Consider the following 57,671-nt stretch of genomic DNA (forward strand, 5'->3'; position numbering starts at 1 on the left):
TTACTTCTTCCCTCTAAAAGAGTTAAATAAATACGCTGTTCTGTCCCTCTAATGTTATTTAAGGGTTAAAACTTACTGAACTTTTCTAAAAAGCCACTCCTTTCCCGGGCTTATAACCCTCTTAGGTGGATAGAACTGCTAATATAATACACTAATAAAATTTTAAAGTCAAGGCATTTTAAATAAAATTAAACTAAAAAGACAAATTAAACTATAAACGGAAAGGGGGTTGCCGTTTTTCAGGTGATTTTTGCATTTTTAACTTCCCGTTTCATGATAATATAAAGATGCTCTACCGGAAGTGTGCCCGAACGGATACATACATGCGATACCATGGAAACAACTTCCCAGCCATTGTCCCCTGATTTGGCAAGATAGTTATAGAGCGTTATATCCTGCCAGTTCTTTTGCTGTTTGCCGTTCACATAATGGACTTTCCAGGAGATTTCTTTAGGGAGGACAAAACCAAAAATGCCCTTGCCGTGTCTTTCCGCAATTATGAATTTATGTTCCCATTGCATAAATTAGTCCTAATTTTCGGCAGAACAGGAATCAATGTGGATAGTACCATAACGGACAAGGCTTGTCAATGATTTCACGGCTTTATTCTTTGACGTGTTCAGAAAAAGAACCGAAGAAATTAAGCTCGAGTTTGCGTTTGATATGTTCTTTGATTCGGGGATTTTCGGTCGATGAGTAGAGAGATTTGAGAAACAAAAGGGCCTGTTCTTTTTTTCCGGCATGGTACATAAATGATGCTGCAAGCCCATGAACATAGGCCGGCGCCTTTTCATTTTTTGACGCTAACTTCAGGTAAATGGCGGCGGTTTCTTTGTCGTTATAGTGTTGAAAGTGGAGCCATCCTAAATAAAAAGGTAGTTTCCACCGCCTGGTCCCGAATACTGATATTCCCCGTTTTAAAATAATGCGTGCCGCCTCGGGATTCTTACTATGGTCCGCCAGCATGAGACCGGCAAATTCATAGGCCGGGAAAAACCGGGGGTTGAGCCTGGTCACAATATCCACCATAGAAACAAGCCATGGGTATTTCCGGTCGGTATCATAGTGTTTACCGAAATAGAGCATGGTCTTGATCCATAAATGGTTAGCGAATGTTGTATGGAAACCTAGAAGATAAGGCTTAATTTTGTGGGATTGAGGAAGATATGCCATGCTCTCTTTATACCAGGATGCATCTTTTGAATTGGTTAGTTTATTCTGAACAGCGATGATGGAGCCGACCAGAATAACGAGAGCAAAAAGAGATGCATACAAAAAACCTTTCTCTTTCATCAGAGATCCTTTGTCGTGAAAATGAGACATGAAAGAATAAGAAAGAGAAAAATATAGAGCACACCATAAATAAAAGAAAACAGGATGTAATTAGGGGCAACGCCTACAGAGTAGACAACCTGTTCTCTGATATTGAAATGTTCCAGATTAGGAAGAAGATAATAAATAATTTTCAGCAAATTTTCTATAACCGGATTAATACTTGTCTGTGCGGTCAGTGTGAGTTCCATAAAGTCATTCATATGACCGATAACATAGAAAGCCAGGGTAAAAATAGCCGCCAGCATGGGGGTGGTAATGGTGGAAAAGAAAATCGAGACCGAGACGATTAGTGCCGTTTCAATCCAGATTAGAAGGACTGCCGAAAAAAGCGGCATGGTTGCTTGTCCGCCCAGATAAATAATAATCACCCAGAAAATCAGGGTTAAAATTGCAAAATTTACCGCCAGGGTTACGAGGAGTCCAAAAAATTTTCCTGATACGAAGGTATACCGGAATATCGGTTTTACCAGAGTTGAATAGAGTGTCTTGTCAGCTATTTCCTTTGCCAGAAGCCCGACGCCGATAAAGACGGCAAGGAGCAACCCGGCAATCGACATCGTGGCAAGGCCGAAATCCTGCATCACCTGGACCCGGGCAAAGACAGACCATTCCCCGAAGGAAATCGAAAGAAAAATTAATCCTATCGCAAAAAAGAGGATATTGTAGAGAACCTTATTACGGATCGTTTCTTTAAAGGTATTGATTGCTATTTGAAAAATTGCATTCATAATAAACCGCTGCTATTCTTCCTGCTCATAGAGAACTTTTTCCAGTGACATTCGCTGGTTTTCTATTTGTATTGGAAAAATTTCATTCACGGCAAGGACCTTCTGACATTCTTCGGCATTTTTTTCTTTCGGCACAAAGATAGTATTTGTTGAACCATTCCCCTTACTGATCGAATAACCCTTATCGGCAAGGCTTTTCGATACAGCATCGGGAAGGGTTTTTGTGGTTATCCTGGTTCCCAGAAATCCCTTTGTGAGTAGCTCTGAAATGGGTCCTTCATATTTAAGCCTTCCCTGGGTGAGTACCACTACATTGTCACACAACTGCTCAATGTCCTGAAGAATATGGGTGCTGAAAAAAATAGTTTTACCTTCCCGGGCAAGCTGCTTGAAAATTTTTCGAAACAGTGCCCTTCCGGGAGGATCCATGCCGCTCATAGGTTCATCCATGATAAAAAGGGACGGGTCTCCTAAAAGGGCCTGGGCAATATTGAGTCGTTGCTGCATTCCCTTGGACAATTCTTTAACTTTTTTGTCTACCGATTTGTGGAGGTTAACGGTTGCCAATGCTTTGTCGGTTTCTTTGTGCATTTCGGATGGAGAAAGACGATTGAGCTTATAAAGATATTCCAGAGATTCTCTAACCGATAGATGTCCATAAAAATAGGGCTGCTCCGAAACAAAGGAAATGCCCGCTCGTGCTTTCGGCTTGTGTGACGGTACTCCTCTGATTGTTATGGTACCTGCTGTGGGGGTAACAAGACCGGTCAGCATTTTCAGGGAAGTTGTTTTGCCGGCGCCGTTTGGACCCACAAAACCCACAATCCGGTTTTCTTCGACAGAAAAGGACAAGTCGACAACCGCAGGGACCTTTTTTGCCCTCAGTCCTTTGCGATATATTTTGGTTACACCAGAGAATTCTATAGCGAGCATAATGGAAAGTATATCATAATAGATGAGTTAAGTAATAATAAAAATTAATACATTGATTTATAGGCCATGCAATATTCTTTTTAATTTAATACTTTTTGCTGTAAAACATGTCGAGAGAGTTTGATTGAGCCGGAGGAGATGTTTTGCCGGTATCAAGGTAACGTATAATATTTTATACATAATGTCACCCACAAAAAAACGAAAGCGTCACCGCTGTAAAAACCATCCGAAAGTAGTTGCCCGGGGCAGATGTGTTGTCTGCGGTTCCTGGATCTGCAAGGAGTGCGGCGTATTTAAGAAGGGACAGTTTTACTGTTCCGACAGCTGCGATCCTTCACCGGATAAGCAAAACAAGGTGCCCTCAGCAGAAAACAAAAAAGCTGTTGCAGTATCGTCTTCCCGGCGAAGCTCGAGGATATGGGCATCATCGTTGTTGCCGCTTCTCGCCGGTATCTGTCTTGCCCTTGGCGGCATTGCATTCGGCATTTTTACTTTGCGCAAGAACTGGGAGCTGTCTGCCGAAAATCGGTTTTTAAAAGAAAAACGGATGGACTTAATCGAGATTATCAAGGCAAATAATCGTGAAATAAGCAGTCTGCTCAAAGAAATACATTCACTCAAGGTTGAGACTGAGGAAAAGGATGAGAAAACAAAAAGTACCCGAAGGAGCAGGCCAAGAAATGTAAAATATTACAAGCCGGCATCGGGGCTTCCCTTCAATTTCAAGAACGGTGATGTATCCCAAAAGCTGGTTACGCTGACCTTTGACGGGGGCAGTTATGCCAATGCTGCCGACGAGATTCTCGACACCCTCAACTCCCGTAATGTTAGGGCGACCATGTTTCTTACCGGAAGATTTATCATGCGACAAACGCCGCTTATCCGTCGGATCGTTGCAGAAGGACACGAGTTGGGTAATCACACCTACAGCCATCCCCACCTCACTTCCTGGGCCCGGGACCGGGTGCATGCCACCTTGCCGGATATCAGCGAAAAGATGCTTGCCCGTGATCTTGCAAAGGCCAATAATATTCTGAGAAAGCGCGTAGGGATAGAATTCAAGCCCTTCTGGCGCGCTCCATATGGAGAAAAAAACCGGCAGATTTGCCGGTGGGCTCTCCGCAACGGGTATCTTCATATTGGATGGCGCCAGGGACGGAGCTGGTATCAGAATCTGGACAGCAACGACTGGATTCCGGATGAGGATACTCCTGGGTACCGTTCCCCGCAGGAGTTTTATGACAAGGTTATATCAATGGCACAAAGTGAACCATGGGGGATCAACGGCGGAATCATTCTGATGCACCTTGGGACCGAAAGAAAAGAAAAGGAACAGCAGACACATACTATTTTAGGTAAAACTATCGATCAGCTCCGGGGAATGGGGTATCAATTTGTTACTATCTCCGAAATGCTTCAGAAATCAGGGGTTGATATTAACCCCCTGCTTCAGGTCGAGGATGATAAACCCGAAACACCGTTCAACAACACCCGGAAATAAAGGATTATAATGTCAACAGAACATCTGCTTCTCCGTATTCCGGCCATTCTTCTGGCGTTAACGGTTCATGAATATGCTCATGGGTGGATTGCTTCGTTGCGCGGTGATACAACTGCCCGTGATATGGGGCGTCTTACCTTCAATCCCATTGCCCATCTGGATTTTTTTGGGACAATTATGCTCTTGTTCGGACCCTTCGGCTGGGCGAAACCGGTACCGGTAAATTATCAGAATTTAAAGGATTCCAAAACCGATCCTATTTTTATCAGTGCTGCAGGACCGGTATCGAATATTATCCTTGCCTGTGTTGCAGGATATTTGTATCGTCTGTTTTTCATGAATCAGTCGCTTTTCGGGCTGTCTGCCGGTGATGTCGGTATATTTTTCAGTTTTCTGATACAAATCAACCTTGGAATATCTTTTTTTAATCTGCTGCCAGTCCCTCCTCTAGACGGTTCGAAAATCCTTCTGGGACTGCTGCCGTCATCAAAAGTGCCGACCTATCACCGCTATATGAGAAAAGTCCCGATGATATTTTTACTACTCATCATTATCGAATGGTATTTTAATATACCGACGATTTCGCTTATCCTGTATCCGCTTTATAATCCGTACCGGAGCTTTTGGCTTTATATTATCTTTGGAGGAAAGGCGATATAACACAATGCAGAAAATCAGGGTCCCTGTTGCCCGTCGAAAAAAAATAATCGGCAACTTCAAAAACGCATCGATTCTGGTTGTCGGCGATATTATCATCGATGAGTATTTGTGGGGTGATGTTTTACGGATTTCTCCCGAAGCTCCGGTACCGGTAGTTAATGTGACACGAGAATCACTTTGTCTGGGCGGCGCGGCAAATGTCGTGCAAAATCTTAAAAGTGTTGATGTCACTCCCTATATCGTTGCTCTGTGTGGTGATGATTCCAATGGGAAACGATTGATAAAAATGCTTGAACAGCTGAATTGCTCTACCGAGGGAATTGCTGTATCCCGAAGCCGTCCCACAACGATCAAGACCAGAATCATGGCCCGTCATCAGCAGATCGTAAGAGCCGACCGGGAAGTCGATGAAGCTCTTACCAGAGAAGAATACAGCCTGCTGTGGGATAAAATCCAAAAGATTCTTCCTAAAGTCGATGGTGTTGTCATTTCCGATTATGGAAAAGGGGTGATTTCCCGCCCATTAACAAAGCGCCTGATCGAACAGTGTAGAAAACAACGGATTCATATTGCAATCGACCCCAAAGAGCGTCATTTCGATCTTTATAAGCAAGTTAATATTATCACACCAAACCTCCGTGAAGCCCATGCTGCCCTTGGAATACCCTATAAAGCATGTGGTATTGAGGAGGTTGAAAGCCTTGGATGGAAGCTGTTGGATAAACTTAAATTGGCAAGCCTCCTGGTTACTCTTGGAGAAGAAGGAATGGCTGTTTTTGAGAGTAATAGGAAGAAATTCAACCATTTACCTACTATGGCGGTCAAGGTTTTTGATGTAACCGGAGCGGGCGATACGGTGATCAGTATCTATGCCGCCGCAGCCGCAGCCGGCGCTACACCGCTTGAAGCTGCATGGCTGGCGAATCATGCTGCGGGTCTAACGGTCGCCGAATTGGGAACCGCATGTGTGACTTCTGAATCACTTACTGAAGCATGCAAAAGAATTCAGAGGTAATAAATTGATATCCTTTTTGCCAAGATTTATTTTAGCACAGCAAAAAGATAAAGGGCCCATAACTCAGTTGGTTAGAGTAGCGGACTCATAATCCGTTTGTCCTAGGTTCGAGTCCTAGTGGGCCCATTAAAATTGTGAAAAGAAAGAACTTGAAAGCTTTGTATCCTCTGGAAATATTCTCAAGAAAAATATATACTGTTTACGGCCCAAAAAATCCCAAAAGCACTTCGTTATCATGAAGTGCTTTTTTTGTTTCCAATAATCGTGAATAATATATATAATTTGACAGCATTTCGAAGGGGATACGCTTTTTGATACCTGTATAGTGAGTGGGAGTTATCGAATATGAAACCGGAATTAGAAAATCTTATTAAACTGCAAGAGATTGATTTACGAATCCATGAACTTGAGTTATCCAAAGTTGAGCACCCGGAAGCAGTAACAAAACTGGAAGGCGAGATCAACGATGCGAGTCGGGAAGCTGAAAGAATTACGTCCCGGCTTGAACAGGTTGAGCAAGACAAGAAGGATGCCAGTCATAAAATTACCGAGGCGAAGGAGTCGCTTGACAAAAGTCAGGAAAGGCTCAACGCCATTACCACCAACCGGGAATATGATGCAGTTCATGCAGAAATTGAAGCTCATAAAGCATCTATTCAGACCGAAGAGGACCGTCAGATTAATGCATCTGAAGAATTGGAACAATTGACCGAGCTTAAAAAAGAGGCCGATGAAAAACTCGAAAAAGTTAAAAGCGAAAACGAACCACAAATCAACGATTTAAAAGAAAAGATTGCTTCAATCGATTCACGGATCGCCGGTGTAGAGGAAGAGCGTAACAACGTAGTTCCCAATATTTCAAAACCCACCCTGGGAACCTATGATTTTATCAGAAATAAACGGAAAAACAGAAAAGCCCTCAGTTTTATCGACAGCAAAGGAACCTGTTCGGTCTGCTTTAAGGTTTTAGAACCTCAGCTTATTAATGAAGTGAAAAAGGGAGACCGGTTGCGTCAGTGCGGAAGTTGCGGGTCTATTCTTCTCTGGCAGGAGGATATAGAGCAATCGGAGTCTTCTGAGCAGTAACTCGAGGGCTAATCCTCCACCCTTCACCTCCAGGGCTTTATCAGCCGCTCTATAAATAGATCTTTTCTCCGGCTTTCGGGATATGCACATTTTTATATCCCTTGCTGTGAAGTGCATTTTTCAGCGGTTGTGCCTGTTCCAGTTCACCATGAACCAGGAAGATGTTCTCCAGCTTTGACGGCGGACAGTATTTGATATAATCAAGAAGGCCCCTTCGGTCTGCATGGGCGCTGAAGGTATCCAGATTTTTTACCTGAGCTCTGACAACATGTTTTTCTCCAAATATTTTGACCTCTCTGTGGCCGTCGATAATTTTTCTGGCAAGAGTTTCTCTTACTGCATGGCCGACAAAGAGAATGACATTTCGGTGGTTTCCGATATTATTTCTCAAATGATGTAATATCCTGCCGGCTTCGGCCATACCCGATGCAGAAATGATAATATGAGGATAATCCAGGTTATTCAATCTTTTTGAATCTTCAACCTCAGTGATGTATTTCAGGCGCGGGAATTCGAAGGGATCTTCTCCATGGCGGGTAAAAATTCGTGTTGTTTCGCGGTCAAAGCATTCGGGGTGTTTTCTGAAGACCTCTGTTGCATGGCTGGCCAGAGGACTGTCCACATAAATTGGAATATCGGGAATGCGATTCTGATTGTACAGCTTGTGGAGCGTATGGACCAGTTCCTGTGTTCTTCCTACGGCAAATGCTGGTATAATTAGCTTCCCGCCTGCAGCGGCCGTGTACCGTATTATGCCGGCAAATTTCTCATGAGTATCCTCCGGTGATTCATGAAAGCGGTTACCGTAGGTGCTTTCCATGATAAGCAGGTCCAGAGAACGGGGCAGATTCGGGTCATGGATGATTGGTTTGTCCGGCCTCCCAATATCTCCGGCATACCCAAAACGCATTGAGGTGCTGCCGTTTTTAATATAACAATGAATACTGGCCGAACCCAGAATATGACCGCCTTCGAGAAAACGAACCTCCATACCAGGAGCCACAGTAAAAGACTTATCATAGTCGATCCCGACAAATTGTTCCGATGCAGCTTCAGCATCTCTCATGGTATAGAGAGGAACAATGGGGGGCTTCTTCTGCTTTAGGCGGATTTTATTGAGCCATTCGATATCTTTTTCTTGGATATGGCCCGAATCACGCAGCATAATTTTGCACAGATCCACCGTCGGCGGTGTCGCATAGATCGGTCCCCTGAAACCATTTTTAACAAGGTTAGGGATATTTCCGCTGTGATCGATATGGGCATGGGTGAGTACGCAAGCGTCTATTTCAGCAGGATCGAAACTAAAATTGAGATTCTTTTCATAGCTCTCCTGCCGCCGTCCCTGATAAAGGCCGCATTCAAAAAGTATTTTTTTCCCATTGACTGAAAGTAGATGCTGGGATCCGGTTACTGTTTGAGTACCGCCGAGAAACGTTATGTCCATGGATCTCCTTTTGAAAGAGTAACAATAAATATTTTATTATTATTGCAGAGAAGGTACAAGATGATTATAGTATATACTGCACTGTCCAGGCATTCTTCTGCAATTTGCAAGTACATTGTCTATGGCGAAAAGATTAACCCGGGAGGGTAAAATGAGAGGTTTATGTAGATATTGTGCAGTAGTTCTTTTTCTGCTTATCTGCCTTTGCCAGCGGATTCCCGATGAAATCGCTTTACAGACGCATCGAGTGAGAGGCTATGGGCATTTTCAACCCCAATGGGTTTCACTCTGTCCGAATATGGTGCCGGCCAATGATCCGTTTAAAGAAGTCCGTGAACAGCCTCAGGGCATTCCCCACGAATTCGGCAATCTTTCGGTTATATGGATCGATATGCAGATAGGACAGCATATCTATCATGCGATGAAATCGGGCGCCATAGAAAAAGATAAAGCGACTTCCATAATAAAACAATGGAATATCGATACATCGACAGTAACCCATGAGTATGTCGATCAGGAAATTTCCTGTGCAATCGGCACCAGCAGTGAGGGCGATGTTGTCTGTATTCCGGATACGGATAATGATGAAAATCTTGGTGATGAAAAACCGATTATCATCAAGCGGAAAACAATCGATTCGCTGAAAGCATTGCATCCGGATGTTATGGTGATGACCGATAATATTCCATACCGAGAAGTGTTTTTTGAATACTATGATGGTGAATCGATTAAAATTACCCGCCAGTTTATTGCCGTCAATCCTTCGTTCATGTATGGTAAGGACCGTATCCCTGTCTGCAGCGACCAGTTTATCGTCAATCTGAGTACCTATGAGTTTCGGACAGCCTCGCTTGAAATCGGTTCCGACGAATATACCTTTGTCTGTGCCAACGGATTCAAACCGGGACTGTATTCACCCATTAATACCCGGATTATGATAGACACAAAAGGGCTTCAGGAATTTACTACCTCAAAAGAGGGGAACCAAATTTACGGCATCAGGGATACCGTGAATTTAGGAAAGCAAACCTTTCTTATTGAAGATATTTCTGTAGACGGCTCGGTAATATCGCTCAAAAAATTCATACACGATTGATGCATCCGGTATGAGTCGAATTGCCGTTATTATTCCTTCCTGGAATCGTAAGCATGTTATTGAGCGTTCGGTAACGTCTGTATTGAATCAGTCATTCGATGATTATGAGTTAGTTGTCGTGGATGATTGTTCTGTTGATGGAACCGAAGAACTGGCTTTGTTTTCGGATTCCCGGATCAGATATGAAAGACTGGATATGCACAAAGGAGTCTCTTATGCCCGTAATTATGGCGTTCGATGCACCTCGGCACCACTGCTTGCCTTTCTTGATTCTGATGATGAGTGGCATGAAAATAAGCTCGAGCACCATCTCGACTGGATCAGGAGAAATCCGTCCTTTCGTATTTCTCAGACCCAGGAGATATGGATTCGCCGTGGAAAAAGAGTAAATCCGCCTAAAAATCACAAAAAACAGGCCGGAGATATTTTTGAAATGTCACTCAAGCGTTGTATGATAACACCATCATCCGTAATCATGGATCGGGATCTTTATCATGAATTCGGAGGATTCAACGAGTCTTTTCTTGCCTGTGAAGATTATGATTTGTGGTTAAAAGTAACCTCGAAATATCCTGTCGGGCTGATAGATGAATACCTCCTGACCCGCTATGGCGGGCACCGTGATCAGCTGTCATCGACGGCTTTTGCTCTGGACCGTTTCCGTATCAGGAGTATTCTGCATATTTTGTATACCGGTGAGTTGCGGGAAAACCAGCAAGTGCTTGCTAAAAGGGAGCTGGTCAGAAAGGCTTGTATCGTTGCCGGAGGCTATAAAAAAAGAGGAGATTTGAAACGTTATGAACAGTTCAGGTCGATCGCAGATGTTAATGGAGTTTGAACAGCTTACCGGGAAAAGCCTGGAGATAGAATACAAGTCACTCAAAGTAACACAACTCCGATGTCCCGAGGAGCTGTATGATCCGAACGTGCCGTTTAATGGGTTGTCCCTGTGGGATTATGCCGCACCGGTTATGGTCGTGGACCGGGGAAATGCCGATTATGAAGTTGTTGACGGGTGCAAGCGGCTGCATGAAAATAAAAAGGGGGGCCATAGGGAGTGTATGTGCGGGGTTATTACATCCAATCCCGATGAACAAAATACCGGGATAATGAGGATTTTGTTCAACAGTTCAAAACAGCTGCATATTCGGGAAAAAGTGCTCTTTTATTCCTGGATACAAAAGCATGTGGAAGGTGAAGAATACAATAAGCTGTTGAATTTATGCAAAATAAATCGTCATGAACAAAAACAGCTCCTGTCATGTGCCGGCTGCAGCGAAGATATTCTTGATGCGCTTTCAGAAAGTCGTATTTCCCTGGAAACCGGATCACAGCTTACCACTCTTGATCAGCATGAGCGGGCGGTATTTCTTTCGCTTTTTTCCAATCTCAAGCTTTCTTTCCAGATTCAGCGTGAATTTCTTGAGTGGCTGCCGGAAATCGCCATGAATGAAAAATGTAGTGTGTCGGATATTGTTCAAAAAAAAGAGATTGTCGACCTGATCGATTCTCAAACGCTGAATGCTCCTCAAAAAATTGAAAAAATGAGAGATCTGCTCTTTAGCATGAGATTTCCCCGGTACAGTAAAGCTCTGAAAGAATGGAAACAGCATGCAACAGCGGTGAATCCTGCACCGAAAAAGGTAGAAATTGTGCATTCGCCGGGGTTTGAAAAGCAGCGGCTTACAGTACACCTCTCTTTCTCAAACGGCCGGGAAGCCCGGGAGATATGCAGTAAATTAAAGGAGATCTCACCGTCTGATTGGAACAAGCTTCTCTATCCAATTGAATAGAGGGGGTATCAGAAACCATTTTATCTCCACGGCTGAAGACAGGTTTTCTGAAAGGAAAATGTATGAAAAAGATATTCGATGCAATGCTTAATAACGGTCTGGCCATTATGATGGTCGGTTTTTTTGTTTCCATTGCAGGGCTTATTGCTTTTGTCACTCGTTTTCGTTATTATGGTGGAACAGTACGAACGATATCGATATCAGTGACAATTGCAGGATTCGTTATTTACTTCATCGGCCGTATCTGCGTGGTAATCAACAAGCGTCGGAAGAAAAAAACCGAAAAAGAAGCCAGTGAAGAAGAAAATGAGGAAAGCGAATAGTGACGGCGAAAATAAAAAACATTCTTCAAAAGACCGGAATCCTTTTAGATTATAAACCATCTAATAAAAGAGCTGCCCTGCAGGAAATGGGTAATTTTATTACCAAGCTTTATAATTTGAAACCCCGGGAGTTTATTGTTCAGAAGATCCTGGATCGAGAAGCGGAAATGTCGACGGGAATCGGTTACGGCATTGCGATTCCTCACGCGCGGATCCCCGGAATCGAAAAATTATATATGATTGTTTCCCGCGTTTCTGAGAGCATTGAGTTCGAAGCCATCGACGAAAAACCGGTATATCTGATATTTTTGCTTATTTCACCGGCAAATACATCAACCGACCACACCAGAATTTTGTCTTCGTTGTCAAGGATTGTCTCTTATGAAGAGGTGCGCAAAGAATTGCTGAAAGCCGAGGATGCACAGGAATTTCTGGATGTCCTCATACAGGGAGAGGACAAATATGTCAAGTAAGGAGACAGAAAAAACATCTTTAGTCGAGGTCTGTTTGAAAGATGATATCGCGGTTATTCAGTTTCCAAAAAAGGTGTTCCAGAAAAAAGAAGCTAAAGAATTTAATGCAATTATCGAGTCAATAAAAGAACAAAAGTATCCTTCCATTGCGCTTAATCTTTCCGATTGCGAGTATGTTTCGAGTGAAGGATTGGGCGTGACGGCAAAATTATGGCGGTGGTGCCATGATGAAGGCAACGGTAAAATGGCAGTTGTCCTTTCCGAGGATACCGATAATGAAGTACGAAATCTTTTTGAGATAATCGGTCTTGCTCGGATTATCGGCAGTGCGATCCAGCCCAGCATTAAGGATGTCCTTAATTATCTGAAAAACTTCTAATTTTTCCCTGCTATCCCCAGAGCAAGGGCGCAATGCGTCATGATGCCGGTTTTCATAGCGGTTTCATCGGGAAGAAACCGGGCGCTGTGGAGTCCCGCCGGTGCTTTATCGTCTGGCTTTTTTACACCGAGGTGAATGTAGGTTCCCCGGGACATTTTCAGATAATAGGTGAAATCTTCTGCAAACATGGTAGGATACGAACGGACTGCAACCTTCGATTTTCCCAGCGCGTCTCTGAGAATATCCTTCGCCCTTCCGGTCATCGCAGGATCATTGTATCCGGGAGGATATGATTTTACAAAAGAAACCTCCACTCCGGTTCTGAAAGAGTGGGCAACCGCTTTCAGCACCTGGGTTACCCGCCGTTGAAGCTGGGTTTGAAGTTTCTCGGAGAAGGTGCGGATCGTCCCGTAGAAGCGGGCTTCATCAGGGATAATATTTCGTTTTGTTCCCGAATGAAAGGAGCCGACAGTTAAAACTGCGGGTTCAAAAGGCGGGCTTTCTCTGCTGATAAGGGTTTGAAGCTCCATGATCATGGAACATGCGCATACGATCGGATCGATTGCCCGCTCGGGCATTGCGCCGTGGCCACCCTTTCCCCGAACAGTAACATCAAAGGTAAGTACCCCGCTACAATCGTCACCGGGTTTCAGTCCGATTGTGCCGGTTGGGTGGTCGATACTGACATGAAGACCGAAGACTGCATCGACATTGCCGGGAAATGCACCGGATCGAATCATCTGTATTGCACCGCCCGGTTCCACTTCTTCCGAAGGCTGGAAAAGAAAAACAACCTTTCCGTGAAGCTCCTTTTTTAACGATGCAAGGATTTTCGCTGCACCCAGAAGACAGGCCGTATGAATATCGTGGCCGCAGGCGTGCATGACACCGTTTACCTGTGATTTGTAGGCAACCCTGTTCTTCTCCTGAATCGGTAGAGCATCCATGTCTGCTCGAAGGACAATCGTTTTTCCTTTACCAATCCCAAGATCTGCGGTAACTCCGGTTTTTCCGATATGATACCGGGGTTTTAGTCCCCACTCTTTCACTTGCCGGTAGACCAGGGCTGCTGTGTCGTGCTCATGGTTTGATAATTCCGGGTACATGTGCAGGTGACGCCGTATGGCCACTACCTGCGGATATACAGCCTCTATTGCTTCTTTGACTTTTTTATTCAAGGGGGAATGGTTCATCATGCCATCATTTTTTCACGTTTGCGGAAAAATTTCACCAGTGGTTCGACATAATCGGTGTCGGTTGTAATCGGAATTTCATCAATGCCGGTTGAGAGAAAAAAAGATGCCAGGGCTTCCTTTTTCTTATTTATTTCCTTCTGGTATGCCGTTCGGAATGCCCTGTCGGTGGTATCAACGAGCATCGTTTCACCTGTTTCGGGATCTTCCAGTTCCATAAGGCCGCTGTCGGAAAGTACAAGTTCCCGTGGATCGCTGAGTTTCAAAGCAATGACATCATGCCGTCGTGCCGCAACACGCAAAGGGGCCTCGAACCCAGAGGATAAAAAATCGGAAACAATGAAAACAACAGAGCGTTTGGTCTGAACATTGCTTAAAAATTTGACCGCTTCGCTGATATCTGTTCTTTTGCCTTTGGGCTTGAAATAGAGCAGCTCCCTGATGACCCGCAGTACATGCTTTTTACCCTTTTTTGGGGGGATATATTTTTCGATATCGGAGGTAAAAATAATCAAGCCGACGCGATCGTTGTTGTTGATCGCAGAGAAGGCAAGCAATGCGCAGAGTTCAACGGCAATTTCATCTTTGAATTTTTCCTGAGTCCCAAAATTGCCCGATGCCGAAGCGTCGACCAGAAGCATGACTGTCAGCTCTCTTTCTTCAATATGTTTCTTAACAAAAGGGTCGCCCATGCGGGCGGTCACGTTCCAGTCGATATTTCGAATATCATCGCCTTCCATGTAGGTACGCACCTCGGAAAATTCCATTCCCTGTCCGCGGAAAACACTATGGTACTCACCCGAAAGAATCGAATTAACGATACTTTGAGTCTTGATTTCGATTTGACGAACTTTTTTTAATACTTCCTTTGGTATCATAATGAGTGTGTTTCCAAATCTATAAGTTCATTAGCCATTGATTCGAGATGTTTTACCTTTGAACTGATGACAAATCGCTGAATTATTATGGCCGCCAGATTAATCAATACGAATATACCGATAAAGATCCCCCACTTTTTGTGCTTCTGTGTCCGCTCTTCCATTAACCGTTTTTCTTCTTCCCGTTGCAAATGCTCCTGGTGGCGGGCTTTGATGGCATTGATGGTTTCCTGTGTGCCGGTTCCGGTAACCTCAAGGTTTTCTCTTGTTTGAAAGGAGATATAGAGGTCGGTGAGGTCTTCACCTTTATATCCCAGGAGGCGAAGAATGGAGATAATTTCCGCGCGCATCATGCGACGCTGTTCCCGGGCTATTTCCCTGAATTCCTGACCGTTTGAAAAAGAACGCCCGAAAGGATACTGCTCTGCAAGTCGGGCATACAGTTCCACAGCTTTCTCATAATTGTTGGTTTTTTGATTATGGAATGCTATCTCAAAGAGAGCGTCATCGGCGACATCGCTTTCCGGGGCAGTATTGAGAAGTTTTTCCATAACAAAATGCATCTGTTGATAGCGTTCCAGCCGTCGGAGAGATTTTCCTACCCAGAGAGTATAGAGCGGCTTTGGATCAACGGAATCGGCAAAGGTGAAATTTTTCAGTGCATTCTCGTAATCTTGATTTTTAAAGTATTCCAGGCCTGAGCGAAAATAGAGCTCGGGAGGATCCTTTTTCCTACCGATATGGATGTCTTCTTTATTTGATGGTTTCCGGATGCCTGGATTTTGTTGCGGTTGTTGAGTACCGGACACACCTGGCGACGGTTTCTCCTTTTTTGCCGTACCTTTTGTTGCGCTTTTCTCTTTTTCTACAAAAATGATTCCTTTTTCCTCATCGTAGATAAGTACCTTTTCGGCCTGCGCGATTGTCGTGCAACACAAAATAATACTGACAAGAACAGATATACTCGTTGTTTGGAAAAGATGCATACGTTTGTTTATTATACCATCATGGAACTTCAACACCGTCAAAAATTTTCTGAACAATATCTTCGGAGCTGATATTTTCGGCCTCGGCCTCATAGGTAATTATAACACGATGACGTAAAACATCCATACCAATCGCTTTAATATCTTCGGGAGTAACATACCCTCGACCGCGAATAAAGGCATGGGCTCGCGCCGCACGGCTGAGATAGAGGGTTGCCCGGGGCGATGCTCCGTACTCGATCAGACCATCAATCTCTGCAAGTCCGTTTTCTTTGGGCTTGCGGGTGGCAAAAACCAGGTTGACAATATATTCTTCTACCTTTGGGTCCATATAAATTTCATTCACAACCGTGCCGGCTTTCAGAATCTGATCGACGGATATCACCTTGGTTACTTTGGGAACAATGCCGTCACCCATCCGTGACAGAATTTCACGTTCTTCTCCCCTGGTAGGATAATCGATCTTGAGCTTCAGCATAAACCGGTCAACCTGTGCCTCGGGAAGGGGATAGGTGCCCTCCTGTTCAATCGGGTTCTGGGTGGCAAGAACTAAAAAGGGTGTTGGTAGTTCATAGGTTGTGTCACCGATGGTGACCTGACGTTCCTGCATGGATTCAAGTAACGCACTCTGTACCTTTGCCGGGGCGCGGTTTATTTCATCCGCAAGGATAATATTGGCAAACACCGGACCTTTTTTAGGAACAAATTCACCGGTTTTCTGGTTGTACACCAGCGTACCGATCAAATCGGCGGGAAGAAGGTCGGGAGTAAACTGAATACGTTGAAAACTTGTATCAACTATTTTAGACAATGTTGAAACAGAAAGCGTCTTAGCCAGACCGGGAACACCTTCAAGAAGAATATGTCCCTTGGTGAGCATGCCGATAAGAAGACGCTCGACCATCCGGGATTGCCCGACAATTACTTTCCGCATTTCAGTCTTCAGGGCCGATACAAAACCGCTTTGCTCTGCAATTCTTTCATTCAGTTGAGCAATATCAACAGCCATACAATGAATCCTTTCTTATAACCTTCCGGATATCTATATATCTGCAGGAAAAAATAATGTATTTTGGGAATTGTATACGATTATGCATTTATATTTATTCAATAGATCGTAATTATAATGCTGTAAAAGATTTTCGCCATACGGAGTTTTACAACCCCGCCGGCAGAGAATTAAAATACGGCTTCACCCGAAAATATTGCAATTCTTCTTTTTGGGGATCCAAGAGTTTCGAAATTCCGGCTGTATTTGAACATTTAAGATGTTAAACAATTATACCAGAAATCCCTAAAATATTATTGTCTTTCTGTGGCGCGTATGTTATCATTATTCAAGATTCTATGGATTGTGTTGATTTTTTATCTAATTAAATCACTGCTTTTTTCCAGAAAAGAAAACCGGACCTTTCAGCAAACCGATTCACAAAAGCGAAAATCCAGGCGCTTTGATACCAGCGGGGAAAATATATCGGATGCTGATTTTGAGGAAATAGATTCTTAAGGATCCGGTTGAAGGGTCCACAAGGCTTTTATTCACCCTTGCAAGGAGTTGTCAATGGAGCTTTCGGTCAAGGAACTCGGCAAATTCAAGATAATCAAAGTCGCCGGTCGTGTAGACTGGGAAAATGCCAGGCTGCTCGACAAAGAGATACATCAGATAGTGGACGACGGATTTTGTCATATTGCTTTTAACCTTGATGAAGTTACTTTTATTTGCAGCGGTGGCATCGGGGCCCTGGTGTATAACCTCAATAAAGTTAAAAAGATGGGTGGAGCTATCTATATCATTTCCTCCAATGAATACGTCAATTATATTTTCGAAACACTCAAGTTTGATATCGTTTTTGACGGTTTTCTCTTTGATACCCACGAAAATTTTACCGAACAAGTACTTGAGCAGAATAATTAAATTATATTTCTGTCATGCTACCACCATTACTTTTTGACCCCATATACAAAGAAAAAATCTGGGGCGGCAACAAGCTTGCCCTCCTGCTGAACAAAGATATTTCGCCACAGGCAAAAATCGGCGAATCCTGGGAAATATCGGGATTCGGTAATGACATTTCCCGGGTTGCTGAAGGTCCTTTAATGGGAACATCCCTGAATGACCTGTTCATGCAGCACCGGAATGAGCTGATTGGAGAAATCAATTCATTCGACACCTTTCCTTTGCTGTATAAATTTATCGATGCTCAGGACCAGTTGTCAGTCCAGGTCCACCCCAACGATTTACAGGCACAGTCCAACGGATGGGGTAGTTTCGGAAAAACCGAGTGCTGGTATGTTGCCCATGCAGAACCCGGCACGCAGATGATCGTTGGTTTTAACAGCCCGGTTTCAAGTGAGGAAATTGAAGAAAGCGTGCATAAGGAATCATTGCCCGAGTTGCTGAATTATGTGGATGTTCGGCAGGGTGATGTTCTCTTTATTCCGGCAGGCACTGTTCACGCGACCTTAAAAGGCGCCGTTCTCTTCGAAATCCAGGAAACATCCGACACAACATTCAGGTTTTATGACTGGGGACGCAACGATCCGAACCGTCCTTTGCATATCACCGAATCACTCGGTGTGGTTGATACTTTTTTCCACGATCGTCATAAAATCCCCCCTGTGACTTACAACTGCATAAAAGAGATCAGTTGTCGATATCGTGTTGCATGCCGTTACTTTTCAATGATCGAATATCACTTCGATTCATCGGCCGAATATGTGGTGCCTTCACGAAAATCCTTTCAGGTACTGACGGTGCTTGATGGTAATCCCCGGATTACTTCAGAAGCCGGGCAACAATATTACCGCAAGGGGCAGAATATTCTGATACCGGCCGCCTGTAATAAAACAGTGATTTCTTCAGAGTCAGGTACACGCATTGTGAATACCTGGGTACCCGATTTACGGCATGATGTAATTGAACCGCTGCAGCAGCAGGATGTATCAAATGAAGCTATCAGGCAACTCGGCGGAAACCCCGAACGCAACGATCTTAACGGTCTGATATAACAATCGTTACTCCAGTATCATCTCATCCCGGCAATAAGTACTATTTTCAGGCACTCATTTCGAGCATGCGCTGCAGCGACCCTCGCGCCCTGTCGGCAACTTCCGGAGGTACCGAAACCAGGAGGCCACCTTCTCCTTTGAGTGCCGCAAGAGTTGCATCAAAGCTGCCTTGTCGCATGTTGGGGCAGGTAATCTGATTCGATAATGGAGAGAAGCGTTTTTGAGGATTCCGCTTTTTCAGAGTGTGAATAATTCCGAATTCGGTACCGATTATATATTCGGTATTGTTGTCGACGGCAACAAAATCACACATCTGGCCGGTTGAAAAGACCTTGTCGCAGAGGTCGCGACATTCTTTCGGGGCTTCAGGGTGAATCATGCTGCATGCCTGTGGGTGTTCTTCTTGTGCTGCACGAACCATTGCGGGAGTGATTCTGGCATGAGTAGGACAAAAACCTTCCCACAGGACCATTTCATGGCCGGTCTGTTCCTGGACATAAGAGCCAAGATGCTTGTCGGGAACAAAAATAATGCCTTTTTCCTCAGGAATCTGCCGGACTATTTTCAAGGCATTGGAACTGGTACAGCATATATCGGATTCTGCTTTTACCTCGGCCGGTGAATTTACATAGCAGAGGACCATATAGTCGGGATACTTTTTCTTCAACTCCACAAGTTCAGGTGCGGTGATCATATCGGCCATGGGACAGCCAGCATTAGGCGAGGACAGGACTACTTTTTTTTGGGGGTTGAGGATTGCCGCCGTCTCGGCCATGAAAAGCACACCGCAAAAAACAATAACCTCTGCCTCAATGTTGGATGCCTTTGCACTGAGGCCATAGGAATCACCAACAAAATCGGCAATATCCTGCACTTCACCGGGCTGATAGGTGTGTGCGAGTATTACTGCATTCAAATCATTTTTAAGCCGGAGAATTTCATCGCTGTTTTTTATCATGAGTACACTTTCATATGCATTGGTATAACGTTACCTTACATGGCTATTTCACAAAGGGAGAGAGTTCTCTCAGTCGTTTCACGATTCCGGGCATCACCTCGATAACTTTATCGATTTCCTCTTCGGTCGTATACCTGCTCAGGCTGAATCTGGTCGAACTGTGAGCGAAGGTATAGGGGATCCCCATCGCGCGCATGACATGGGAGGGTTCCAGAGAACCGGTCGTGCAGGCCGAACCTGAAGATGCTGCGATTCCGTGTTCATCGAGCATGAGAAGAATTGCTTCACCCTCAATAAATTCGAAACTGATATTTGTTGTGTTTGGAAGCCGTTTTTCCGGATGGCCGTTGAGTTTTGCTCCGGGGCACTGTTCAAGAAGTGCCTTTTCGAGTTTATCCCGAAGCTTGCTTTCCTGTACGGTTTCTTCCTGCAAGGTGCCGGCGGCAAGTTCACACGCTTTTCCCAATCCGGCTATGTAGGGTACATTTTCGGTGCCGGCGCGCATGCCATCTTCCTGGTGCCCGCCGGTAATCAGGGGCGCCACAGCGGTACCTTCACGTATGTAAATAGCACCAACTCCCTTGGGTGCGTGGAGCTTATGGCCGGAGAGCGCAAGGATGTCAACCGGAATAGCGCTCATGTCGATCGATAGTTTGCCGACAGCCTGTACGGCATCGGTATGAAATGTGCCGCCCTTTGATTTAACATACTCACTCAGTTCCCGTATCGGGAATAATACGCCGGTTTCGTTGTTGGCCCACATTATGCTTACAAGCGTATCTTCATCAATCTGAGCGTGATAAAATTCATCCATATTCAACATGCCGTTCTCATCGACGGATATCTCTTTTACCGAAACGCCTTCTTCACGCAACAAACGGCAGGTGTTGAGCACGGCCGGGTGCTCCACTGCCGAGGTTATAATTCTGGTTTTGGATTTGTGCTTTTTTAAAAAACCTTTCAAAGCCTGGTTATCGCTCTCCGAGCCACAGCTGGTAAAAAATATCTCATCCGGTTTGGCCTTGAGAAGGGAGGCGACCTCCTCACGAGCTCTGTCGACATACTTTCGTACCGAACCACCGAATTTGTGGATACTCGATGGATTTCCAAAATATTCTCCGAAAAAAGGCATCATTGCCTCAACAACTTCAGGGGCCGTCATGGTTGTTGCATTGTTATCAAGATAGATTGTTTTCATTTTTACACCCCCCTCGTATATTCAGTCTCCTGATTCACGATGCATGGTATTTATTCAACACTTTAAATTATTACGAATTATCGGCAGCTTTATCGCGCAGTAAGATATGATAAAATACGTTTCCGGTATCGAGAGGAAAAGGTAAGTCCCGATTCATTCACGATGAGGGCTCGATAAAATCCTGCAACATATACGATGTCCGCAGCACACCGTTGTGATAGTGCAGATATCCCAGCGCACCGACTTTTTCGTTATAGTAATAATAACTCGTTGTGGAATCGGTCGTTTCTTTGTAGAGATAACATGTATAAAAGGACAGGGCTGATGCATCAAGGGGGTGCTGATTACCGCAATAGAATGTTTCGCTGGTCGAAAGAATTTCAAGAGTAACTTCCTCAGAATCTGAGGTAATTTCCGGGTGAAGGGTCCAGGTATCGCCGGTATGGGCCGGATAGGCCAGCCACAGATGGGCAGTATCGTAGAGCTGTATCCGATTGGTGGAATAGTTGTATTCGCCAGTGATATATAATCCCCTGACTGTTACGTTGATATCCCTGTAGACAACATAAAAACCGCTGTCAATCGCTTCCCATTCATATTCATACACATATTCATACGCCGGGTCATCGACATTTTGCAGGGTAAGGGTCTCGAGAACAGTCTTGTTGTTAAGTCCCCACACCGATGGTATTGCAAGATCCAGCTCCCACCGGGAATGCTGGATTTTTCCTGTTGAATCGTAATCGGTATATGAATAAATCCAGTGGTTGCCCGCCTGAAGGGGAATGATACTACTCGTCCGGGGGAGAGGTGGATGCATTGGGGAGTCCATTGCCATATCCGTTTCGACACTGCAGCGGAGAAATATCATGAAGACTGCCATTAGAGCCGGGAGAGCTGTTTTCATATCATTTCCTCAAGGTATTGTGAATGAATGGAACTCTGATCATGAGTGACATATCAAAACCGCCGAAATCATAGGTAAATGGAGTAGGCGAGTTCTTATCGATTGTCTCCGCCGAATCCTGATATTTGTACCGAATTTCAGTCCCGATGTGAGTAAAAGGAGATAAGGAATACTCATAGGCTACGGCGAGAAAGGGCAGAACAAGAGTTCCGGTTTCTTTCTGTTTGCCGGATTGCACCACGTTGTAAAGCTGGTCGCTAAATGTCGAGGAGCACACAAAGTCAATGTACATAAAAGTAAGGCCGGCGTGAAAAGAGATGTCTTTGAGAAGGCCGGAGGTGAATCGATATCCGGAGCCGATTTCGACTGCAGTAAGAGCAAGATCGGTTTCGGTGGTTAATGAATAGGAATAGAGATTATTGTCAAAGGGATTCGCTTTTGAACTAAAGTAGGTATCTTTATCGGAATCCCACATATATGCTGCACCGAAACGAGTATAAATTCCATTGGCAAAAAGCAGTTCTGCGCTCATCGACGGGCGATAAAGACCCATGGGGAAATAAAACCGGGGTGATATACCAAAAGTTGAATAATTTCCAAAAGCATGATTAAGGTCGTCCACAAGGGGGGCGAAATCGGTGAACTGATAGCCGAACAGGCCGATAAGGCTGAAAACAAGGTTGGTTTGTCTGTCTCCTTTAGCGGTGGAGCGGGTGGGCTTGACATGGCGAAAGTGCGCCGGGCGAATTGAGTGAGTCTTTTTTTCCTTTATCGTAACAGCTGCCAGCCGTTTACTACTCCCGCTTCGATTAACTACCTGATATGTTCCGGGGTTAAGTGCGATCATGAACCGGGATCCGGCCTCTTTGGTCAGATCGGCGACAATCGTTCGGTTCTTGTCAAGGATTGTCACCGGGCCCGCCACACCTTCCTCGAGAATAATGCCCTGAGTACGGATATTCAGATCGGCCAGAATGATATCTCCTTCTCCCTGAATTTTGAATTGATATCCCGGATGCTGAATACCAACCGATGATTTGACCGTACTTGCGATGGTATGGTTGTAAGAATAATGATAGGCCTCGTTCAATGTTATTTTGCCGTCCTGCGACAAATCGGCGCATCCTCGGAGGGCATTGAGAAAATGGAAGGTAAAAATTGAGTTCCGGTAATAATCCGATTCCTGGGAATGCTCATTTGCCGATGACGAGTAGAGAATTACCTGTCCCTTTACTTTGCCGTCTTCCTTGAACAGAAAGGGTTCGGCTAATTTACCGCCCTTTGTTCTGGTAAAACCGCCGCTTTGGCATGCATCCAGAATGGCGATTCTGATTGTTCCGGGTACCTGGTCGAGTCGTCTTTTCAGATCAGTCATCGCCAGCCGTTTTTCTCCCATGAGCAGACTGTCGTGGGTGGCATGACCGGAATAGTAAAAGAGGAAAAGATGTTCTTCTGATGCGCTGTCCCACTTTTCCTGAAATGATGATATCGATTGCAGAAGTTCTTTCGGGGAAGAATTATGGAGCATGATAATATTCTGTTTTTTGAAGCCGCAGTAGTCATTAAGAATTGATTGAAATTCTTGCAGATCGTTGTTGACATATTTGAGTGATTCATAGCTATCACCGGCTTCACTGTTACCTGCAAGCACTGCGAAACGTGCTGCAAAGGATGAAAAGCATATCACCAGAGTAAGAAATAATGGCCAGCAAAAATATTTCATTGATCTGTCCCGGCTTTGGTTATTAAAAGCTTTTTTACCCGGGTATCATCGCCTAAGTCGAGATCGATTGAAGAAAAATCTTTTTTCGATGAAAACTGCCGGACAACCCGGTTCCGGATTAACGATACCGAAAGGGGCTTTTCTGAAAAAACAACGATAAATAGTTCCTTTCCTATGTAATCGTCGAGAATAATACTATTGGGCAGTGGCAGGTTTTGTCCTTTTTCCAATTCCACTGACCCGGCACCGTTTTCCGGGTAATAGGTGGTAATCTTTCCCTCTTCATCGATACTGAGCAGGATAAGTTTGTTTTTTGCACCGCATGTATAGGTGAACTGGACCTGTTCACCGGGTGTGAAAATCCGGCTTTTTCGTTCCCTGATTTCGCCCGATTGGGTTTTAACATATACCGCCAGATCGGATTCTCCTTTTGTTCGATACTCAGGACCGGATACGGTGTGCTGAAATATAAGGTACCCGCCCAGAAGAAGCACAAGAGAGGCGGCAAGAGCATACAATGGCCGGGGGAATAATGGCCTGATCTTTGATTCCCTGCCGAAATTCTGATCGCTGGAGGGAAATCGTTCCAAAAATGCCGATTTTTCTGAATCGAGCCGGCGAAGATAATCTGCACAGGAAGGACATTTGGAGCAATGCTTTTGCAGTGTATTCCGGGCCGTTTCAGAACAGTCGTGGGTAAAATAAGCCGTCAGTTCAAGTTTGTCCGGATGATTATTCATTCTGATTGTATCCTTTTAAGTATATGAGGAAGTTTTTTTTTGAAACGGCCTAGGTTCCGTCGAATCGTTGCAGGAGACTGGCCGGTAATTTTCCTGATTTCTTCCTGATTAAAGCCCTCCACATAGGTTAAATAAACAGCATCACGGATATTTTTATTGTATTGACTTAAAACCAGGGTAATAATCTCCTTTTTGCAGAAAAGATCATCAATTTTTTCTGAATCAGATTTCAGAAGTGCTATGTCGGCAGTATCGAATTTTTTCCTGAAACGAAGAACATTGAAACAGTGGTTCTTTGCGGTGTTATAAATCCAGGGAATAACTTTGCTTTTATCACTGATTGTGTGATATTTACTCATAAGCTGCATAAACACCACCTGGAGTGCGTCTTTTGCATCATCTTCTGATTTTAGAATCGCACGACACTGTCCGTAAATAAGAAAACCATACTTTTCGTAGAGCTCTTTGATTTTTGTTGAACTCATGAGCGGATATTCCGGCGATTGCTCCGGTTTTAGAACCGGCCAGTTTTATGATATATTACTTAAAAAGACAAATGAAAATACAAAAATCGCTCAAAAACAGTGAGGAGGTTGAATAATTTATTATTGAGCGGCGTTTTTCTTACTGATCATGAGTGTGGATATTGCAAGAATGGCATTTATGACCAGAAGGGCCAGGAGGATTTTTGTTTTGAAAAAATTCAGCAGCTTATAGATATGTTTGATGTTTTTATTCATCCTGATTGTATATCCGCTCCGGGTAACTCCCATTAAGGTGTCGATAAGTATGAAAAGAACCCACCCGATTGCCATAAAGCATACGATAATGTTGAATCTTCCGCCCTTTTTAAGACTGCTATAGCAAAGCATAGTAAGATCCTTCGGTAATGGTGAATCGACCGGTAATCGGTTATGAATTAAAAATGGTATAAGGCAGCGAGAATGGCAAATGGGATGTATCCATCGGAGTGCAACGATTCCTTTTCAGATTTCTTGAAGATATTTCAACAGCAGAGAGCGCAGACCGGTGTCTTCTTCAAAGGCCAGATGCTTGAAATGAATCTGGTCAAGTATGGCACTCGCCGGTTCTTCACAGTTAAGCAAATATGTTCTGCTGTCTTCATGATCCACGACTTCGGGTGTGCAATGCCGGGGATCAAAAAAGGAGACATAGATACGGCAGGTAAGGGGGCGTAGGGGGTAGATAGTGCAAGCACCATTATCGTCAAGGAGCGGACAGGGGCGTTTCAGCTGGTAATAGCTTGCAAGGAGAAGATCAATCCGGTCATTATCGTCGAGTTCGCCGGCATAGGGAGAATCGGCCAGTTTTTTTTCCACCAGATTGTCGAGATCAACCAGCGCGGCTTCATCATCCCGCAACTGTTCTCTGAGTGCCGGAAGATCATGGTTGCGACTGGTTTTCAGAAAATCGGCAATGATTTCCGCTTCAAAGGAGTAAACATCCTCTACCCAGTGATAACAGCACCAGGCACATCCTTTCGTGCAGGTAATCTTTCGATTGTAGTGCCGGACTATTTCATTCTGATACGTTTCAAACAGATGGAGAGCCTGATTATATTTATCCCTGAAATTTTTATCGAGACTCGAGCGACAATCAAGCGTATAAAGCTCCTTGAGAATCACAACAAGTTTGTCATGAAATGTCTTTGCCGACTGAGGAATTGGAATTGTTGCCGGCGCGCCTATTTTGGCTTTATAAAGTGCACCGGATGGAAATCGGATTGAGTTATTAATAAGCACCATCACGTTCAAAGAGAACAAAAACAGTTTTACCTATAATTTTTAGGTCCTGCCATATACTCCAGGTATCGATATATTTCAGGTCCAGTCTTACTATTTCGTCGAAATCGGTTATTTTATTTCGTCCGCTTACCTGCCACATCCCGGTTATACCGGGTTTAATACTGATTCTCCGATGGTGCCATTTTTCATACTTGCTCACTTCATCGGGGGTTGGCGGCCGGGTTCCGACAAGGGACATTTCGCCACGCATGACATTGATAAACTGGGGAAGTTCATCGATACTCAATTTTCTGATTATTTTCCCGATAGGCGTAATTCGCGGGTCATCTTTGATCTTAAATATTGCACCATTTAATTCGTTTTTATTTTCCAGCTCCTTTTTGCGTTTTTCGGCGTCCATATACATGGTTCTGAATTTGTAAATAATAAACCGTTTGCCGTTTTTACCCACCCGCACCTGTTTGAAAAACACCGGGCCGGGGGATGTCAGTTTGATTATTGCTGCCAGTGGAAGATAGAAAATAACCAGAAAAATAATGCCGATAAGCCCCCCAAGAAAATCAAAGCAACGCTTGAAGATCAACTGGTCCGGGTCGAGTTCAACTGTATGGGAAATAATTGTCGGTCGATCTAAAAACTGATGATACTCCCATCGGGCAAAAGTGGTTGCTCCGGATATATTGAGAAAGACCCGTGCCGGCCGTCCCATCTCTTCACAAATGTGGAGAAAGGGATCTATCCTGAATCCGCCTTTGGTAAAATTACGGGGTATACAGAAAAAAACTTCTTCAACATAGCTGCTTTTGAGCATATTTTCGAATTCGGAAGGTGAGATCCCCAAGTCGACGGTCTGAGCCACACGAAGTCCCCATTCCGAATGGCTCCGGGTTTTATGTATAATCTCGGCGGCATCCCGGCCACGGCCAAAAAGCATCACCGGCGTCAGGTTATGGTTTCTCCGGCGAATGACCGCAACAGCATTTAAAAGAATCAGTTTTTCGGTGGTGATAAGAAGAAAAGAGATCATGACGAATGCTACATAGAGTACCCTGCTGTCAAAAGGGTCGGGCATGATATAAAGAATTGCCGCCCCTAAAATGCCGACTGAGGCAAAAATCATAAATATTCGTGGAACCAGGTTTCGCATCCAGCTGAAATGGAGAATAGAAAAAAGAGAGCGGGTCCAGGCGAAATAGAGATAAAACCCCAGAAGGGCAATGAACATCAGCCAATAATGAAATATGGGAAATAATGGCCTGAATTGAATAACAAGCGTGTGGGCAAGGTAAAAGGCGGCGAGTAAAAGCAGGCAATCAACGGTTGCGATTATCTGCTTTATGAATAAAGAATGTTCTTTGAGCATAAATTTAATCTTCGATTCTGCCCTGTTAGCACCAGGCTTACCATTTCCGCCTTTACGTATCCACGGCAGTGATAATGGTTCACTGCGTAATCAGCGAGAAAAATAAAAATACAGCTTTTTTGATATGAGAGCCAACATTCTTCCTGTTCATTACTACCCGGGAGTAAATTCGAAGGGAAAATTGAACCTCATATCGCCGATGTTTCCGGGGATTTTCTTGAATCGTATTTCTTTTATATAATTTTGAAACGAATTCAGAAAAGCCGGGTTGTTAATCGATGATTTTGTTATGGCTGCCGAAGCCACCCGGCCGTCGGGAGTAACGACAAAATTAACCCATATCTGACCCGATATAGATTCATTTGTTTTCAGTTGTTTTTTATACAATGCCTTTAAATTGGGTATGTGTTTATTAATCGAATCCTTAATGGAGTTTTGACTTCGGTATTTTAAGGCCATTTTTGAATTGGCGCGCTTTTGCCTAACAACCTTTGTTCGTTTTTTGACCGGTTGGGATGTCCTATCGGCCAAAAGCCCTTTAATCATATCCGCTACCCCGGCCATCGAATCGACCGAGATTGTCTCGGTGAGGATAAACTCATTAACAATTGCCGCAATACGGTCCGGGAGTATCAAAACAGATGAAAGCAGTTTGCTAAAAGCTCTGGTATCATTGGCGATATTAATGCTGTCGTTATTCAAGGCCGTATCCTTTACGGTAACCGGAACCGGACTTTTTTTGGTAATAAACCGTACATTTGCTTTTATCAGGGAATCAACCGATGCAAACACTGCCTGGGGATAGAGAAGGCTATCGGCCTTTTTATGAAGTGCTTTTCCTGAAAGGAAGAGGCACCGTGATGGATATGCTTTCCAGTCTTCCCCGGTTTCGAGGGAAAGGCGCTCCGCAAGGTCTTTGACAACAGATGAATAATCGGCAGTGTCGAGTGTTTGTAACTCGGTTTGAGCCAGGGTAAGGCGGCGGGCGGCTGCGGTACCAATTTGAGAAACTGCCATTGATGAATCAAATACGCATTCCTTGGCTTTTCCTAAGCTGATAGTGTCGTTATCAATAATAAAAAGGGGTTCTTTATCGGGATCCTTTTTTCCACATCCGGTAACGACCAGTATGATTAAAAAAGCAAGGATTGAGATGGCATTTTTCCGTATACTCATCAGGGACTTCCTTTTCTAAAATAAAAAAATCCGGGAAATGTAAATGAAACAACCGGTAATCGACAGTGCAATTCTCTTACCGTTTCTCCAGTAATTTTTTCATACCTTTTTCCAGGGTACTAATTACAGAATTGTTTTCGATAATATACCATGGCTTTCCCGATGGAGCATCAAAAAGCATTTCCTGCAAGCGCATTCGTTTTTCGATAGCTGCGGGATCAAGCTTCCCTGAGCTTTCGAGACGATGGCGGCGTATCGAGTGATCAGCGTGAATCCATATTGCTGTGTCGAACCAGCTCTCTATTCCCCAGAGAGGAATGAGCGCTGCATCGCAGATAACATTTCCCTTTCTGTTCTTTTCCAGCTCCGATGCAAGATGCTTAAGCAGTTCCGGATGAACGATGCTATTGAGTAATTTGAGGTTCTGAAGAGACCTGAAAACGTATTCGCCTAATTTATGAAAAATAATTGTATTGTCGCCAATAATGTCTGATCCGAAAGCAGCAACCAGGTCTTTTCTGATTTTTTCATTTCCATTCATGAGTTGTTTCGCGTCATTATCGGCATCAATAACCCGGCATGGAATGTGTTTTTTGAGGATCTGTGCAACGGTTGATTTTCCTGCCCCCATATATCCCGCAACACCGATATGCGCCATATTCAGCTATCCGTAATTCTGTGCTTGCGTATTATTACGCGATTACCTTTTTCATTATAATCCACAAAATCCACATAGTTACGAACTATAAATAAGCCCCGGCCACAGTCTTTTTCAAGGTTTTCGGGCAATGTTGGATCAGGAACGGCGTCGATATCAAATCCTTCACCTTCATCCATAATGGCTACTGTTACATGATGCTTTGTGGTGATGTGGCCTATAGTGACTTTTTTGGTGTGATCTTTTTTGTTGCCGTGATAGATCGCATTGGCAAGGAGTTCGGTCAGGGCAATTTTCATTTTCCGAATGCTGTCGTCGGGGTACCCGAACTCATCCATTTCCTTGAGAATGACAGCAGTGGCCCGATCCATTTCTTCAAAATAGTTGATAAACATCAGATAGACCGGGGCTTTTGGGTCGAAACCCAGTTTGTCTTTTATTTGATTTTTCCGTGATGCGGTTAAAACTTCGATAACGATTGCAGTAAGGTCGTCATCGAGCGCCCGGGTTTGCTGCAAATCATTCAGTTTACTGTCAAAACATTCGACAAGTCCGGCAGGAGAACAATCATCGAGCTTGCGAAGAATTTCTAATTCGAGCCGTTTTCTTCCCTGAAGTTCGTTTTCGCTGTTAAAAAGCGAATAGATCCCGTTACTGAAAAGTACAAGCCAGTCTCCGGGGTTGAGATAGAGAATTTTTTCTTCATAGAGGCCATCTTCGAAGATGCCGATGAAGAGGCCGGAGGTTCCTAATGAAACCAGCTGCCGATCTTCTTTTTTAAAGACAAGGGGAGGTGGATGACCGGCATTGCAGTAGGAGAGTTTGTTGTTATGGAGATCCAGGAAAGCGGCAAAAGCGGTGATAAAATAATCTGCAAGAGCGTGTTGAACGATTTCTTTATTGACCCGCTCGATCAGGCTGCGTGGAGAAGCTACATTCCGGATATGATTGAGAAATGCAAGTTTTGCCATTGAAGCAATTAATGCCGATGAAACGCCATGCCCCGAAACATCAAAAATCAAAAACGCAAGCATGTCCTCGGAAATATGAATGACATCAAACAAATCACCGCCTACTGTGGAGCAGGGATGATAGAGTGAAGCGATATCGATTCCTTCAATTGCCGGAAGGCTGTGGGGAATCATTGCTTCCTGTACTTTTCGTGCAATAAGAAAATCTTTGTCTTCTTTTTCAGGGAGCTTTTCCATTTTCGATGTGGTCGCCTGAGATAGAGATGATATTGGCTTCAAAGAATTTCCCGGCATTGGAGCAAAAATTTCATTTCACTCTGCAATTGATAAAACAGACCTTCCTGATACGTTTACTTGTAAAATGAAGGTCGGCAATAGTAAATTCTATTTGCTTCAGGAGCCGTATTTAATCGAATGCAATTCCTGAAATCCGGTATACCGAATATATTATATATGTTCGACATAAAAATGTCTATTAAATTAGGTGAAAGGAAACCACCAGATGCTGGCTAAGCTTCGCTCTATGGCAGTTTTAGGTATCGATGCCTTTGAAATAGGTATTGAAGCAGATATTACCGATATGATCCCGAGTTTTACAATTGTGGGTCTCCCCGATGGTGCAGTGCGGGAAAGCAGGGAGCGGGTGATGTCTGCGATTAAAAATTGCGGCTATGAATTTCCTGCCCGCAAGGTAACCATTAATATGGCGCCGGCAGATGTTAAAAAGGAAGGATCGGCCTATGATCTGCCTATCGCAATAGGTCTTTTAATGGCGGATAAGCAGGTTGAAATAAAAAACGCCCTTGATTATTGTATTGTAGGGGAGCTTTCTCTTGATGGAACAGTTAAACGGATCAAGGGGATGCTTTCGATGGCGATCTGTGCCCGTGATATGGGAATCAAGGGACTTATTGTTCCCCGGGAATGTGCCGAAGAGGCGGCTGTTGCAGAAGGGCTGGATATCTATCCGGTTGATTCTTTAACCGAGGCATTAAGTTTTCTTGAAGGGTTCCGGGGAAATGAACCCTATAAGACCGATGTACAGGCTTTGTTCAAAAAGGCCCGGAAATATGCCATTGATTTTAAAGATGTAAAAGGTCAGGAGCATATCAAACGAGCGCTTCTGGTTGCTGCAGGCGGGGGGCATAACATCATGATGATCGGGCCTCCGGGATCGGGAAAAACCATGCTTGCCCGCAGGCTTCCGTCAGTTTTGCCCGATCTTACCCTGGATGAGGCCCTGGAGACCACCAAAATCCATTCGGTATCCGGGCATTTGGATGAAAACACGCCCCTTTTGGCAACCCGTCCCTTTCGATCGCCGCACCACACAGTGTCGGATGCCGGTTTGATTGGCGGCGGCTCCTATCCGCGGCCCGGTGAGGTCAGCCTGAGTCATCATGGCGTGCTCTTTCTGGATGAACTTCCGGAGTTTAATAAAAATGTTCTGGAGAATCTTCGCCAGCCCCTCGAGGATGGCAAAGTTACTATTTCCCGTGCCGCAATGTCTCTCTCCTATCCGGCCAAATTTATGCTCGCCGCAGCGTTGAACCCCTGCCCGTGCGGATATTACACCGAACCCCGTCATGAATGTTCATGCACTCAACCTCAAATTCAGAAGTATATGTCGAAAATTTCAGGTCCTCTGATGGACCGGATTGATATCCATGTGGAAGTGCCGGCGTTATCCTATGAAGAACTCTCACGGAAAGAACCGGGAGAAGATTCATTGTCGATGCGAACTCTTGTCGAACAGGCGCGCAAAGTACAGCGTGAACGGTTTAAAAACGAAAAGAAAATATTCTGCAATGCTCACATGGAGTCGAAACACATTCGCAAATACTGCGATCTGGAGCCCGATTCACAAAATCTTCTTAAGAATGCTATTGAGCGTCTGGGGCTTTCCGCCAGAGCCTACGATCGTATCCTCAAGGTGTCACGGACAATTGCGGATCTCGATGGCTCGGAAAATGTGTGTTCTTCCCATCTCGCCGAGGCTATCCAGTATCGAAGCCTGGACAGGAAATTGTGGATGGGGGGATAACCTTAAAGCTCGAAACTCGAAATCCACAATTGCGCATTCCGATGCCGCTTTTTGCTTTCCTGCTATAGCGACACTATCTCACTGGGATTTCCTTTATACGACAGTACTATCGGAATGTTTTCATGCCCGGCTTCTTTCAATGAGCCGAAAATGCAGTCTCGTGCAATGGCTCCTTTGTTTCTTTGCTGACTGATATGGGCCAGTACAATTGCCTCCGGTACTTTTTCCGATGCGTATAGTACTTTTGTCAAAAAGTCGGCACATTCGCTGTTGGAAAGATGTGCTTTTTGGATTCTCTGCTTGAGGAAATAGGGGATGGAATCGTTGAACAGCATGGCCTCATCATGATTGGATTCAATAATAATCAGGTCGGAATTTGAAAAGTATCGAACGGTTTCTTTCGTGGTATTTCCGATATCGGTAGCAATGGTGATTTTCCGTTTTTTTTGTTTTTCAATGAATTCAATGCAGAATCCGCTGCATCCTCCCGATGAATCGTGATGCACCGGAAAGGGGGTAATACTCACCGTCTCCAGTGAAAATGTCTCGAAAGGAAAGGGCTGTAGAGAGGTGCCGGATCCACCTCTCGGGACCCCGGGGATAAAGGGAATTACCGCGTGGTCGCAGTACACGGGGACGTTACTTTTGAAAAGCTTTCGAAGGAAGGCTTTATTTATATGGTCGCTGTGAATATGGGTAACACATGCTCCTTTTAGCGCAGAAAAGGGGATTTTGATGTCGTCGAGCTGTTTCATTGCATAGGAAAAACTGCATCCACAATCGATAATCATTGCGGTATTAGTGTCCCATAAAAGGGTGCAGTTACCGGCGCTGCTTGAGGTCAGGATACGCATGTTCATAGAATAAAAAGATACATAATTTTCATTGTCCAAGGCGTTCCTGAGGCTCCAGGGAATTCCCCAGGACGGGGAGAGGAACAGAAAAACTTCAATCTTCTCTCTAAAAAAAAATTCACGTATAACCTTTTTATTGTTGCAGAATGTATACCACAAATTGTAATTTTGAGAAAGAACACCCAGCATATACCGTCACACGTACTTTCAGAAAGGAAACAAACAAGCTAAAAACAACAACCGCCATTTGTAAAGGTTGTCTTTATAAATAATATGTGTCAATTTTTATGTGAAACCGAAATTCGGTTTCTTATGCACACAGTCAAAGGTTCGAGTGCGTGTTGCATCGATGCTGGTGTATATACATACGAAAAAGTAAGCTCTACAGATTCAGGAGTAGTTGGAGGCCACAGAACGGTCCGGCTGCTCCTTTTTTAATTTAACCCTTTTCAAGGAGGTTTTTTCATGGCCGCCAAAAAAGCAGCAAAAAAGAAGAAAGCTGCGCCGAAAAAGAAGGCTGCTGTAAAGAAAAAAGCTACAAAAAAAGCTGTAAAGAAAGCTGCGAAAAAAGCGCCGGCTAAGAAAAAAGCCAAAAAGGCAGCAAAGAAAAAAGTAAAACGCAAACCTAATGCAGCTTTTATGGCTCCTATGCAGCCAGATGCAGCTTTGGCAGCAGTTGTCGGTTCCAAGCCTATGCCACGGACAGAGATCACAAAGAAGCTCTGGGCCTACATCAAGAAAAAAGGCTTGCAGGACAAGAAAAACAAACGGATGATCAATGCCGATGATAATTTGAAAGCGGTATTCGGCGGGAAAAAGACGGTTAATATGTTTGAAATGACCAAGCTGGTCAATAAACATATTGGGTAGTTTTATTCTTGATCAGTAAGATTACAATGGGGCTCCGGGGTTACATTTCCGGGGCCTTACTTTTTGTTATCGAACGTGGAATTGAGCTGCTGTAGATTTTTTAACTCGTCCTGATTACTGCTTTTTCAGAGGGAACTTGAGTATTTTTCCCTCTCCATTATCCTGCGTACTTTCGGATTGCCGCACTTCACCAAGAATTTTTTTAGTATCAACTTTGACTATACGGATAGCCTTTGTTCGTTGCTCATCTTGAAACAGCCCTTTAGCAACATGGGGCGGTTGAAGCCTGAGGACATTTTCGTGGGGAGGAAATGTTGTCAAGGATATATATTTCATCCATATCCATTTACCCTGGGGTTTGGAATCGAGATCCGGTGAATACTCAAGACAGATATTATATCCCGCAAAACTCCAGTTTGATTCATCACCGGCCGGAGAATCAAGAGGCATTTCCAGAAAACAGAAAACATCATTTTCAAGTGGAAAATCAACAATTTCATTCCCAGGAACATAGCGGGTTGCATACTCGACAATCTGTTCTCGTGTGAGCCCCATTACTTTCTCTCTTTCCGGCTTTTTTTGCATGCCTTGATCGCATCAGCACATTGTTGTCGAAGCGTTGTATATATTGGTTTTAAATCCTGTTTTTCTTCCGACGAGAGAGCTACATATTCACGTTCGAAATCTTCTAAATCCTTGCAAACATCAGCCATATACTGACACCGAGAGGTGTCATTTTCCTGAACATTTTCAATTAGTACGGGAGAACAGGAGAGTAGAAAACAGATAAGAGTCGAAAAGAATAGTGCAATGATCTTATTATCAGCTGTTATGGGCATGGCATATAAATATCTTTAAAAAATTCAAGAATATCTTTAGGAATAACTATAAATTTAAATTGCGAACAGATCGTGTAACAACATTTCACTATTTCTGTTTCTGTTTCCTTTAAAAGCTTCTGTAGAAAACGGGCCTTTAAACAGGTATAGAAAATAGTTGAAGCGGATTACTCGGGGTGATATAATTAGGGCATAAACGATACTTCTTAAAGTCACCGGCCGACCGGGATACGGATTGTTATAGAGTGTCTGCAACAGAATTTGAAATAAAAACAAGTGTAATCAACGGAGTTCCGGTTATCAAAATGACCGGGATGATGAAAGATCAGGATGTACTCCGGTTTTCAAGAGAAATGAGGAGTCTGGTCCGATCCAATTCCTCAGGAATAATTGTTGATGTCAGTGATCTGCACTTTATCGACAGTCATGGACTTGGTATACTGGTTTATTTTCATAGCATGCTTGTAAAAAACAACAGAAGATTGTATGTACTTAATGAAAACAGAGATGAATTGTCATATATCAGTGGGCTTTTTAAAAGCACGCATCTTGATAAAGTTTTAAAGATTGTTAAATCTAAAGTAGAAATATTCCAGGAGCTTTCGTAGTGAGTTACAGGGAGGGATAATTATGTCGGTTGATATTAGGGTTGGAAATGAAAACGGCGTACCGATTTTATCATTGAACGGAAGGGTTCGTGGTGAAGGTGACGAGAAATTGGGCCGGGAATTGGAAGTCGTGCTTGATCAGAAGAGCGATAAGGTAATAGTGGATGTCAGTAACGCCGAGTATATTGACAGCCATGGGTTGGGAGTAATTATTTATTACCATAAAATATTACAGAATAAAAATCGACAACTGATTATTCTGAATAAAAATACCGATCCGGAATCATACATGGCTCGTTTGATAGAAATAACCAACCTCGATAAGGTTCTCAAAGTTGTTGCTTCCCTTGAGAAAGTAACATAACCATTCGGAAAACAGGCATCGAAAAATAATTCAGTTTCATCCTCTACAACTCTCCCGAAAATCTCCCGTTAATAGGACCTGTCAACTGGCGTGATTGGTGCAACGATTAAATCATGGCAGGAGTGCGGATACCCATCAAAAGAAGTCTTAAAGTGCGGAAAAATTTTTTTCATGACGGCCGTTTTAAAAAAAAACAGGAGAAAAAATAAAAAAATATAATTATTTTAATAATAGGCATTAAAGAAAATCTTATATATGAAGGAGGAAGCAGAATGCTGGTTTTAAAAAGATTTGTACTGGTGGCTTTTATAACAAGCCTTGCGGCTGCGCAATGGACATTAGATCTCTCAGGAACCATTATTGATGAAAATGGAGACCCTATTGAAGGCGCAGAAGTGACTGCGCTTGTTCGAGGTGAATCGATTACAACCGGGAGCGATGGCTCTTTTGAAGCAACCGGCATAATCAATAGAAAACCACTGACTTTCAATAAATACAATGCCCGTCTCAACAACGGTATTATCCGTTTTGACCTCGAAAAAAATGCCCTGGTAACCGTGGGGCTTTATACCCTTAAGGGGCAGTCTATTAAATTTATAAATAAGGGCGTACTTCCCAGGGGTACCCATTCAATAGTTTTGAATAAAAGGATGTTGCCGACTCAACTCTATGTTCTGAAAATGCGTGTGGGGAATGACATTCATTGTACCAGATTTATCAATGGAAGAAAACTGGGTTTTGAGAACGGCTTAAAATCCGGAGCTGCGCCACAAAAACGATCACTGGCAAAAAAAGGAATATGGATTGATACACTTGAAATTACCCATAGCAATTATGAGACAAAGCGAGTACCCGTTGCCGATTACAATACCAACATTACGGTAACCCTTTTGGCCGAGGGGAGTGCAAAGCCGCAAATAACCGCACCTACGGATATCCTTGCCTATGCCTATGAAAAAATCACTTTTGATGTTGAAGCAACAGACCCAAATGGCGGGGATATTACTTTGAGTATGAATAATGCTCCCGGGAGTGCAATGTTAAACAACAGCACATTTTCATGGCAGACATCGGTGAGCGATACCGGGACCTATGAAGTATCCATAGAAGCTGATAATGGAAGCGAAACCTCTCTTCAAACGGTTAATATCAATGTGGTTTACGAAACTGTGACAGATACTTGTAAGCGAATAAAAGTTCTCCGCCCAAACGGCGGTGAAGTCTTTCGGGTCGGCGATACCATGACCATTGTCTGGGTCGCCCATGAAGAAGGTATTTATCGCGGGGTCAGAGTTTCGGTATCACCCGATATGGGGATGACCGACTTGTTCTCCTTTAATGAAGATGAGGGCATTAAGAACGATAACTCGGAGTATTATACCGGCAATCTCGGCGTATTTCATTGGGAAGTTGCTTCCAGCTGGTTAGGACCCTATTTTCCTGTCAGCATGATTTCGGATGAATGTGTCGTTAATATTTACGGCGATTATGAAAAGGAACGGCTCAATGCCACGGGGGAATGTGACGGTCCTTCATCAAGTATAGCTCAGGATTATTCCGATGCTCCCTTTTCAATTATCGACACAGCAACAACCCCGTAAAGCTTTTCTAAAAATATTTACTGAAGGACGGCTTCTCCGGTTTAACACTGGTGAAGCCGTTTCTTTTATGGGGCATCAATTTCAATTGGTCATGGCCTGTTTATTATTTTTAGTAACACCAATAGTTAATGGAGCATAAAAAGCAATGCAACAGATGGATATTCTTTCATGTCGAACCAAATGAATGAAAACTACGATCATCTTCAGACCCGGATAGCAGCCGCTTGTAAAAGAGTAGACCGCTCTCCCGATTCAGTCCGTTTGATTGTCGTAACAAAGACCCATCCGGTAGAGACTGTTCAATCGGTGATTGATCTGGGTATTACCGATATCGGTGAAAACAGGGTACAGGAAATTGTACATAAGGAGCCGCATTTGACCGGAGAGTATACCCTTCATATGGTAGGGCATCTTCAAACCAATAAAGTGAATAAAGTTTTGCCCCATATTCGATGGATTCATTCAATTGACCGGGAAAAGCTTGTAAATGCGATTGAATCAGCCCAAAAGGAGTCCTCGGAAACAATCAATGCTCTTGTTCAGGTAAATACATCAGGTGAAAGCTCGAAATATGGATGTTCACCCGATAAATGTCTCGGGTTGTGCGAACGTGTTTGTGCCAGTGGCGCCCTGCAATTCAGGGGGCTCATGACTATCGGGCCCCTCGGGGGAGGCGAGGCCGGCGCACGAAAGTCTTTTGAAATGCTTCGTAACCTTGGGGAAAAATGCCGGGGATTAACCAATTCTCTTGAACTCTCCATGGGCATGAGTGACGATTTTGAATGGGCGATTGAAGAAGGCGCAACCATGATTCGGGTAGGAAGTTTACTCTTAGGAAGGCGATCTCAATAAAATGCAATTAGTACTTTTTTTAATCAGAATTTATGAAATTATCCTGATAATACGAATAGTTATGTCCTGGATGCATGTCGACCCCTATCATCCGGCGGCACGATTTATTCACAATGTAACAGAGCCGGTGCTCGAACCGATTCGACGAATCCTGCCGACAAACAGCATAGGAATAGACTTTTCCCCGTTGGTCGTATTTCTAATAATTTCGATTTTACGGCGGATACTGTTTCAACCGGTGTATTTTTAGCTGTATCGGCACAATCACTTATCAAAGAGGTTTCTATGCGCATTTCTCCGCTGGACATTCGAAAACAGCCCTTTCGTAAAACGGTAATGGGGTTTGATCCTGATGAGGTAAACAGCTTTCTGGAAATGGTTGCAAATGAGTTTGAATCGGTAATCAAACAGAATAATGAGTTGGCCACCCAGGCAAAGATATCCGCAGAAAAGCTGGAAGACTATACGAAAATTGAGAAGACGCTGAACCAGACACTCCTTACTGCACAGAGGGCGACTGATGAAGCCCGGGTAAATGCCCAGAAGGAATCTGAGCTGATAATTAAAGATGCTCAGATTCGCGCTAATTCCTATGAAGATGAAGCCCGGCAGCGGGTACATAAGCTTGAAAATGACCTGATAACCCTGAAAAATCAGCGAGATCATTTTCTTTCACGCTTTAAAGCGGTCCTGAAAACTCAGCTTGATCTGTTGGAAACTATTTCCGGCGAGCTGAAGGGGTTGGATTCTCAAGGACAGTCGGAAAAGTTTGAAGATGAAACCATGGATGAGGTTCCTTCACAACCGGATCTTACCGGCGATGATGATGATATCGACGAGATCGTTGTTTGAGGACTCTGGGGCCTGAATATGGACAGTGATTCGTCTGCGGCATGCTTGCTGGAGGTGTTCCTCAAGCCCAAAGCAAAAAACAATAAAATTGTTGCCCTTGACGATAGTCGAGTAACTATTGCAGTTACCGCACCGCCGGTTGATAATAAAGCAAATGCTGCGCTGATAAAATTTATTGCGGATCAGCTCGGTATCCGTAAGTCGGCCTGCACCATTGTCAAGGGATACCGTTCCCGGAATAAAGTGGTGACGATTATCGATATGCCGCAAGAGACTGTTTTTGCAAGACTCAGAAACCGGATTGCGTAATCTGCGGTAGATAATTCGACTCTATAAAAAATTGTGATAAATCTGAAAGGACTCCTATGCAAAGAAGATTCGACAGCATACAGGAAGCTAAATGGGCGATCGAGGAAAAGTGCGATTTAAAGCCGGACTTCGGTATCATTCTTGGAACCGGGCTGGGAAAACTTGCCGGCTCAATCGAGCCGGAGGCCGTCATTTCCTATGAAGATATTCCGAATTTTGCCCGTTCAACAGTCGAGACGCACGCCGGCAAGCTTATCATGGGAACCCTTTCCGGAAAAAAAGTCATGGCCATGCAGGGGCGGTTCCATTATTATGAAGGTTATACGATGCAGCAGATCGTATTTCCGGTTCAGGTAATGAAATTTCTGGGAGCTCATACGCTGATCATATCAAATGCCTGCGGTGGACTCAACCCCCATTATCCTCCGGGAACAATTATGGCCATCAGCGATCATATAAACCTGTTGAGTGATAATCCGCTTATCGGTCCCAACGACAATAGAATCGGATCTCGATATCCCGATATGTCGGAACCCTATTCAAAAGAGTTGATTGAAAAAGCATCCGCTATTGCGCTTGATAACAAAATTCCTCTGGAACGGGGTATATATGCAGCCATGAGCGGGCCATCGCTCGAAACCAGGGCCGAATATCGGATGCTGCGGCTTATCGGTGCGGATGTTATCGGGATGAGCACCGTGCCCGAAGTTATCGCTGCAGTGCATGCGGGGCTGAAAGTTCTGGGCCTTTCCGTTGTCACCGATGCCTGCCTTCCCGACGCCCTTGAGCCTGCAGATATCAATAAGATTATTGCCGTGGCGGGTCAAGCAGAGCCTAAGCTTGTATTATTAATCAAAAAGGTACTGGAAGCGTTATAAACAGGAAAGTGATAGACATGTTATGAGTGATAATACATTTTTCGATCAGGTGAATAATCAGATCAGTTTTCCAGAGGTTGAAAATGAAATCCTCAAGTTCTGGGATGATAATAAGACTTTTTACAAAAGTCTGCAAAAAACGCAGACTAATAAGGCCTATGTTTTCTACGATGGTCCTCCTTTTGCAACGGGACTCCCTCATTACGGGCATCTCCTTGCCGGCACACTCAAAGATATTATTCCTCGTTACTGGACTATGCGTGGAAATTATGTTGAGCGCCGCTTCGGTTGGGATTGTCATGGATTGCCGGTAGAAAACGAGATGGAACGGGAACTGGGTGTTTCCGGAAAACGGGATATCGAAAAGCTCGGTAGATTCATTTTCAATGAGGCGTGCCGTTCTATCGTGTTGCGGTATACAGGTCAATGGGAAGAGATCGTTCTTAAAATGGGGCGATGGGTCGATTTCGACAATCAGTATCGTACCATGGACCCGGGCTATATGGAAAGCATCTGGTGGGTGTTCAAACAGGTATGGGAAAAAGAACTGATATACCAGGGGTTTCGGGTCCAACCCTATTGTCCCCGGTGCGCTACTCCTCTGTCGAATTTTGAAGTCAATGAGGGATATCAGGATACTCAGGGGCCGTCGATTACCGTGACTTTCCCTTTAACCGACGATCCTCAAACAAAAATTCTTGTCTGGACTACGACACCATGGACGTTGCCGTCAAATGTGGTCCTTGCCGTCGGCGAGGACATACCGTATGTTAAAATTCGGGACGGTGAATCGCTCTATATTCTGGCAAAGGATCGCCTCGGTGCTTATTACAAAGACGAATCCGAGTATGAAATCGTAGAGGAGTTTCCTGGCTCCAGACTGTCGGGTGTACGCTATCAGCCCATTTTCGAGTTTTTTACCGACAGGTCCGATAAATTTTTTCAGGTTACGACTGCCGATTTTGTTTCAACCGAAGATGGTACGGGCATTGTGCACGTTGCACCTGCTTTTGGTGAGGACGACTTTCAGGTTGGCGCCCGGCTCGGTCTTCCGATTGTCTGTCCTGTTGATGATGAAGGACGGTTTGCCGATGAGGTTTCGCCGTGGAAAGGCAGGCTGGTTTTCGATGCAGATCCGGATATTATCAAAGAGCTCAAGGCAAGGGGGCGTCTGGTCCATCGGAGCACAATCCAGCATCGGTATCCTTTCTGCTATCGTTGTGATACCGCCCTGATTTACAAGGCCATTACCACCTGGTTTATGAAAATCGAGCCTCTCAAGCAGAATATGCTTGATAATAACCGGACGATCCATTGGGTACCGGAACATTTGAAAAACGGACGGTTCGGCAAAGGCGTCGAGAGCGCCCCCGACTGGAATATTTCCCGTAACCGTTACTGGGGCACTCCCCTGCCGGTATGGACGTGTGAATGCGGCCATACGGAATGTGTCGGTTCTATCCAGGAATTGCACCGACTTATGGGTAATGGCGATGAAGATAAGGGACAGGCTCTTCATGATGAAACGATCAAAAAACTGAAACAGATCCTGAAGCAGGAGACCGAATCCCGTCTTAAAGAGAACGGTATGGAAACCTCCTGGGCGGCAAAACTCGAGAACGCAGATATTCCTCCTAATGATCTTCATACCCATGTGGTGGATATGCTCGAGCTTACGTGTCCTTCCTGCAAAAAAGAACCCATGGTTCGTACGCCCGAAGTACTCGACTGCTGGTTCGAGTCGGGTTCAATGCCCTATGCGCAGGGCCATTATCCTTTTGACAATGAGAATCATTTCGATCGGCTGTTTCCCGCAGATTTCATTGCCGAAGGACTCGATCAGACCAGAGGGTGGTTTTATACATTGACCGTGCTGGCATCAGCACTTTTCGGAAAACCTGCCTTTAAAAATGTCGTGGTCAACGGAATCATTCTTTCGGAAGAAGGTAAAAAGCTTTCGAAACGGTTGCGAAATTATGCACCGCCGTCCGAGGTGCTCGACACCCTTGGCGCCGATGCCCTTCGTCTTTTTCTGATCAATTCTCCAGCGGTCAAGGCTGAGGACCTTCGTTTTTCCGAAAAGGGAATTCTGGAAATGTCTCGAGCAGTGTTGCTTCCTTTCTGGAACGCCTATTCCTTTTTTGTTACCTATGCGAATGTTGACGGCTGGAAGCCCCGGGGAACAGGCGCGCCGTCGAGCGGAAATGAACTTGACCGGTGGATTGTGTCGCTCCTGAATCATGTGGTTGCCGGTGTGAATAATGAAATGGAACAGTATAATCTGTACAGAGTTGTACCGAATCTGGTCGATTTTATCGATAATCTCACCAATTGGTATATCCGTCGGAGCCGCCGTCGTTTCTGGAAAAGCGAAAACGACGACGACAAAAATGACGCTTATGAAACGCTTTACTATGTGCTGGTGGAATTTTCCAAAGTTATGGCGCCTTTTCTTCCTTTTCTCACCGAGGCCATCTATAAAAATCTTGTGGCAAAAAGGGTGAGTGATGCCCTGCAGAGTATTCATCTTACCGGCTATCCCCGGAAAAATGACCGTCTCATCGATCCGGATCTCGAAACAAAAATGAGACTGGTACGGCAGGCGGTCATCATGGGACGTATATTGCGGAGTCGCTTTACCATTAAAAATCGCCAGCCGTTGAAAAAAATGACCCTCATCGTGATTGATGACCGTATTCGAGAGTTGCTCCGCGACATGGCTGATCTTATTAAGGATGAACTGAATATCAAGCAGGTCGAATTCGATAAGAACGAAGACCGGGTCGTATCCCTTTCCGCAAAGCCGAATTTCAGAAAGCTTGGAAGGGAATTCGGGTCCCGGATGAAAGAGGCGGCCGCAACGATCGAAGGTTTTACCCAGGAACAGATCCAGGAAATGATGAATGGCGCAACGTATGAGGTTCTTGGAAGACAGATCGGCATCGATGACATCGAAATCAGGCGGACAAAGCATCCTGGTATCGAAGTCGAAACCCAGGATGAAATCACGGTTGCCCTGGATACGGAAATTACCGATGAACTCGCCAGAGAGGGAATCGCCCGGGAGTTTGTCAACAGAATACAGAACCTTCGGAAAAAAAGAGATCTTGCGGTAACCGACCGGATTATCGTTGCCGCCGAAGGTGAGGAGACGATCAGGAGTGCGGTTGCCAGTCACGAAGAATATGTATGCAACGAGACATTGGCCATTGCTCTCAAGTGGGATGATAAACACCTTGCGGAAAAAGGCGGAGAGAAAACCGAAATTAACGGTATGAAGGCAACACTGGATATTTCACTTGCAGAATAACAATTTTAAAAAGACCAGAGGAACAAATAGCATTACAAAAAATAAAAAACGACATTATATACTTGTTGGTTCGCTGTATAGCAAAAACCGGCAGGATGCTCCCCCGGCCATTGGGAATTGCACTTTTCGGTGGAATTGGTTACCTGGTGTTTTTCTTTCCCAATGAAGAAAAAAGGCGGACCCTTCGGCACCTGAGATTTATCTATGGTGATGAGTGGGATGCCCGGCGGATCACTCACACGGCTCATCAGGTTTATGTTAACCTGGGAAAGAATCTGTTCGACGCACTCTGGCTTTCTCAGGCTCCCAACAGGCAGTTTTTTGAAATTGTTCATTATGACTCATTTGAATCGGTACGGCGAGCATATGATAATGGTAATGGCGTAATTATTATTACGGCCCATATAGGATGTTTTGAAATGCTTTTGCAGCTTTTCGGACGGATGGGATGTAAAAGTTTTGCAATTGGTCAAGAGGCGTATGACCGGCGGATCGATGATATAATCAGTAATGCCCGTCGGGGCGAAAATATCGATTATATGCATCGAAAGGAAAATCCGCGCGAAATCATTCGAAGACTCAATCAGGGACAGGTTCTCGGCGTACTCATAGATCAGGACACCCGGGTTGAAGGCATTCATGCTCCTTTTTTAGGGAAACTTGCCAATACACCTTCGGGACCGATAAAGATGGCGATGCGGTTTAATATACCGGCTTTTGTTGCCACCACCGCCCGGCAAAAAGATGGAACGCATCGTGTCTATATCAGTGAACCGTTACCCCTGCAGGAATCGGGTGGAAAGGACGATTTACTGAATAATGTAACCGCGGCAAATGATATAATAAGTGAGGCGATCAGGAGAGATCCCGAACAGTGGGTCTGGATGCACCGTCGATGGAAACGAAAACCGCCGGAGAAAAAAACAGGAAAATTATAAGAATTATGCACAGACTAATCGGCATTATCGTGATAACAACAGGCATATTCCTGCTTTTTGGGTGTACCAATACAAAGCAGGAGCTTCCCCAGTCAAAAACCAGTGGGCCGGGACTTGTTCAGGAACTTGAGAATTCGATTCTTTCCCTCTATGACGGCCCTCGGAAGGTGTGGGAGCTGAAAACCGACTATATGCGCAAATCCATCGGGAATTCATCAAAGATGCTGGCCGTTCCGGTGGTCCTGACCCTCTTCGATTCGTCTGGGCAGACCGGTACCAGAGTACTTGCCGATTCCGGTACTACCAATGCGTCGAGGGATACCTTTACCGTATGGGGCAATGTTTTCGTTAAAACCGAAGATTCTCTCAAAGTAAAAGCCCAGCGTCTGTGCTGGAGCCAGAGTAACCACCGGGTTACCACCAATACCTACGTTCAGATCGAGACCAAAAACGGTGATATTATCCGGGGCAAGGGGCTGGACGCCAATGAGGATTTTTCCCGGTGGACAATCCGGGAGCGTGGCAGGGAAGGATTCGGACTGTTTCCAAATTTCAAAGAGCGGGTTGAGAAGGAAGAGGAATTCTTATGAGAAACCGGTTATCCGGACGCCTTTTTCTCTGCTGGGTGGCGGCTATGAGTATCTGTCGGCCGTTGCAGGCACAGGCGCAAGACCTCAATCTGGTCGATTACGGCAGCATGGAGGGTTTTTTTGTCGATGACCAGATGGTGGTTAATCTCAAAGACAATGTGGTTTTTAAATACGATGATGTGACTGTATGGGCTGAGAACGCCCGGTGGTGGCGAAGCGACAAGATGGTCAAGTTTTCCAATCAGGTAAAAGTCACCCGCGAGGCGCAGAGGCTGACCTGTGATTTCCTTCATTTTGACGGCAAAGAGAACATCCTTAATGCTCGCAACAATGTTGTTTTCGCCGATACGGCAGAAATGATTCAGGTTTTGGGAAAGAGTGCCAGATATGATCTCGAGCGAAGACATTGTATGCTCGAGGGGGATCCAAAATTTTTCCGGTTCGATACTGCTGCCGCCGAAACGCTCACGATTTTTGGAAAGCACATGACCTATGATGATTCACTGAACAAGACATCGGTCATCGACAGTGTCGTTATTTCAAAAGGGCTGCTTACCGCCCGGTGTAATGAGGCGTTTTATTTTTCAGAGCTGGACATTGCTCAACTTCGTACCGAACCCCGGATTTTTTACAGCGATCATAAACTGATCGGTGATTCGGTAGATCTTTATTTCAGTGATGATACCCTGAAAGGAGTATCTGTTGGCGGGGATTCGTACGGATTATATATTAGTCCTGATGAGGCCGAAACGACCTGGACCCGGATATGGGGTGACAGTATGTATATGAGCCTGAACGATTCGGGATTTCTGGATTCTGTATGGGTCCATGGCAATGTGGTGAGTAAATACAGTTCGGTTGACGACACCCTGCTTTCCGATGAGGTATCGGGTAAGACCATGATTGTCAAATTCGCAGAAAAAAGCGAAATACGGCACGCTCTGGTCTGGGGAAATGCGGCGTGTATTTATTATATCGAAGACGAAAATACAAATGATCGGAATGAGGCGAGTGGTGATACACTCTCCGCGTGGTTTGCCGAAGGAAGAGCGGTGCGGCTGAAAATGCTGGGAGACATCAGGGGAGTATATTACCCGCAGTAAACGTGCTCTACGTCTACGAATATGTACGTAAAGCACGCAGGGGGGAGAGGAGCACAATGATGAGACAAATAAATCAATCGGTCAAAGCGGGTGGAGAGCGTCATGAACAGTGATTCAAAGGGCACTGCAAAGCGGGAAATTAAAACCGATAAACTGATAAAAATTTATAATAAGCGCCGGGTTGTCAACGATGTATCCATTGTTGTCAACCAGGGAGAAATTGTCGGGCTTCTCGGACCCAATGGTGCGGGTAAAACAACGACCTTTTATATGATTGTCGGCATGATCCGTGCCAACAAGGGGAAAATATATCTTGACGGTAAGGACATCTCAAGGAAGGCGATGTATCGGCGGGCGAGAATGGGAATCGGCTATCTCCCCCAGGAGCCGTCGATATTCAGAAAGTTGTCGGTTGGTGAAAATATCATGGCGATTCTGGAAACTCAGAAGATGGGAACAAAGGAACGGAAACATCGTATGCGCGAACTGCTCCAGGAACTCAATGTCTCCTATCTCGAGAAACATTTAGCCTATACACTTTCGGGCGGTGAACGGCGTCGCGTTGAAATTGCCCGGGCTCTGGCAATTAAGCCCGATTTTATCCTTCTCGATGAGCCTTTTGCAGGAGTGGACCCCATTGCCGTTGAGGATATCCAGAGCATTGTTCATGACCTTCGCTATAAGGGGTATGGTGTGCTCATTACCGATCACAATGTGCGGGAAACGCTGCGGATTACCGACAGGGCTTATATTATGAACGAAGGAAAAATTCTGATTTCCGGTACGGCTCGGGAGCTGGCTGAGAACCCCGAAGCCCGTCGAATCTATCTCGGCCAGAGCTTTAAACTTGATTAAATAGGCACAAGCAGGCAGAAACAAATTACCTATTGTATTTTGAAGAGTTGGATGTTAGGATATTATTATTGAACCACACCTTATATCATGTATGGAGGTTTAATTGAATCTTGGTCTTGATATGTCCTTAAAGCTTCAGCAGAAGCTTTCGTTCCAGATGATACAGTCTCTGAAGCTCCTCCAGGTTAATACCTTGCAGCTGGAACAGCTCCTCAAGACCGAGCTGGAAATGAACCCTGTTCTGGAGGCTACCGAAGAGCAGGAGACGGAACTGGAAGAAGAAATTGAAGAACAGAAGGACGAAGAAGAAGAAGAACTGGAAGTCGACGAAGATGAAATAGATTGGGAAGAGTATCTTGAGGATGGATTTGATATCGGAAACAGGATGAGTGAAGGCGAATCGTCGTCGGAACAGAAGTATGAGCCCTCTCCCACCTACAGTGAAACCCTTTCCGAATATTTAGGCAGGCAGCTGGCCGAAAAGAAGATGTCACCCCGCATGGCACTTTTAGTTCAGTTTCTCATCGGTTCCCTGGATTCCGATGGTTATCTTCGGGTCGGACTTGATGATGTTTCTGAAGTAACGAACTCCAGTGTCTATGAAATCGAGGAGGCGCTTAATATTATCTGGCAGATGGAGCCTCCGGGCGTTGGCGCCCGTAATCTTCAGGAATGCCTGGCTCTCCAGCTTAAAGCCCGGGGTAAGCACGATTCACTTGCCATGAAAGTCATCAGCAAAACCTGGGATCTCTTCGAGAGAATGAAAGTGCCTGATATTGCTCAGCAGCTCGGGGTTGAGACAAAGGATGTCCAGGACGCCATAAATGTAATTAAAACGCTGAATCCCAAACCGGGATACTCGGTTGCCGGCGAAAGTCCGTCGACCATTATTCCCGATTTGATCGTTGAAAAAATCGATGGAGAGTTTGTTGTTTCACTTAACGATCGATCGATTCCATCACTTCATATCAGCAGGTCATATGCCGATATGATTCGGAGAGGAAGTACCGCAAGACCGGAGATCAAAAAATATATCAGAGAAAAATTGAATAACGCATCATGGCTGATTCGATCGATCGAACAGCGGAAGACAACAATGCTCCGGGTGATGTATGCGATAATCGAGAAGCAGACCGATTTTTTTGAAAAGGGGCCGCCAAACCTTTCTCCCCTGAAATTGCAGGATATCGCAGACATGATCGAAATGCACATATCGACGGTCAGCAGGGTTACCAGCAACAAGTATGTGCAGACATCCCATGGAATTTTCGAACTGAAATATTTCTTTACAGAAGCGATTGGCCAAGGTGCGAATGGCGGCGATGTCTCTTCGGAGAAGATCAAGAACCGCATTCGTGAACTGGTTGAGAATGAAAATCCCAAAAAGCCGTTATCGGACCAGCGGATTTCTGATCTTTTGAAGCGTGAGGACCTCAAGGTTGCCCGGAGGACTGTTGCAAAGTATCGAGAACAGGTGAGAATCCTTCCGGCGCGCCTGAGACAAAAGTATGATTAGTTACTGCAATAACCGTACAAACAGATTTTCAGATTCATCTCAGACACCCTCGGAACGACAATCTTCCCGGGAGCGTTTTCCTGAGTGGTTGAAACGTCCGGTACCTCCGGGGGGACAGAAATTTGCCGTTGAACGCCGTCTCGCGGGCAGAGGACTTCATACCGTCTGCAAAGAGGCAAAGTGCCCCAACCGGTGTGAGTGTTATGGCGCGGGCAAAGCCACGTTCCTGATTATGGGTGATGTCTGCAGCAGAAGTTGTTCCTTTTGCAGCGTTGAATCGGGGATCCCCGGTTCTCTTGACCCAGATGAACCGGAAAAACTCTGTACCGCCGCAAAAGAACTCGGTCTTCGCTACGTCGTGATTACCTCGGTGACCCGGGATGATCTCCCCGACGGTGGAGCATCCCATTTTGCGAAAACAGTAGGGGAACTCAAACAACGTATACCAGGTATCGGGGTTGAAGTTCTGGTTCCCGACTTTAAGGGAAACACTGCATCCATCGATACTGTCGTATCGAGCGGAATCGATGTTTTTAATCACAATATCGAAACAATTCCGCGACTCTATCCTTCAATCAGACCTCAGGCAAATTATCGGCAGTCTCTTAATGTGCTCAGATATGCAGCGCAGTTACAAAAAACATTGCAGATTAAATCCGGAGTAATGCTCGGGCTTGGGGAAAAGGATACCGAGGTACTAAAATCCTTTGAAGATCTGCGAAAGGCCGGGTGTACGATCCTTACCATTGGTCAATATCTTCAACCCTCACCCTCGCAGGCACGGGTGGTCGAATTTATTGCTCCACAGCAGTTCGAGCATTATAACGCTCGGGCCCGGGAAATGGGATTTATCGAAGTTGCCGCAGGACCGTTTGTCAGAAGCTCCTATAGAGCCGGAGAAATTTTCGAAAAGATTCAAAACCATTCTGGTACCACTGATACATAATATGCTACTGCTTTGCATGAAAGGAGCCGAGTAATGGAAGTACAAGTAACCTATCGTCATTCAAAAGCTTCAGAGGGAATGAAGGAATCGATCAAGAACGACATCGAAAAGCTGGAGAAGTTTCATGAGAAAATTACTTCCTGCCGGGTTATTATTGATGAAGAATCGATAACAAAAAAGGTTGAGATTGTCGTCAATGTTCAGAACCATACGATTACCGGAGTCGGCAAAGCGGAGAATCTGGGAAAAGCGTTCGATCAGGCTCTGAGCAAAACAGAGCGACAACTGAAAAAAATTAACGAGAAAATAAAAAACCATAAAGGAGTCAAAATCGGAGTCGTTGAGATGGAACTGGAGCGGAAGAGAAGGGAATCGGAGGGTGCGGTCGAAGAATTTGAATAGAGAGTTGTACTTGAGACGGCATGGCATTCTGCCCGGAAATTAATTTCTTACGATATAAATGTTGCCGGAACCGGGCGGCGCCCGAGGCACCTTTGCTCGGAGAAAGGATATAATTTGTGAAAAAGACAAATATGGACCTTATTGTCGGCGGGTCCATCCTTATCGCTCTTCTTATTCTGATAACCAGCGTGCTCTGGCTTAAGGAAGTCAATGTTTCGCGAAAAAAAGTCGAATATACGGTTCTTTTTCCAAATATCGGCACCCTGCAGCTTGGCGACCCCGTAATGGTAAACGGTGTAAAAAAGGGTGTCGTCGCCGATATATCCCTGCAGGGGGACAGTGTTGCTGTTGTATGCAAGATCGATGAGAGTGTCGTGCTGACCGATTCTTCGAGGGTGACCGTTCAGAATATCGGAATTATGGGCGAACGCATGATCGGCATTCAGCTGTCGAGTAAAGGAACCCCCTATGAGCCGGATAAAAAAAGCGGCAAGCCGTCACAGTATATACCCGGTCATTTCGACAGCGGCATTGCCGAAGCTATGGGGATGATCGGAACGGTGCTTGGTGAGGTCGAAGTCCTGGTTAATAACGTTGAATCGATTGTCAATGAAACAATCGGGGATACGACCTTTATCGTAGTTTTCGATGAAATCCTCGGCAGGCTTGATGAAATCAGCAAATTCGGCCATGCACTTGTCTCTGAAAATAAAAAGGAAATCGAACGGTCAATTAATAATCTGTATGTGGTTTCCGATGAGATCAGAGAAATAATCGCTGAGAATAAGGGCGATATCAACAAGCTGGTAAAAAACGGTGCACAGCTTTCCGATCAGGCACTGGTCATTGCCGATGGTATCGATTCGATAAGCACCTCGGTACAGGTAATGCTCACCGACATTGAAAGTGGCAACAGTGCGCTGGGAAAAATGCTTGCTGATGATGCATTTTATGATGATGTGAAACAATCCGTCGATGAACTCGACAATTTGGTTAAAGAGGTTCGTGAGGACGGATTGAAGTTGCGAATTGGTTTCAGAAAAAAAAGAGACAAAAACAAAGAATGATTGAACGAGATATTCCGGTAATAAACAGCCTCGGCATCCATGCGCGTCCTGCATCGATGATTGTCGAAACAGCGAATAAATTCAAGTCGGCCGTTACTTTGGAAAAGGACGGTATCAGCGCTGATGCCAAGAGCATAATAAATGTGATGATGCTTGCAGCGGCTTTTAAATCGACGGTAAAAGTTCGGGCATCGGGGGAAGATGAAGAAGAGGCGGTGGAGGCAATTGCACGCCTGTTTGAAGAAAAATTTCATGAGGAATAGCGTTTTCATTCTTTTCTGAGCCCCTGTCTGCTGCTGTTTTGCACCGAGAGCAAGGATAATAAGGAAGGGTTTATCGTTATGGGTACAATTAATATAGGTCTTATCGGCGCCGGGACTGTTGGCGGTGGCGTGGTAAAGATCATCCATAAACAACTCGGTTTTTTCAACACCAGGCTTGGCCTGCCCGTTGCCTTGAAGCGTATTGTTGATAAGCAAACTGATCGGTTTACCGATTTGCCGGTGGGTGATACACTCTGCAGCGGCGATTCCGATGATATCCTGAACGATGAATCGATTCAAATAGTTGTCGAGCTGGTTGGCGGAACAACATTTGCAAAGGAGATTACCCTGGCGGCACTGAAACGGGGAAAGCATGTTGTCACCGCAAACAAAGCGTTGATTGCCGAGCATGGTCCCGAAATTTTCGAAGCCGCCGACAGCAATAATGTTTCGGTCTATTTTGAAGCTGCGGTAGGCGGCGGTATGCCGACCATTAAGTCGATCCGGGAGGCGATGGTCGGCAATGAAATCAGTTCGATAAAAACCATTATTAATGGTACCTGCAATTACATTTTAACACAAATGTCAACCAGGCAGCTTCCTTTTAAGCAGGTGCTGGCGGATGCTCAGAAATTTGGATATGCCGAAGCCGATCCCACCCTTGATATCGAAGGCGGAGATACGGGGCATAAAGTGGCGATTATGGCATCCCTGCTCTACGGAGGGTATGTTCCGTTCGAGCGCATCAGCGTGGAAGGAATAACAGGAATTACCCCGGATGATATTGCCTGTGCCCGCGATCTGGGATACAGTATCAAACTTCTGGGCATCATAAAGGAGCGGGATGGTGTCATTGATGTCCGTGTACACCCGGCTATGCTTCCCAATGCGCATATCCTGGCCTCGGTGTCTGATGTTTTCAACGCGGTGCTTCTTGAGGGAGACGCTGTTGGTGACATGTTGCTTTACGGGCGAGGTGCCGGTGAAATGCCGACGGCCTCGGCGGTAGTCAGCGATATTATTGATGTTGCCCGGAATATCCTGTCGGGCGTGCCTCGCCGCATACCCATGGACTATTACCGGAAAGAAAACATGCTGACGCTTCAGCCGATGGAGTCCATAACATCACGATATTACCTTCGTTTCACGGTCTGCGATAAGCCGGGGGTGTTGGCCACCATCGCAACGATGTTAGGCAAAAAAGATATTTCCATAGCATCGGTTGTTCAACGGGAAGGTTTCTCTGAAGAGTGTGTGCCGGTGATTATTCTCACGCATCAGGCCACGGAGAAAAATATTCAGGAAGCACTGGCTGAAGTCGAAAAAATGGATTTTACCCGAAGTAAAACACAGCTTATCAGAATAGAGGATTAACCAGAAGTATTATGGAAAAAGCTTATTTACGCACCTTTGGAAAAAAGCCCGAAAAGCAGTATCCGATCGATCAAGTGCGATATAAGGATGATGAAGGGACTCTGCTTGAGGTAGTCAATCCTCTTCCTCAGTATACCCCCAAGGAGATAGAGGAACTCAAGACACTGTTCAGCCTTCGTTTAATTTCGAGGAATCCGGTCGATCGCAGCGGAGTCTGGCGCTACCGGGAGTTTCTACCGGCATTCAGGCCTTTCGATAATATTGTGACCATGTGGGAAGGCAATACACCGATTTATTCTCTTCCTTTATGTGCAGAATATACCGGTATGGATAAACTTCATGCAAAGCATCAGGGAAGCAATCCCACCGGATCGTTTAAAGACAACGGGATGACCACTGCGATCACGATGGCGAGAAAATTAGGAGCCCGCATGGTTGCCTGTGCATCGACAGGAAATACCTCCGCATCAATGGCGGCCTATGCAGCCCGGGCTCGTATGAAGAGTATTGTTTTTATTCCCGAAGGCCAGATTGCCTATGGTAAATTGTCGCAGGCCCTCGATTATGGATCGATGACAATCCAGATCAACGGTGATTTTGATGCTGCCATGCATGTTGTTCAGGAGGTGTGCGATAAAGGCGGTATTTATCTTCTCAATTCGATAAACCCCTTTCGCATCGAAGGACAGAAAACAATAATGATCGAATTATTCCATCAGCTCGGATGGACCATGCCCGACTGGATTATTGTTCCGGGCGGAAATCTCGGGAATTCCAGCTCTTTCGGCAAGGCCTTTGATGAGTTGAAGGCGTGTGGATTTATCGATAAAATACCCCGTGTTGCAGTTATCCAGGCTCAGGGAGCGAATCCCCTTTATAAAAGCTTTTCTACGGGCGAAAGAACGCTGGCCCCGGTTCAGGCACAAACCAGGGCTACGGCAATAAAGATCGGTAACCCGGTCAGTTTCGAAAAGGCCTGGTATGCGGTTGATTATTCAAGCGGTATTGTCGAGGAAGTGACGGAAGAAGAAATTGCCGTTGCCAAAAGCAGGATCGGCGCCGACGGTATCGGGTCCGAACCCGCATCGGCTACGACGGTTGCCGGATGCAAGAAGCTTGTCGAAAAGGGAATAGTCGATAAGTCCGAAAAAGCTGTCTGTATTCTGACCGGTCATTTATTAAAAGATCCCGATTACAGTGTAGAATTTCACAAAGATGAGCTCTATCTTGATGCGGTAAGGAAAACAACCGTTGAGGGTAAGCAGAAAATCGATACCCACGGGTACAGTAATAAACCTGTTCAACTGCCGGCCGATGCAGATGTACTTCTTGACTTCATCGAAAAACATCAGAAATCTTCATAATTTAAAATTCCTATAAATCCGCGCAGCAGGGAATGCGTAATGCGTAAGGAACGCCTATGAAATATGCACTTTTAATTGGCGACGGAATGGCGGATTTTCCCCAGAAATCGCTGGATAACAAAACTCCTCTTGAGTATGCCCTTACACCTCACATGGATGCCTGTGCCCATGATGGAATTGTTGGAAAAGTGCAGACGGTTCCTTCCGGAATGCCGCCGGGCAGTGATGTTGCCAATATGTCGCTCATGGGGTATGATCCCCAGCAGTATTACGACGGTCGTGCACCGATTGAAGCTGCGAGCATGGGAGTGGATCTCAGGCAGGGAGACAAGGCGTTCCGCTGTAACCTGGTCAACCTCGACTCGAAAAACATGGTCGATTATTCATCCGGTCATATTGAAACCGATGATGCTCATGCAATAATCGGCGAACTTAAAGAATCGCTTGATTCCGATTCGGTCTGCTTTCATCCGGGTGTCAGTTACCGTCATCTTGCTGTTGTAAGCGATTTTCCCGAAGGCGATCTGAAGTGTACACCACCTCATGATATTTCCGGACGGGAGTATAAACCATTTTTACCTCAGGGCACGGGACAAGAGCGGGTCCTGGATCTTTTTTACCAGGCCAGAGATATACTGGCCCGTTCTCCGGTAAACAAAAAAAGGATAAGCCGGGGAAAATGTCCGGTGACCGATATATGGTTGTGGGGACAGGGATCTGCAATTGCACTTCCCACTCTCGCAGAACGGTATTCCCTCTCAGGATCAGTTGTTTCGGCCGTCGACCTGGTAAAAGGATTGGGAGTTCTGGCCGGTCTTACGGTTTGTAACGTTCCGGGGGCTACCGGCTACCTCGATACTAATTATGCAGGAAAAGTGAGTGCCGCGGCAACAGCGCTCGAAACTCAGGATTTTGTGTATCTCCATGTTGAAGCACCCGATGAGACGTCCCATGAAGGGTCCCTGGAGAAAAAGATTACCGCTATTGAAGCATTCGACCGGAATGTGGTGGGAGAGATAAGGAAACTGAAAGATCAGATGAAAGATTTGCGAATATGTGTTCTTCCCGACCACGCTACCCCTGTATCAATGAAAACCCATCATGACATGCCGGTACCCTATGCAATGTGCGGAACGCATATCGCCGCCAACCATGCTCAAACCTATTGTGAGAAATCCGCCCATGATTCGGAAATAGTAAGTGGGGTGGAACTTTTTGATCGATTTATCAAGGGGAACTTTGATTAATTCCAACTCCTGAAAACGTCGTTTGTAAGGGACCATGAGAATAAAGATTTTAGAAAAATTTGGAACACTCATTCTTGATTTCATCGCGTTTAATATTGCCTTTATTGCCTCGGTGTGGCTTCGTTACAAAAGCGGACTTTTTGCAGAACTTTACAACCCAGATGTTGATATCGTTTCATATTTTGTGCCTGTCGGACCGGTTCTGACAATATCGTTCGGGTGGATAATCCTCTTCTTTTTTACCGGGTTGTACAGAGAGTGGTATAAAGAATCACGTATCGATGTCTTTTTTGCAGTGACCAAAGCGGTCATTATCGGATTGATAATCGTACTGCTCATCACCCGGGGTCATGAACTTTACCAGTATATGAAAACCGGAAAATCGCCGGTGTTCTTTACCCATGCAACAATCGCCATCATGGTGACCTATGGGGCATGTTTTCTCTTTTTTGCTACGGCGAATCGTTTGTTAATACATTCATTTCTCAGCTGGCTGGCTGCAAAGGGAATCGGGACCAGAAAAGTCTTGATCATAGGTGCCAATGAATCGGGTTCAAAGCTGGTTCGGGAAATTAAACATTATCCCCATCTCAGAAACCGGGTCGTCGGTTTTATCGATGACGACGGTCGAAAGAAAGGGAATGCACTCGAAAATTTGCCGGTATTCGGCACCTATTCTGATATTCCTTCCGTGGTAAAAAAAGAGCAGATTCAGGGAATTATCATTTCTCATGTTTCGACTTCCGCCAACGAAATCATGCGGGTGATAGAGTATTGTGTTGATGTCAAGGTTGATATTTACATGATTCCTTCACTTCTTGATGTTATCTCGGGGCATTTCAAGACCCACCAGATTTTCGGCGTCCCGCTTATGGTTTTGTTGCAGGATCATATGTCACCCTGGGAGGCACAGGTCAAACGGTTGATCGATATTCTGGCATCGATGCTCGTTCTCGGATTTGGGGCACCGCTATGGGGGATGATCGCCCTTGTGATTAAATGGAATTCTCCCGGCCCGGCTCTTTACAGCCAGAAACGGGCAGGAAAGTTCGGAAAACCTTTTATGCTCTATAAGTTCCGCTCCATGTATCAGGATGCAGAATCACGATCGGGACCGCAATGGGCGGTCAAGGATGATCCGCGTATTACTCCGGTCGGTCGATTTATCAGAAAAACCCGTATCGATGAAATCCCTCAATTTATTAATGTGTTTAAAGGGGAAATGAGCCTTGTCGGTCCCCGTCCCGAACGCCCTGTTTTTATCGAGAAATTGAAAAAAGAGATCCCCTGGTATATCAGACGATTAAAGATGAGACCCGGAATTACCGGGTGGGCCCAGGTGAAACATAAATATGATGAAACTATTGAAGATGTAAAGCAGAAGGTCATGTACGATCTCTATTATTTCGAAAACATGTCCCTCATGCTGGACCTTAAAATAATGCTCAGAACCATCCTGGTCGTATTTACCGGAAAAGGTGCTCATTAAGCCGATTTATTGTAAAGACCTTTCCTCCTGCATGCTTTTAAAATTAAAATAAGCCTTTAAACATTTGTTTCTCAAAACATAACAGGTATACAAAGTATCAGTTAGAGATGCATACCTGATTATTCATCCGCTAAAAATGATTAAATAAAGCAATTCTGTGTCGCAAATCAGGATTTAATTGTCATAGCGAAAATCTATTGAATAATGGAAAAAAAAGGAGTATAATACAAAAACGGATTAGCTCGCTAAAAAAATGTTCGGGCAGTAGCTTTTTCTTATATGGAGTTCCCCATGGTCATCATGATGCTCACCACCGAAAATGAGCGTGAAGAGCAGATTCTTACAATGGCGTTTCGCCAGCGAGGTGTCGATGTTATATTATTCCGACCAGATTACAAAAATTACATCAAAATGCTCCAGTTTTTACCTGATATCCTGATTGTCGAATTTCCCAGACTTCACACCGACCAAGGTCACTTTGTAAAGCTTTTGCGGCAACATAAAAAAACCCGTAAGGTACCGATTATCGCCTATGGAGACAGAGCCGATACTCCTGTCAGGCAGGGCATTTTAAAAAAGGGAGTAAATGAATATCTCGAACGACCCTTGAAATTTTCGGTGCTCCTTAATACGATTGACACAAAATTGAAACTTATTAATAAGTCTTTGAAAGATGATGAGAATAAAGAAGAAAATGCGAATGCGATGGATGATACGTCGGCTTTGCGGGATACCGATACATTGCCGACAAAAAAGATACAGATAATGGTACATCATGTCGCCGGGTTGCTTGCATTTCCTTTCACCGTAGCAAAGGTGCTGAAACTTGCCGATGATCCAA

60 protein-coding genes and 1 tRNA gene (1 of these 61 running past the window's edge) are annotated in these 57,671 nt (G+C 44.8%); 38 read left to right on the forward strand and 23 right to left on the reverse strand.

Features of this window, described 5'->3' with window-relative positions; genetic code table 11:
• Positions 1-239: 239 nt before the first annotated feature.
• From GF401_04340 to GF401_04355, 4 genes are all read right to left on the reverse strand, one after another.
• Positions 240-521 carry a DUF4177 domain-containing protein gene (locus GF401_04340; GenBank protein MBD3344274.1) on the reverse strand — a complete coding sequence of 94 codons (282 nt, stop codon included), beginning with the start codon at positions 519-521 and terminating at the stop codon, positions 240-242.
• Between the two features lie 82 nt (positions 522-603).
• Positions 604-1,293: a hypothetical protein gene (locus tag GF401_04345; protein ID MBD3344275.1), complete on the reverse strand. Its 690-nt coding sequence runs from the start codon at positions 1,291-1,293 to the stop codon at positions 604-606.
• Positions 1,293-2,063, reverse strand: a complete 771-nt coding sequence (locus GF401_04350; GenBank protein MBD3344276.1) for an ABC transporter permease subunit — start codon at positions 2,061-2,063, stop codon at positions 1,293-1,295. Before GF401_04350 ends, GF401_04345 begins: the two co-directional genes overlap by 1 nt.
• 12 nt (positions 2,064-2,075) lie before the next feature.
• Positions 2,076-2,996, reverse strand: coding sequence for an ATP-binding cassette domain-containing protein (locus GF401_04355; protein MBD3344277.1), 921 nt, complete (start codon positions 2,994-2,996; stop codon positions 2,076-2,078).
• Between the two features lie 181 nt (positions 2,997-3,177).
• Between GF401_04355 and GF401_04360 the strand changes: the two genes are divergently transcribed.
• From GF401_04360 to GF401_04380, 5 genes are all read left to right on the forward strand, one after another.
• Complete coding sequence (locus GF401_04360; GenBank protein MBD3344278.1) at positions 3,178-4,497, forward strand: polysaccharide deacetylase family protein; 1,320 nt, start codon at positions 3,178-3,180, stop codon at positions 4,495-4,497.
• 9 nt (positions 4,498-4,506) lie between these two features.
• Positions 4,507-5,157, forward strand: coding sequence for a site-2 protease family protein (locus tag GF401_04365; protein ID MBD3344279.1), 651 nt, complete (start codon positions 4,507-4,509; stop codon positions 5,155-5,157).
• A gap of 4 nt (positions 5,158-5,161) precedes the next feature.
• Entirely contained in the window at positions 5,162-6,172 is a 1,011-nt protein-coding gene (gene rfaE1, locus GF401_04370; GenBank protein MBD3344280.1) for a D-glycero-beta-D-manno-heptose-7-phosphate kinase, read from the forward strand.
• A gap of 52 nt (positions 6,173-6,224) precedes the next feature.
• A tRNA-Ile gene (locus GF401_04375) sits at positions 6,225-6,298 on the forward strand.
• A gap of 219 nt (positions 6,299-6,517) precedes the next feature.
• Complete coding sequence (locus GF401_04380) at positions 6,518-7,258, forward strand: hypothetical protein (protein ID MBD3344281.1); 741 nt, start codon at positions 6,518-6,520, stop codon at positions 7,256-7,258.
• A gap of 49 nt (positions 7,259-7,307) precedes the next feature.
• Here the strand turns inward: GF401_04380 and GF401_04385 are convergent, their stop codons facing one another.
• Positions 7,308-8,705, reverse strand: coding sequence for an MBL fold metallo-hydrolase (locus GF401_04385; protein ID MBD3344282.1), 1,398 nt, complete (start codon positions 8,703-8,705; stop codon positions 7,308-7,310).
• Positions 8,706-8,856: 151 nt separating this feature from the next.
• On the opposite strand from GF401_04385, the gene GF401_04390 reads away from it, so the two are divergent.
• From GF401_04390 to GF401_04415, 6 genes are all read left to right on the forward strand, one after another.
• Positions 8,857-9,801 (forward strand): hypothetical protein, encoded by a 945-nt coding sequence (locus tag GF401_04390; protein ID MBD3344283.1) that lies wholly within the window; start codon positions 8,857-8,859, stop codon positions 9,799-9,801.
• 10 nt (positions 9,802-9,811) lie between these two features.
• Complete coding sequence (locus tag GF401_04395; GenBank protein MBD3344284.1) at positions 9,812-10,639, forward strand: glycosyltransferase; 828 nt, start codon at positions 9,812-9,814, stop codon at positions 10,637-10,639.
• On the forward strand, positions 10,599-11,594 hold the full coding sequence (locus GF401_04400; GenBank protein ID MBD3344285.1) for a hypothetical protein: 996 nt from the start codon (positions 10,599-10,601) through the stop codon (positions 11,592-11,594). Before GF401_04395 ends, GF401_04400 begins: the two co-directional genes overlap by 41 nt.
• Before the next feature lie 62 nt (positions 11,595-11,656).
• Positions 11,657-11,917, forward strand: coding sequence for a hypothetical protein (locus GF401_04405; protein ID MBD3344286.1), 261 nt, complete (start codon positions 11,657-11,659; stop codon positions 11,915-11,917).
• Positions 11,914-12,390 carry a hypothetical protein gene (locus GF401_04410; GenBank protein ID MBD3344287.1) on the forward strand — a complete coding sequence of 159 codons (477 nt, stop codon included), beginning with the start codon at positions 11,914-11,916 and terminating at the stop codon, positions 12,388-12,390. Before GF401_04405 ends, GF401_04410 begins: the two co-directional genes overlap by 4 nt.
• Positions 12,380-12,769, forward strand: coding sequence for a hypothetical protein (locus tag GF401_04415; protein ID MBD3344288.1), 390 nt, complete (start codon positions 12,380-12,382; stop codon positions 12,767-12,769). The genes GF401_04410 and GF401_04415 overlap by 11 nt, the downstream gene beginning before the upstream one ends.
• Here GF401_04415 and GF401_04420 read toward each other — a convergent pair.
• From GF401_04420 to GF401_04435, 4 genes are read right to left on the reverse strand one after another with little or no spacing between them, the layout of a single operon-like run.
• Complete coding sequence (locus GF401_04420) at positions 12,766-13,965, reverse strand: amidohydrolase (GenBank protein MBD3344289.1); 1,200 nt, start codon at positions 13,963-13,965, stop codon at positions 12,766-12,768. The genes GF401_04415 and GF401_04420 overlap by 4 nt on opposite strands.
• Positions 13,962-14,840: a DUF58 domain-containing protein gene (locus tag GF401_04425; protein MBD3344290.1), complete on the reverse strand. Its 879-nt coding sequence runs from the start codon at positions 14,838-14,840 to the stop codon at positions 13,962-13,964. The genes GF401_04420 and GF401_04425 overlap by 4 nt, the downstream gene beginning before the upstream one ends.
• Positions 14,837-15,919 carry a tetratricopeptide repeat protein gene (locus GF401_04430; GenBank protein MBD3344291.1) on the reverse strand — a complete coding sequence of 361 codons (1,083 nt, stop codon included), beginning with the start codon at positions 15,917-15,919 and terminating at the stop codon, positions 14,837-14,839. Before GF401_04430 ends, GF401_04425 begins: the two co-directional genes overlap by 4 nt.
• Positions 15,846-16,835 (reverse strand): AAA domain-containing protein, encoded by a 990-nt coding sequence (locus GF401_04435; protein ID MBD3344292.1) that lies wholly within the window; start codon positions 16,833-16,835, stop codon positions 15,846-15,848. The genes GF401_04430 and GF401_04435 overlap by 74 nt, the downstream gene beginning before the upstream one ends.
• 552 nt (positions 16,836-17,387) lie before the next feature.
• Here GF401_04435 and GF401_04440 point away from each other — a divergent pair.
• Positions 17,388-17,741: an STAS domain-containing protein gene (locus GF401_04440; GenBank protein MBD3344293.1), complete on the forward strand. Its 354-nt coding sequence runs from the start codon at positions 17,388-17,390 to the stop codon at positions 17,739-17,741.
• Between the two features lie 14 nt (positions 17,742-17,755).
• Entirely contained in the window at positions 17,756-18,835 is a 1,080-nt protein-coding gene (locus tag GF401_04445; GenBank protein ID MBD3344294.1) for a mannose-6-phosphate isomerase, read from the forward strand.
• A 46-nt stretch (positions 18,836-18,881) separates the two neighbouring features.
• On the opposite strand, the gene nadA is transcribed toward GF401_04445, so the two are convergent.
• The 12 genes from nadA to GF401_04505 form a co-directional block, all read right to left on the reverse strand.
• On the reverse strand, positions 18,882-19,793 hold the full coding sequence (nadA, locus tag GF401_04450; protein ID MBD3344295.1) for a quinolinate synthase NadA: 912 nt from the start codon (positions 19,791-19,793) through the stop codon (positions 18,882-18,884).
• 43 nt (positions 19,794-19,836) lie between these two features.
• Positions 19,837-20,991 (reverse strand): cysteine desulfurase NifS, encoded by a 1,155-nt coding sequence (nifS, locus tag GF401_04455; protein ID MBD3344296.1) that lies wholly within the window; start codon positions 20,989-20,991, stop codon positions 19,837-19,839.
• Positions 20,992-21,148: 157 nt separating this feature from the next.
• Positions 21,149-21,898, reverse strand: a complete 750-nt coding sequence (locus GF401_04460; protein ID MBD3344297.1) for a hypothetical protein — start codon at positions 21,896-21,898, stop codon at positions 21,149-21,151.
• Position 21,899: 1 nt separating this feature from the next.
• Complete coding sequence (locus tag GF401_04465) at positions 21,900-23,621, reverse strand: hypothetical protein (GenBank protein MBD3344298.1); 1,722 nt, start codon at positions 23,619-23,621, stop codon at positions 21,900-21,902.
• Positions 23,618-24,361, reverse strand: coding sequence for a DUF4384 domain-containing protein (locus GF401_04470; GenBank protein ID MBD3344299.1), 744 nt, complete (start codon positions 24,359-24,361; stop codon positions 23,618-23,620). The genes GF401_04465 and GF401_04470 overlap by 4 nt, the downstream gene beginning before the upstream one ends.
• Positions 24,358-24,846, reverse strand: coding sequence for a sigma-70 family RNA polymerase sigma factor (locus tag GF401_04475; GenBank protein MBD3344300.1), 489 nt, complete (start codon positions 24,844-24,846; stop codon positions 24,358-24,360). The genes GF401_04470 and GF401_04475 overlap by 4 nt, the downstream gene beginning before the upstream one ends.
• Positions 24,847-24,966: 120 nt before the next feature.
• Positions 24,967-25,233: a hypothetical protein gene (locus GF401_04480; GenBank protein ID MBD3344301.1), complete on the reverse strand. Its 267-nt coding sequence runs from the start codon at positions 25,231-25,233 to the stop codon at positions 24,967-24,969.
• A 114-nt stretch (positions 25,234-25,347) separates the two neighbouring features.
• Positions 25,348-26,145, reverse strand: a complete 798-nt coding sequence (locus GF401_04485) for a hypothetical protein (GenBank protein ID MBD3344302.1) — start codon at positions 26,143-26,145, stop codon at positions 25,348-25,350.
• Positions 26,114-27,490 (reverse strand): exopolysaccharide biosynthesis polyprenyl glycosylphosphotransferase, encoded by a 1,377-nt coding sequence (locus GF401_04490; protein ID MBD3344303.1) that lies wholly within the window; start codon positions 27,488-27,490, stop codon positions 26,114-26,116. Before GF401_04490 ends, GF401_04485 begins: the two co-directional genes overlap by 32 nt.
• Positions 27,491-27,643: 153 nt before the next feature.
• A complete protein-coding gene (locus tag GF401_04495) occupies positions 27,644-28,666 on the reverse strand; it encodes a TonB family protein (protein ID MBD3344304.1) in 1,023 nt (340 codons plus the stop codon).
• 76 nt (positions 28,667-28,742) lie between these two features.
• A complete protein-coding gene (gene coaE / locus GF401_04500; protein MBD3344305.1) occupies positions 28,743-29,324 on the reverse strand; it encodes a dephospho-CoA kinase in 582 nt (193 codons plus the stop codon).
• 2 nt (positions 29,325-29,326) lie between these two features.
• Positions 29,327-30,589, reverse strand: a complete 1,263-nt coding sequence (locus tag GF401_04505) for a SpoIIE family protein phosphatase (protein ID MBD3344306.1) — start codon at positions 30,587-30,589, stop codon at positions 29,327-29,329.
• 208 nt (positions 30,590-30,797) lie between these two features.
• On the opposite strand from GF401_04505, the gene GF401_04510 reads away from it, so the two are divergent.
• Positions 30,798-32,339 (forward strand): YifB family Mg chelatase-like AAA ATPase, encoded by a 1,542-nt coding sequence (locus tag GF401_04510; protein ID MBD3344307.1) that lies wholly within the window; start codon positions 30,798-30,800, stop codon positions 32,337-32,339.
• Between the two features lie 62 nt (positions 32,340-32,401).
• On the opposite strand, the gene GF401_04515 is transcribed toward GF401_04510, so the two are convergent.
• Complete coding sequence (locus GF401_04515) at positions 32,402-33,382, reverse strand: MBL fold metallo-hydrolase (GenBank protein ID MBD3344308.1); 981 nt, start codon at positions 33,380-33,382, stop codon at positions 32,402-32,404.
• A gap of 276 nt (positions 33,383-33,658) precedes the next feature.
• On the opposite strand from GF401_04515, the gene GF401_04520 reads away from it, so the two are divergent.
• Entirely contained in the window at positions 33,659-34,063 is a 405-nt protein-coding gene (locus GF401_04520; GenBank protein ID MBD3344309.1) for a hypothetical protein, read from the forward strand.
• A gap of 114 nt (positions 34,064-34,177) precedes the next feature.
• Here GF401_04520 and GF401_04525 read toward each other — a convergent pair whose 3' ends face one another.
• A complete protein-coding gene (locus GF401_04525) occupies positions 34,178-34,618 on the reverse strand; it encodes a hypothetical protein (GenBank protein ID MBD3344310.1) in 441 nt (146 codons plus the stop codon).
• A 529-nt stretch (positions 34,619-35,147) separates the two neighbouring features.
• Here GF401_04525 and GF401_04530 point away from each other — a divergent pair.
• The 23 genes from GF401_04530 to GF401_04640 all read left to right on the forward strand — a co-directional run.
• Positions 35,148-35,510, forward strand: a complete 363-nt coding sequence (locus GF401_04530) for an STAS domain-containing protein (protein MBD3344311.1) — start codon at positions 35,148-35,150, stop codon at positions 35,508-35,510.
• A gap of 22 nt (positions 35,511-35,532) precedes the next feature.
• Complete coding sequence (locus GF401_04535) at positions 35,533-35,874, forward strand: anti-sigma factor antagonist (GenBank protein MBD3344312.1); 342 nt, start codon at positions 35,533-35,535, stop codon at positions 35,872-35,874.
• Between the two features lie 272 nt (positions 35,875-36,146).
• Positions 36,147-37,475, forward strand: coding sequence for a hypothetical protein (locus GF401_04540; GenBank protein ID MBD3344313.1), 1,329 nt, complete (start codon positions 36,147-36,149; stop codon positions 37,473-37,475).
• A 168-nt stretch (positions 37,476-37,643) separates the two neighbouring features.
• Positions 37,644-38,327 (forward strand): YggS family pyridoxal phosphate-dependent enzyme, encoded by a 684-nt coding sequence (locus GF401_04545; GenBank protein ID MBD3344314.1) that lies wholly within the window; start codon positions 37,644-37,646, stop codon positions 38,325-38,327.
• 1 nt (position 38,328) lies between these two features.
• Positions 38,329-38,577, forward strand: a complete 249-nt coding sequence (locus tag GF401_04550) for a YggT family protein (GenBank protein MBD3344315.1) — start codon at positions 38,329-38,331, stop codon at positions 38,575-38,577.
• Between the two features lie 35 nt (positions 38,578-38,612).
• A complete protein-coding gene (locus GF401_04555) occupies positions 38,613-39,179 on the forward strand; it encodes a DivIVA domain-containing protein (GenBank protein MBD3344316.1) in 567 nt (188 codons plus the stop codon).
• 18 nt (positions 39,180-39,197) lie between these two features.
• Positions 39,198-39,488, forward strand: a complete 291-nt coding sequence (locus GF401_04560; protein MBD3344317.1) for a YggU family protein — start codon at positions 39,198-39,200, stop codon at positions 39,486-39,488.
• 56 nt (positions 39,489-39,544) lie between these two features.
• Positions 39,545-40,366, forward strand: a complete 822-nt coding sequence (locus GF401_04565; GenBank protein ID MBD3344318.1) for a purine-nucleoside phosphorylase — start codon at positions 39,545-39,547, stop codon at positions 40,364-40,366.
• 22 nt (positions 40,367-40,388) lie between these two features.
• Positions 40,389-43,676 carry an isoleucine--tRNA ligase gene (locus GF401_04570; protein MBD3344319.1) on the forward strand — a complete coding sequence of 1,096 codons (3,288 nt, stop codon included), beginning with the start codon at positions 40,389-40,391 and terminating at the stop codon, positions 43,674-43,676.
• A 62-nt stretch (positions 43,677-43,738) separates the two neighbouring features.
• Entirely contained in the window at positions 43,739-44,614 is an 876-nt protein-coding gene (locus GF401_04575) for a hypothetical protein (protein MBD3344320.1), read from the forward strand.
• The gene (gene lptC / locus GF401_04580) at positions 44,572-45,204 is read left to right on the forward strand and encodes an LPS export ABC transporter periplasmic protein LptC (protein MBD3344321.1); all 633 of its coding nucleotides are present in this window, start codon (positions 44,572-44,574) and stop codon (positions 45,202-45,204) included. The genes GF401_04575 and lptC overlap by 43 nt, the downstream gene beginning before the upstream one ends.
• The gene (locus tag GF401_04585) at positions 45,201-46,307 is read left to right on the forward strand and encodes a hypothetical protein (protein ID MBD3344322.1); all 1,107 of its coding nucleotides are present in this window, start codon (positions 45,201-45,203) and stop codon (positions 46,305-46,307) included. Before lptC ends, GF401_04585 begins: the two co-directional genes overlap by 4 nt.
• A gap of 102 nt (positions 46,308-46,409) precedes the next feature.
• Entirely contained in the window at positions 46,410-47,162 is a 753-nt protein-coding gene (gene lptB, locus GF401_04590) for an LPS export ABC transporter ATP-binding protein (GenBank protein MBD3344323.1), read from the forward strand.
• 103 nt (positions 47,163-47,265) lie between these two features.
• A complete protein-coding gene (gene rpoN / locus GF401_04595) occupies positions 47,266-48,678 on the forward strand; it encodes an RNA polymerase factor sigma-54 (GenBank protein ID MBD3344324.1) in 1,413 nt (470 codons plus the stop codon).
• Complete coding sequence (gene lipA / locus GF401_04600) at positions 48,671-49,624, forward strand: lipoyl synthase (protein ID MBD3344325.1); 954 nt, start codon at positions 48,671-48,673, stop codon at positions 49,622-49,624. The genes rpoN and lipA overlap by 8 nt, the downstream gene beginning before the upstream one ends.
• A gap of 33 nt (positions 49,625-49,657) precedes the next feature.
• Positions 49,658-50,026, forward strand: a complete 369-nt coding sequence (gene raiA / locus GF401_04605; protein ID MBD3344326.1) for a ribosome-associated translation inhibitor RaiA — start codon at positions 49,658-49,660, stop codon at positions 50,024-50,026.
• A gap of 116 nt (positions 50,027-50,142) precedes the next feature.
• Positions 50,143-51,093 (forward strand): MCE family protein, encoded by a 951-nt coding sequence (locus GF401_04610; GenBank protein ID MBD3344327.1) that lies wholly within the window; start codon positions 50,143-50,145, stop codon positions 51,091-51,093.
• The gene (locus GF401_04615; protein MBD3344328.1) at positions 51,090-51,356 is read left to right on the forward strand and encodes an HPr family phosphocarrier protein; all 267 of its coding nucleotides are present in this window, start codon (positions 51,090-51,092) and stop codon (positions 51,354-51,356) included. The genes GF401_04610 and GF401_04615 overlap by 4 nt, the downstream gene beginning before the upstream one ends.
• A 78-nt stretch (positions 51,357-51,434) precedes the next feature.
• Positions 51,435-52,730: a homoserine dehydrogenase gene (locus GF401_04620; GenBank protein ID MBD3344329.1), complete on the forward strand. Its 1,296-nt coding sequence runs from the start codon at positions 51,435-51,437 to the stop codon at positions 52,728-52,730.
• 11 nt (positions 52,731-52,741) lie between these two features.
• Complete coding sequence (gene thrC / locus GF401_04625) at positions 52,742-54,094, forward strand: threonine synthase (GenBank protein ID MBD3344330.1); 1,353 nt, start codon at positions 52,742-52,744, stop codon at positions 54,092-54,094.
• 56 nt (positions 54,095-54,150) lie between these two features.
• The gene (locus tag GF401_04630) at positions 54,151-55,341 is read left to right on the forward strand and encodes a cofactor-independent phosphoglycerate mutase (GenBank protein MBD3344331.1); all 1,191 of its coding nucleotides are present in this window, start codon (positions 54,151-54,153) and stop codon (positions 55,339-55,341) included.
• A gap of 34 nt (positions 55,342-55,375) precedes the next feature.
• Entirely contained in the window at positions 55,376-56,830 is a 1,455-nt protein-coding gene (locus GF401_04635; GenBank protein ID MBD3344332.1) for an exopolysaccharide biosynthesis polyprenyl glycosylphosphotransferase, read from the forward strand.
• A gap of 279 nt (positions 56,831-57,109) precedes the next feature.
• Positions 57,110-57,671: the 5' end (the start) of an HDOD domain-containing protein gene (locus tag GF401_04640; protein ID MBD3344333.1), read on the forward strand. It continues 1,271 nt past the right edge of the window; the window shows 562 of its 1,833 coding nt (coding positions 1-562); it begins with the start codon at positions 57,110-57,112; the stop codon falls past the right edge of the window.

The sequence above is a fragment of the Chitinivibrionales bacterium genome (assembly GCA_014728215.1).
Lineage (GTDB): Bacteria > Fibrobacterota > Chitinivibrionia > Chitinivibrionales > WJKA01 > WJKA01.

Bases quoted from the DNA above. Each gene is read 5' to 3' on its own strand.
- GF401_04420 (MBD3344289.1), bottom strand. From the start codon at position 13,965: ATGATGAACCATTCCCCCTTGAATAAAAAAGTCAAAGAAGCAATAGAG.
- GF401_04400 (MBD3344285.1), top strand. From the start codon at position 10,599: ATGAACAGTTCAGGTCGATCGCAGATGTTAATGGAGTTTGAACAGCTT.
- GF401_04555 (MBD3344316.1), top strand. From the start codon at position 38,613: ATGCGCATTTCTCCGCTGGACATTCGAAAACAGCCCTTTCGTAAAACG.
- GF401_04465 (MBD3344298.1), bottom strand. From the start codon at position 23,621: ATGAAATATTTTTGCTGGCCATTATTTCTTACTCTGGTGATATGCTTT.
- GF401_04515 (MBD3344308.1), bottom strand. From the start codon at position 33,382: ATGCTGGGTGTTCTTTCTCAAAATTACAATTTGTGGTATACATTCTGC.
- rfaE1 (MBD3344280.1), top strand. From the start codon at position 5,162: ATGCAGAAAATCAGGGTCCCTGTTGCCCGTCGAAAAAAAATAATCGGC.
- GF401_04390 (MBD3344283.1), top strand. From the start codon at position 8,857: ATGAGAGGTTTATGTAGATATTGTGCAGTAGTTCTTTTTCTGCTTATC.
- GF401_04365 (MBD3344279.1), top strand. From the start codon at position 4,507: ATGTCAACAGAACATCTGCTTCTCCGTATTCCGGCCATTCTTCTGGCG.
- GF401_04405 (MBD3344286.1), top strand. From the start codon at position 11,657: ATGAAAAAGATATTCGATGCAATGCTTAATAACGGTCTGGCCATTATG.
- GF401_04510 (MBD3344307.1), top strand. From the start codon at position 30,798: ATGCTGGCTAAGCTTCGCTCTATGGCAGTTTTAGGTATCGATGCCTTT.
- GF401_04550 (MBD3344315.1), top strand. From the start codon at position 38,329: ATGCAATTAGTACTTTTTTTAATCAGAATTTATGAAATTATCCTGATA.
- lipA (MBD3344325.1), top strand. From the start codon at position 48,671: ATGATTAGTTACTGCAATAACCGTACAAACAGATTTTCAGATTCATCT.
- GF401_04395 (MBD3344284.1), top strand. From the start codon at position 9,812: ATGAGTCGAATTGCCGTTATTATTCCTTCCTGGAATCGTAAGCATGTT.
- GF401_04525 (MBD3344310.1), bottom strand. From the start codon at position 34,618: ATGGGGCTCACACGAGAACAGATTGTCGAGTATGCAACCCGCTATGTT.
- GF401_04585 (MBD3344322.1), top strand. From the start codon at position 45,201: ATGAGAAACCGGTTATCCGGACGCCTTTTTCTCTGCTGGGTGGCGGCT.
- GF401_04380 (MBD3344281.1), top strand. From the start codon at position 6,518: ATGAAACCGGAATTAGAAAATCTTATTAAACTGCAAGAGATTGATTTA.
- GF401_04475 (MBD3344300.1), bottom strand. From the start codon at position 24,846: ATGAGTTCAACAAAAATCAAAGAGCTCTACGAAAAGTATGGTTTTCTT.
- GF401_04345 (MBD3344275.1), bottom strand. From the start codon at position 1,293: ATGAAAGAGAAAGGTTTTTTGTATGCATCTCTTTTTGCTCTCGTTATT.
- GF401_04505 (MBD3344306.1), bottom strand. From the start codon at position 30,589: ATGCCGGGAAATTCTTTGAAGCCAATATCATCTCTATCTCAGGCGACC.
- nifS (MBD3344296.1), bottom strand. From the start codon at position 20,991: ATGAAAACAATCTATCTTGATAACAATGCAACAACCATGACGGCCCCT.
- GF401_04615 (MBD3344328.1), top strand. From the start codon at position 51,090: ATGATTGAACGAGATATTCCGGTAATAAACAGCCTCGGCATCCATGCG.
- nadA (MBD3344295.1), bottom strand. From the start codon at position 19,793: ATGATAAAAAACAGCGATGAAATTCTCCGGCTTAAAAATGATTTGAAT.
- GF401_04535 (MBD3344312.1), top strand. From the start codon at position 35,533: ATGTCGGTTGATATTAGGGTTGGAAATGAAAACGGCGTACCGATTTTA.
- GF401_04440 (MBD3344293.1), top strand. From the start codon at position 17,388: ATGGAGCTTTCGGTCAAGGAACTCGGCAAATTCAAGATAATCAAAGTC.
- GF401_04430 (MBD3344291.1), bottom strand. From the start codon at position 15,919: ATGAGGCCGAGGCCGAAAATATCAGCTCCGAAGATATTGTTCAGAAAA.
- GF401_04460 (MBD3344297.1), bottom strand. From the start codon at position 21,898: ATGAAAACAGCTCTCCCGGCTCTAATGGCAGTCTTCATGATATTTCTC.
- GF401_04495 (MBD3344304.1), bottom strand. From the start codon at position 28,666: ATGAGTATACGGAAAAATGCCATCTCAATCCTTGCTTTTTTAATCATA.
- lptB (MBD3344323.1), top strand. From the start codon at position 46,410: ATGAACAGTGATTCAAAGGGCACTGCAAAGCGGGAAATTAAAACCGAT.
- GF401_04425 (MBD3344290.1), bottom strand. From the start codon at position 14,840: ATGATACCAAAGGAAGTATTAAAAAAAGTTCGTCAAATCGAAATCAAG.
- thrC (MBD3344330.1), top strand. From the start codon at position 52,742: ATGGAAAAAGCTTATTTACGCACCTTTGGAAAAAAGCCCGAAAAGCAG.
- GF401_04560 (MBD3344317.1), top strand. From the start codon at position 39,198: ATGGACAGTGATTCGTCTGCGGCATGCTTGCTGGAGGTGTTCCTCAAG.
- GF401_04385 (MBD3344282.1), bottom strand. From the start codon at position 8,705: ATGGACATAACGTTTCTCGGCGGTACTCAAACAGTAACCGGATCCCAG.
- GF401_04630 (MBD3344331.1), top strand. From the start codon at position 54,151: ATGAAATATGCACTTTTAATTGGCGACGGAATGGCGGATTTTCCCCAG.
- GF401_04570 (MBD3344319.1), top strand. From the start codon at position 40,389: ATGAGTGATAATACATTTTTCGATCAGGTGAATAATCAGATCAGTTTT.
- raiA (MBD3344326.1), top strand. From the start codon at position 49,658: ATGGAAGTACAAGTAACCTATCGTCATTCAAAAGCTTCAGAGGGAATG.
- GF401_04520 (MBD3344309.1), top strand. From the start codon at position 33,659: ATGGCCGCCAAAAAAGCAGCAAAAAAGAAGAAAGCTGCGCCGAAAAAG.
- GF401_04355 (MBD3344277.1), bottom strand. From the start codon at position 2,996: ATGCTCGCTATAGAATTCTCTGGTGTAACCAAAATATATCGCAAAGGA.
- GF401_04480 (MBD3344301.1), bottom strand. From the start codon at position 25,233: ATGCTTTGCTATAGCAGTCTTAAAAAGGGCGGAAGATTCAACATTATC.
- GF401_04435 (MBD3344292.1), bottom strand. From the start codon at position 16,835: ATGGCTGTTGATATTGCTCAACTGAATGAAAGAATTGCAGAGCAAAGC.
- GF401_04445 (MBD3344294.1), top strand. From the start codon at position 17,756: ATGCTACCACCATTACTTTTTGACCCCATATACAAAGAAAAAATCTGG.
- coaE (MBD3344305.1), bottom strand. From the start codon at position 29,324: ATGGCGCATATCGGTGTTGCGGGATATATGGGGGCAGGAAAATCAACC.
- GF401_04340 (MBD3344274.1), bottom strand. From the start codon at position 521: ATGCAATGGGAACATAAATTCATAATTGCGGAAAGACACGGCAAGGGC.
- lptC (MBD3344321.1), top strand. From the start codon at position 44,572: ATGGAAACGAAAACCGCCGGAGAAAAAAACAGGAAAATTATAAGAATT.
- GF401_04620 (MBD3344329.1), top strand. From the start codon at position 51,435: ATGGGTACAATTAATATAGGTCTTATCGGCGCCGGGACTGTTGGCGGT.
- GF401_04470 (MBD3344299.1), bottom strand. From the start codon at position 24,361: ATGAATAATCATCCGGACAAACTTGAACTGACGGCTTATTTTACCCAC.
- GF401_04490 (MBD3344303.1), bottom strand. From the start codon at position 27,490: ATGCTCAAAGAACATTCTTTATTCATAAAGCAGATAATCGCAACCGTT.
- GF401_04360 (MBD3344278.1), top strand. From the start codon at position 3,178: ATGTCACCCACAAAAAAACGAAAGCGTCACCGCTGTAAAAACCATCCG.
- GF401_04565 (MBD3344318.1), top strand. From the start codon at position 39,545: ATGCAAAGAAGATTCGACAGCATACAGGAAGCTAAATGGGCGATCGAG.
- GF401_04635 (MBD3344332.1), top strand. From the start codon at position 55,376: ATGAGAATAAAGATTTTAGAAAAATTTGGAACACTCATTCTTGATTTC.
- GF401_04540 (MBD3344313.1), top strand. From the start codon at position 36,147: ATGCTGGTTTTAAAAAGATTTGTACTGGTGGCTTTTATAACAAGCCTT.
- GF401_04350 (MBD3344276.1), bottom strand. From the start codon at position 2,063: ATGAATGCAATTTTTCAAATAGCAATCAATACCTTTAAAGAAACGATC.
- GF401_04415 (MBD3344288.1), top strand. From the start codon at position 12,380: ATGTCAAGTAAGGAGACAGAAAAAACATCTTTAGTCGAGGTCTGTTTG.
- GF401_04545 (MBD3344314.1), top strand. From the start codon at position 37,644: ATGTCGAACCAAATGAATGAAAACTACGATCATCTTCAGACCCGGATA.